Annotated in this window: 50 protein-coding genes and 3 tRNA genes (1 of these 53 cut by a window edge); 32 read left to right on the forward strand and 21 right to left on the reverse strand. The window is 71.2% G+C overall.

Features of this window, described 5'->3' with window-relative positions:
* The 3 genes from FPV26_RS09840 to miaB form a co-directional block, all read right to left on the reverse strand.
* The coding region (locus FPV26_RS09840; RefSeq protein WP_181952623.1) for a hypothetical protein at positions 1-1,117 on the reverse strand (1,117 nt) is incomplete at its 3' end.
* 3 nt (positions 1,118-1,120) lie between these two features.
* Complete coding sequence (locus FPV26_RS09850; protein ID WP_147653714.1) at positions 1,121-2,068, reverse strand: hypothetical protein; 948 nt, start codon at positions 2,066-2,068, stop codon at positions 1,121-1,123.
* Positions 2,069-2,309: 241 nt separating this feature from the next.
* Entirely contained in the window at positions 2,310-3,719 is a 1,410-nt protein-coding gene (gene miaB, locus FPV26_RS09855) for a tRNA (N6-isopentenyl adenosine(37)-C2)-methylthiotransferase MiaB (RefSeq protein WP_147653715.1), read from the reverse strand.
* 147 nt (positions 3,720-3,866) lie between these two features.
* Between miaB and FPV26_RS09860 the strand changes: the two genes are divergently transcribed.
* From FPV26_RS09860 to FPV26_RS09885, 6 genes are all read left to right on the forward strand, one after another.
* Positions 3,867-4,751, forward strand: coding sequence for a lytic transglycosylase domain-containing protein (locus FPV26_RS09860; protein WP_147653716.1), 885 nt, complete (start codon positions 3,867-3,869; stop codon positions 4,749-4,751).
* A 137-nt stretch (positions 4,752-4,888) separates the two neighbouring features.
* A complete protein-coding gene (petA, locus tag FPV26_RS09865) occupies positions 4,889-5,527 on the forward strand; it encodes a ubiquinol-cytochrome c reductase iron-sulfur subunit (RefSeq protein ID WP_147653717.1) in 639 nt (212 codons plus the stop codon).
* A gap of 3 nt (positions 5,528-5,530) precedes the next feature.
* Positions 5,531-6,790, forward strand: coding sequence for a cytochrome b (locus tag FPV26_RS09870; RefSeq protein WP_147653718.1), 1,260 nt, complete (start codon positions 5,531-5,533; stop codon positions 6,788-6,790).
* Positions 6,783-7,514, forward strand: coding sequence for a cytochrome c1 (locus FPV26_RS09875; protein ID WP_147653719.1), 732 nt, complete (start codon positions 6,783-6,785; stop codon positions 7,512-7,514). The genes FPV26_RS09870 and FPV26_RS09875 overlap by 8 nt, the downstream gene beginning before the upstream one ends.
* Before the next feature lie 165 nt (positions 7,515-7,679).
* Positions 7,680-8,315 (forward strand): glutathione S-transferase N-terminal domain-containing protein, encoded by a 636-nt coding sequence (locus FPV26_RS09880; RefSeq protein ID WP_147653769.1) that lies wholly within the window; start codon positions 7,680-7,682, stop codon positions 8,313-8,315.
* A gap of 40 nt (positions 8,316-8,355) precedes the next feature.
* Complete coding sequence (locus tag FPV26_RS09885) at positions 8,356-8,781, forward strand: ClpXP protease specificity-enhancing factor (RefSeq protein WP_147653720.1); 426 nt, start codon at positions 8,356-8,358, stop codon at positions 8,779-8,781.
* Between the two features lie 3 nt (positions 8,782-8,784).
* Here FPV26_RS09885 and FPV26_RS09890 read toward each other — a convergent pair whose 3' ends face one another.
* Positions 8,785-9,111: a DUF3301 domain-containing protein gene (locus FPV26_RS09890; RefSeq protein ID WP_147653721.1), complete on the reverse strand. Its 327-nt coding sequence runs from the start codon at positions 9,109-9,111 to the stop codon at positions 8,785-8,787.
* A gap of 66 nt (positions 9,112-9,177) precedes the next feature.
* Here FPV26_RS09890 and FPV26_RS09895 point away from each other — a divergent pair, with 66 nt between their 5' ends.
* Positions 9,178-9,987 (forward strand): FHA domain-containing protein, encoded by an 810-nt coding sequence (locus tag FPV26_RS09895; RefSeq protein WP_147653722.1) that lies wholly within the window; start codon positions 9,178-9,180, stop codon positions 9,985-9,987.
* Between the two features lie 12 nt (positions 9,988-9,999).
* Here the strand turns inward: FPV26_RS09895 and nadC are convergent, their stop codons facing one another.
* Together nadC and FPV26_RS09905 are read right to left on the reverse strand one after the other, a co-directional pair.
* A complete protein-coding gene (gene nadC, locus FPV26_RS09900; RefSeq protein WP_147653723.1) occupies positions 10,000-10,869 on the reverse strand; it encodes a carboxylating nicotinate-nucleotide diphosphorylase in 870 nt (289 codons plus the stop codon).
* Positions 10,870-10,877: 8 nt separating this feature from the next.
* Positions 10,878-11,147, reverse strand: a complete 270-nt coding sequence (locus tag FPV26_RS09905; RefSeq protein WP_147653724.1) for a Trm112 family protein — start codon at positions 11,145-11,147, stop codon at positions 10,878-10,880.
* Between the two features lie 58 nt (positions 11,148-11,205).
* Here FPV26_RS09905 and purE point away from each other — a divergent pair, with 58 nt between their 5' ends.
* From purE to FPV26_RS09920, 3 genes are all read left to right on the forward strand, one after another.
* Positions 11,206-11,763, forward strand: coding sequence for a 5-(carboxyamino)imidazole ribonucleotide mutase (gene purE / locus FPV26_RS09910; protein WP_147653725.1), 558 nt, complete (start codon positions 11,206-11,208; stop codon positions 11,761-11,763).
* Complete coding sequence (locus FPV26_RS09915; protein WP_147653726.1) at positions 11,760-12,899, forward strand: 5-(carboxyamino)imidazole ribonucleotide synthase; 1,140 nt, start codon at positions 11,760-11,762, stop codon at positions 12,897-12,899. The genes purE and FPV26_RS09915 overlap by 4 nt, the downstream gene beginning before the upstream one ends.
* A 109-nt stretch (positions 12,900-13,008) precedes the next feature.
* Positions 13,009-13,593 carry a urate hydroxylase PuuD gene (locus tag FPV26_RS09920; RefSeq protein ID WP_147653727.1) on the forward strand — a complete coding sequence of 195 codons (585 nt, stop codon included), beginning with the start codon at positions 13,009-13,011 and terminating at the stop codon, positions 13,591-13,593.
* Between the two features lie 91 nt (positions 13,594-13,684).
* On the opposite strand, the gene FPV26_RS09925 is transcribed toward FPV26_RS09920, so the two are convergent.
* Positions 13,685-14,263, reverse strand: a complete 579-nt coding sequence (locus FPV26_RS09925; RefSeq protein ID WP_147653728.1) for a superoxide dismutase — start codon at positions 14,261-14,263, stop codon at positions 13,685-13,687.
* Positions 14,264-14,415: 152 nt separating this feature from the next.
* On the opposite strand from FPV26_RS09925, the gene grxD reads away from it, so the two are divergent.
* From grxD to ppnN, 5 genes are all read left to right on the forward strand, one after another.
* A complete protein-coding gene (gene grxD / locus FPV26_RS09930) occupies positions 14,416-14,739 on the forward strand; it encodes a Grx4 family monothiol glutaredoxin (protein WP_147653729.1) in 324 nt (107 codons plus the stop codon).
* Positions 14,736-15,476, forward strand: a complete 741-nt coding sequence (locus FPV26_RS09935) for an SDR family NAD(P)-dependent oxidoreductase (RefSeq protein ID WP_147653730.1) — start codon at positions 14,736-14,738, stop codon at positions 15,474-15,476. The genes grxD and FPV26_RS09935 overlap by 4 nt, the downstream gene beginning before the upstream one ends.
* A complete protein-coding gene (locus tag FPV26_RS09940; RefSeq protein WP_147653731.1) occupies positions 15,473-16,066 on the forward strand; it encodes a YhgN family NAAT transporter in 594 nt (197 codons plus the stop codon). The genes FPV26_RS09935 and FPV26_RS09940 overlap by 4 nt, the downstream gene beginning before the upstream one ends.
* Positions 16,067-16,285: 219 nt before the next feature.
* Positions 16,286-19,501, forward strand: coding sequence for a TonB-dependent receptor (locus FPV26_RS09945; RefSeq protein ID WP_147653732.1), 3,216 nt, complete (start codon positions 16,286-16,288; stop codon positions 19,499-19,501).
* Between the two features lie 85 nt (positions 19,502-19,586).
* A complete protein-coding gene (ppnN, locus tag FPV26_RS09950; protein ID WP_147653733.1) occupies positions 19,587-21,023 on the forward strand; it encodes a nucleotide 5'-monophosphate nucleosidase PpnN in 1,437 nt (478 codons plus the stop codon).
* A gap of 33 nt (positions 21,024-21,056) precedes the next feature.
* Here ppnN and FPV26_RS09955 read toward each other — a convergent pair whose 3' ends face one another.
* Complete coding sequence (locus tag FPV26_RS09955; RefSeq protein ID WP_342781844.1) at positions 21,057-21,533, reverse strand: type IV pilin protein; 477 nt, start codon at positions 21,531-21,533, stop codon at positions 21,057-21,059.
* Between the two features lie 126 nt (positions 21,534-21,659).
* Here FPV26_RS09955 and FPV26_RS09960 point away from each other — a divergent pair, with 126 nt between their 5' ends.
* Genes FPV26_RS09960 through FPV26_RS09975 form a run of 4 tightly spaced genes read left to right on the forward strand, consistent with a single transcriptional unit; the run spans position 21,660 to position 27,039 of the window.
* Positions 21,660-22,247 (forward strand): pilus assembly FimT family protein, encoded by a 588-nt coding sequence (locus FPV26_RS09960; RefSeq protein ID WP_147653735.1) that lies wholly within the window; start codon positions 21,660-21,662, stop codon positions 22,245-22,247.
* 1 nt (position 22,248) lies between these two features.
* Positions 22,249-23,034 carry a PilW family protein gene (locus FPV26_RS09965; RefSeq protein WP_147653736.1) on the forward strand — a complete coding sequence of 262 codons (786 nt, stop codon included), beginning with the start codon at positions 22,249-22,251 and terminating at the stop codon, positions 23,032-23,034.
* 22 nt (positions 23,035-23,056) lie between these two features.
* Positions 23,057-24,691, forward strand: a complete 1,635-nt coding sequence (locus tag FPV26_RS09970; RefSeq protein ID WP_147653737.1) for a PilX N-terminal domain-containing pilus assembly protein — start codon at positions 23,057-23,059, stop codon at positions 24,689-24,691.
* 14 nt (positions 24,692-24,705) lie between these two features.
* The gene (locus FPV26_RS09975) at positions 24,706-27,039 is read left to right on the forward strand and encodes a type IV pilus modification PilV family protein (protein WP_147653738.1); all 2,334 of its coding nucleotides are present in this window, start codon (positions 24,706-24,708) and stop codon (positions 27,037-27,039) included.
* 54 nt (positions 27,040-27,093) lie between these two features.
* Here the strand turns inward: FPV26_RS09975 and FPV26_RS09980 are convergent.
* Both FPV26_RS09980 and FPV26_RS09985 read right to left on the reverse strand, forming a co-directional pair.
* Positions 27,094-27,170 (reverse strand) — tRNA-Asn (locus FPV26_RS09980).
* A 51-nt stretch (positions 27,171-27,221) separates the two neighbouring features.
* Entirely contained in the window at positions 27,222-27,764 is a 543-nt protein-coding gene (locus FPV26_RS09985; protein ID WP_181952625.1) for a GspH/FimT family protein, read from the reverse strand.
* Between the two features lie 205 nt (positions 27,765-27,969).
* On the opposite strand from FPV26_RS09985, the gene uvrB reads away from it, so the two are divergent.
* The 12 genes from uvrB to FPV26_RS10045 all read left to right on the forward strand — a co-directional run bounded on the left by uvrB (position 27,970) and on the right by FPV26_RS10045 (position 39,199).
* Positions 27,970-30,003 carry an excinuclease ABC subunit UvrB gene (gene uvrB / locus FPV26_RS09990; protein ID WP_147653740.1) on the forward strand — a complete coding sequence of 678 codons (2,034 nt, stop codon included), beginning with the start codon at positions 27,970-27,972 and terminating at the stop codon, positions 30,001-30,003.
* A 49-nt stretch (positions 30,004-30,052) separates the two neighbouring features.
* A tRNA-Val gene (locus tag FPV26_RS09995) sits at positions 30,053-30,127 on the forward strand.
* Between the two features lie 266 nt (positions 30,128-30,393).
* Positions 30,394-32,298, forward strand: coding sequence for a threonine--tRNA ligase (thrS, locus tag FPV26_RS10000; protein ID WP_147653741.1), 1,905 nt, complete (start codon positions 30,394-30,396; stop codon positions 32,296-32,298).
* Positions 32,295-32,873 carry a translation initiation factor IF-3 gene (gene infC, locus FPV26_RS10005; RefSeq protein ID WP_147653742.1) on the forward strand — a complete coding sequence of 193 codons (579 nt, stop codon included), beginning with the start codon at positions 32,295-32,297 and terminating at the stop codon, positions 32,871-32,873. The genes thrS and infC overlap by 4 nt, the downstream gene beginning before the upstream one ends.
* Before the next feature lie 228 nt (positions 32,874-33,101).
* The gene (gene rpmI / locus FPV26_RS10010) at positions 33,102-33,299 is read left to right on the forward strand and encodes a 50S ribosomal protein L35 (RefSeq protein ID WP_056132915.1); all 198 of its coding nucleotides are present in this window, start codon (positions 33,102-33,104) and stop codon (positions 33,297-33,299) included.
* Positions 33,300-33,312: 13 nt separating this feature from the next.
* Positions 33,313-33,672 (forward strand): 50S ribosomal protein L20, encoded by a 360-nt coding sequence (gene rplT / locus FPV26_RS10015; protein ID WP_147653743.1) that lies wholly within the window; start codon positions 33,313-33,315, stop codon positions 33,670-33,672.
* A gap of 112 nt (positions 33,673-33,784) precedes the next feature.
* Positions 33,785-34,780 carry a phenylalanine--tRNA ligase subunit alpha gene (pheS, locus tag FPV26_RS10020; protein ID WP_147653744.1) on the forward strand — a complete coding sequence of 332 codons (996 nt, stop codon included), beginning with the start codon at positions 33,785-33,787 and terminating at the stop codon, positions 34,778-34,780.
* The gene (gene pheT, locus FPV26_RS10025; RefSeq protein WP_147653745.1) at positions 34,780-37,152 is read left to right on the forward strand and encodes a phenylalanine--tRNA ligase subunit beta; all 2,373 of its coding nucleotides are present in this window, start codon (positions 34,780-34,782) and stop codon (positions 37,150-37,152) included. Before pheS ends, pheT begins: the two co-directional genes overlap by 1 nt.
* A 78-nt stretch (positions 37,153-37,230) precedes the next feature.
* Positions 37,231-37,533 carry an integration host factor subunit alpha gene (locus tag FPV26_RS10030; protein WP_147653746.1) on the forward strand — a complete coding sequence of 101 codons (303 nt, stop codon included), beginning with the start codon at positions 37,231-37,233 and terminating at the stop codon, positions 37,531-37,533.
* On the forward strand, positions 37,526-37,882 hold the full coding sequence (locus tag FPV26_RS10035) for a MerR family transcriptional regulator (RefSeq protein WP_147653747.1): 357 nt from the start codon (positions 37,526-37,528) through the stop codon (positions 37,880-37,882). The genes FPV26_RS10030 and FPV26_RS10035 overlap by 8 nt, the downstream gene beginning before the upstream one ends.
* A 51-nt stretch (positions 37,883-37,933) precedes the next feature.
* Positions 37,934-38,010: transfer RNA gene (locus FPV26_RS10040), tRNA-Pro, on the forward strand.
* Between the two features lie 133 nt (positions 38,011-38,143).
* Positions 38,144-39,199, forward strand: a complete 1,056-nt coding sequence (locus FPV26_RS10045; RefSeq protein ID WP_147653748.1) for a TraB/GumN family protein — start codon at positions 38,144-38,146, stop codon at positions 39,197-39,199.
* A 16-nt stretch (positions 39,200-39,215) separates the two neighbouring features.
* Here the strand turns inward: FPV26_RS10045 and dxs are convergent, their stop codons facing one another.
* The 11 genes from dxs to FPV26_RS10100 form a co-directional block, all read right to left on the reverse strand.
* A complete protein-coding gene (gene dxs / locus FPV26_RS10050) occupies positions 39,216-41,123 on the reverse strand; it encodes a 1-deoxy-D-xylulose-5-phosphate synthase (protein ID WP_147653749.1) in 1,908 nt (635 codons plus the stop codon).
* Between the two features lie 81 nt (positions 41,124-41,204).
* Entirely contained in the window at positions 41,205-42,230 is a 1,026-nt protein-coding gene (locus FPV26_RS10055; RefSeq protein ID WP_147653750.1) for a hypothetical protein, read from the reverse strand.
* Positions 42,231-42,331: 101 nt separating this feature from the next.
* The gene (locus FPV26_RS10060) at positions 42,332-42,985 is read right to left on the reverse strand and encodes an HNH endonuclease (protein ID WP_147653751.1); all 654 of its coding nucleotides are present in this window, start codon (positions 42,983-42,985) and stop codon (positions 42,332-42,334) included.
* Between the two features lie 62 nt (positions 42,986-43,047).
* Positions 43,048-44,820 (reverse strand): acyl-CoA dehydrogenase C-terminal domain-containing protein, encoded by a 1,773-nt coding sequence (locus FPV26_RS10065; protein ID WP_147653752.1) that lies wholly within the window; start codon positions 44,818-44,820, stop codon positions 43,048-43,050.
* Positions 44,821-44,824: 4 nt separating this feature from the next.
* Positions 44,825-45,295, reverse strand: coding sequence for an LEA/WHy family protein (locus FPV26_RS10070; RefSeq protein ID WP_147653753.1), 471 nt, complete (start codon positions 45,293-45,295; stop codon positions 44,825-44,827).
* Between the two features lie 150 nt (positions 45,296-45,445).
* Positions 45,446-47,896, reverse strand: a complete 2,451-nt coding sequence (locus FPV26_RS10075; protein ID WP_147653754.1) for a S8 family serine peptidase — start codon at positions 47,894-47,896, stop codon at positions 45,446-45,448.
* 132 nt (positions 47,897-48,028) lie between these two features.
* A complete protein-coding gene (locus FPV26_RS10080; RefSeq protein ID WP_147653755.1) occupies positions 48,029-48,667 on the reverse strand; it encodes a response regulator in 639 nt (212 codons plus the stop codon).
* A 45-nt stretch (positions 48,668-48,712) separates the two neighbouring features.
* Entirely contained in the window at positions 48,713-49,450 is a 738-nt protein-coding gene (locus FPV26_RS10085; RefSeq protein WP_147653756.1) for a sensor histidine kinase, read from the reverse strand.
* On the reverse strand, positions 49,447-52,734 hold the full coding sequence (locus FPV26_RS10090; protein ID WP_147653757.1) for a serine/threonine-protein kinase: 3,288 nt from the start codon (positions 52,732-52,734) through the stop codon (positions 49,447-49,449). Before FPV26_RS10090 ends, FPV26_RS10085 begins: the two co-directional genes overlap by 4 nt.
* A complete protein-coding gene (locus FPV26_RS10095) occupies positions 52,734-53,615 on the reverse strand; it encodes an FHA domain-containing protein (protein WP_147653758.1) in 882 nt (293 codons plus the stop codon). The genes FPV26_RS10090 and FPV26_RS10095 overlap by 1 nt, the downstream gene beginning before the upstream one ends.
* 91 nt (positions 53,616-53,706) lie before the next feature.
* Positions 53,707-54,546: a DUF6689 family protein gene (locus FPV26_RS10100; protein WP_147653759.1), complete on the reverse strand. Its 840-nt coding sequence runs from the start codon at positions 54,544-54,546 to the stop codon at positions 53,707-53,709.
* 328 nt (positions 54,547-54,874) lie between these two features.
* Here FPV26_RS10100 and FPV26_RS10105 point away from each other — a divergent pair, with 328 nt between their 5' ends.
* On the forward strand, positions 54,875-56,086 hold the beginning of the coding sequence (locus FPV26_RS10105; protein ID WP_181952624.1) for a S8 family peptidase. The gene runs 1,281 nt beyond the window's last position; the window shows 1,212 of its 2,493 coding nt (coding positions 1-1,212); the start codon lies at positions 54,875-54,877; its stop codon lies off the right edge, out of view.

Consider the following 56,086-nt stretch of genomic DNA (forward strand, 5'->3'; position numbering starts at 1 on the left):
GATGCGGCTGGCGTGTGCCCTCGAACGGTGGTGGCACGCGCACGGGTTGCTGCTGCAGTTCCCCGCCGCCGCGCGTGGAGGTGAGGACGTACTGCCACGTCGTCTGGCGCGGGTTGCCGTGGACGGCGGCCATGAACTTGTCATAGTTCTTGGTGTGGATCGTCTGACAGCCCGCCGAGTCGGTGTTGCTGGGCGATCCACGGTGAATCTTGAAAGTATTGTTGATGTTCTGAATTCCCTGCACGTCGTCGGCGGTAAAGCGGCCATCGCCGTTGGTGTCGCGCTCGACCAGCCCGGCGCCGTTTGCCACGGCTGCCGCGGTCGGCCGCAACGCGCGATCGTGCAGGTTCCCGCGCACCGGATGGGTCGCCGCTTGCATCTCGAAGACGCCCTCGCGCAGGCGGCCGAGGTCCAGCACGCCATCGTGGTTCGCATCCTCGCCCTGGATGCGGCGCGGCTCGACGCTCTCGAAGCCGGGCGCCGCAGCACGCCGCCCGCGGCCCGCCCGCTGGTCGTACTGGGCCGTCGGCTCGGTATTGGCCAGTGTGGCCGGATACAGGTCACGCCGCCCCTGCGCGTCGGTCCACAGCACCACGATACGGTCGTCGTACACCCCCGTGCCGCGCGAGGACTCGTCGCGGCGCGTGCCAGGAAGATCCGCCTCGCGTCTGTCAGGTGCGTCGGCGGTGGTTGAAGCACGCGTGTCGGTCTCCTGCCGCAGGCCGAGGATCACCCGTTCCTCCGCACGATCGAGCGCGCGCGCCGAAGCCTCGTTGCCGCGCACGCGGACGATGCTGGCGTAGATGTCGTATTGCTGCGCCGTGCCCAAATGCGCCACTTCGGCGGCATGGTCCGGCAGACGCGGCGCCCCGCGCGCGGCGTCGAGGCGGTCGAGCGTCGGCCCGAGGCCCGCGCGCCGGGCCGCCTGCCCCTCCGCCGCGATCCGCTCGCCCGCGAACGCCACCACGTACCGGTCCAACGCCTCCTGGATCGCCGGCGGCTGCGCGGCCCGGCGCTGCTCCAGCAGCCGCAGCGCCTCGATCGCCTGCCCCTGCCGCGCCAGCCTGGCCACCTCATCCGCGTTGGCCCGAATGTCGAATTCCCTTTCGCGGCTCATGGTTCACTCGTCCTTGCTGGCTGCGTTGTCCTCTTCGATCCACGGTGAGCCCGGCCGCAGGTCGTCCGGATTCCGACACAGGCCATAGTTGTAATAGTCTGGCGCGCACGGCCACAGCGCCCGGGCGACCCGCTCGCGCAGCTCGAAGCGTTGCCCGTTCCAGACCACGAAGCCGAAATGGGCATAGCCTTCACGGGGTACAAAACGCGGATAGCTGTCCGGCGGCGGGTTCTCCGGGTCGTACTCGGCGATCCAGCGTGTGGTGGGTACGTCGCCCAACTTCGAGATGATTTCGTACGGCCCGCTGCCGGTGTGCTCCTCGAGCATCCGCAGATCGAGCGCATCGGGCCTGGGCGCCGGCGGCATGACCTCGGCGGTGACGTCGCGCGCCTGCCCGCCGGCATCGAGCCGGAACACACGGCGCCCGTAGGCCGCTTCGGGGCAATCCGACTGCGAGTACTCGCAGAAGTGGGTCCACACCGCGTAGACGGTGTCCCCGGGCTGCCGGCCCTCGAACGAGCGCAGGATCAGATATTCCCTCCACGTGCCAAGGTCGACGACCACGTCTGCACGCGCCCCGAAGCCGGGAACGACGCGGTAGATCACCCTTGCGAACGAACCGTCGCCAGGTACCGGCGGCGCCCACGGCAGCAGTGGCGCGATCGCCCGCCACGCCCGCGCCATGTGCCGGGGCATGGGCCCCTCGCACAGCTCGTGCGATAGCACCCGCGAGTCGGCACTTTTCCAGACGGGCTGGTTTGGGTCGGTACACTCCGCCCCCATCGCCCGCTCCAGCGCAAACGGTGCCGGCCATGCGATGGCAGGCAGTTCGGGCAGACGCTCGAGCGGGTCGGCCGCGGCCGGCGGGGCATCGGCCGGCCGGGCAGCGGCGCAGCCGAGGACCAGCAGCGCGGACAGGACGGACAGGGGGTGACGGCGGAAGCGTGGCATCGCGAGTCCCTTCGGCGGATGGTGGCGTGGATGGCCGTCGCCGTGCGTCCGGCATGGCAGGGGGTATCGCACTGCAAAACCCGCGGGATGGCAAGCGCGTGCCGTCCGGCGGTGCGTTCTCATGCGGCTCCACCCAATGCCGGGGCAGCTTGCACGTCCACGCCTGGCCGTGGCGCGGGCATGGATGAGGAGGAAGAACCTCCTTGCCGCCTTGTCCGTGTGTCTCCGTGTTGCTCCGTGGTCAACCCGGCGTCTGGGTGTGGACACGCCCGCGCAGCGAGTTGGTCAGGGCTTCGGTGATCACCACGTCCACGAACTGCCCGATCAGCCGCGGCGGGGCGGGGAAGTTGACGTAGCGCATGTTCTCGGTGCGGCCGGTGAGCTCGTTCGGGTTCTTCTTCGACGGCCCCTCGACCAGCACGGTCTGCACCGTGCCGACCATGCCGCGGGCGATGCGCGCGGCGTTGGCGTTGATCGCCGCCTGCAGGCGCGAAAGGCGCGCGTGCTTCTCCTCGCTCGACACGTCGTCGGGCAGGTCGGCGGCGGGCGTGCCGGGGCGGCGCGAATAGATGAACGAGAACGACTGGTCGAAGCCGACGTCCTCGATCAGCTTCATGGTCTTATCGAAATCGGCCTCGGTCTCGCCCGGGAAGCCGACGATGAAGTCGGACGAGATCGAGATGTCCGGCCGCACCGCGCGCAGCTTGCGGATCTTCTGCTTGTACTCGAGCGCGGTGTAGCCGCGCTTCATCGCCGCCAGGATCCGGTCGCTGCCGGACTGCACCGGCAAGTGCAGGTAGTTGGCGAGCTTGGGCACGTCGCGGAAGGCCTCGACCAGCGAGTCGGAGAACTCCAGCGGATGCGAGGTGGTGAAGCGGATCCGGCCGATGCCCTCGATCTCGGCGATGGCCCGGATCAGCAGCGCCAGGTCCGCCACCTCGCCCTCGCCCCCGCTGTCGGAAGGCGCGATCGGGCCGCGGTAGGCATTGACGTTCTGCCCGAGCAGGGTCACCTCGCGCACGCCCTGCGCGGCCAGCTCGGCGACCTCGGTCAGCACATCCTCGAACGGGCGGCTGATCTCCTCGCCGCGGGTGTAGGGCACCACGCAGAACGAGCAGTACTTCGAGCAGCCCTCCATGATCGAGACGAACGCGGTCGGCCCCTCGGCGCGCGGCTCGGGCAGGCGGTCGAACTTCTCGATCTCGGGGAAGCTGATGTCCACCTGCGGCCGGCCGCTCTCGCGGCGGGCGCGGATCAGCTCGGGCAGGCGGTGCAGGGTCTGCGGCCCGAACACCAGGTCCACGTACGGGGCGCGCTTGACGATCGCCTCGCCCTCCTGGCTGGCCACGCAGCCGCCCACCCCGATCAGCACCGGCCGGTCGCCCTGCTTGAGGGTCTTCCAGCGGCCGAGCTGGCTGAACACCTTCTCCTGGGCCTTTTCCCGGATCGAGCAGGTATTGACCAGGATCACGTCGGCTTCCTCGACGTTCGTGGTCAGTTCGAGCCCTTCAGCGGCGGCCAGCACGTCGGCCATGCGGGCCGAGTCGTACTCGTTCATCTGGCAGCCGTGGGTCTGGATGAACAGCTTGCCCTTGGCCGGAGCCGGGGCGGCTGCGGCAGGCTGGCCCTCGCGGGCGGCGGGGTCGGTCATGTGGGCTCCGGGGAGACGGCGGTCAATCCGCGCCGGATCGGGAACGGGCGCGCATTGTACGCCGCCGGTGGCCGGGGGCGGCTTTCCGGCTCGTTCAGACAAATCAATCACTTGTCATTCCGGACCCTGCGTGGAAGACTCGCGGCCATGAAGGGGGCAAGGGGAATCGGGCTGTTGCTCTGTCTGCTGGCGACGGCGCCCGCCGTAGCCGGCACCGTCTACCGCTGCGACAGTCCAGACGGCAGCCGCACCTACGGCGGCAAGCCCGTCGCCGGCGCGCAGTGTGAGGTGGTCGCGCAGTACTCCTCCCGTACGCGCAGGGCGGATCGCGCCAGGCTGGCGGTCCCGCCGCCCGCTGCCGGGGCCGCCGAGCCGCCCACGCCGGTCGCCGGTTCGCCGGCCGTCGCGAGCCTGCCGGCGCCGCCCCCCGCGGCCGGACGTCCGCCGACCCGCCGCGTCCAGGGGCAGGTGTACGCCTACGTCAAGGACGGCGTGCGCCATTACACCAGCCGCCCGCCACGTGGCGTGGCCGGCGTGAGCGAGCTGCGCACGATCCGCTACAGCTTCATGGAAACCTGCTACGCCTGCGCCCTCCGGCCCGGCGTCGACTTCGGCACGGTGCGGCTCAACACCAGCGCCTACCGCGACGAGATCGCACAGGCTGCGCGCCGGTTCGGGGTCGAGGAGGCGGTGGTGCGGGCGATCATCCACGCCGAGTCGGCGTTCAATCCCGGCGCGATCTCACGCGCCGGCGCGCAGGGGCTGATGCAGCTGATGCCGGCCACCGCGCGCCGCTTCGGAGTGGCCAACCCCTTCGACGTCGGCCAGAACATCCGCGGCGGGGTCGAGTACCTGGCCTGGCTGCTCAAGCGCTACGACGGCAACCTCACCCTCGCTGCTGCCGGTTACAACGCCGGCGAGGGCGCCGTGGACCGCTACAAGGGCGTGCCGCCCTACAGCGAGACCCAGCGCTACGTGCAGCGCGTGGCCCAGCTGGCCGAGCGCTACCGCGGCGCCCTGGCCGCGAAGTAGGCCCCGCGGCGGGGCGGCGGATTGTCGGCCCGTTTCACGTTCCGTTACACTTCCCCGTCTTTTTTCGAGCCGCGAGCCGTCGCCAGTGGCGCCGGACCCGTGGCGGACCTTCCGATTCGAGCATTGCGGAGTGCCGGATGGCGAACGTAGGGGCTGTGCCTGGCCACAGCGAACTTCAGGGCGGGGAACCCGCCAACCCGGGCCGTCGCCGGTTCCTGACCGCGACCACGGCAGTGGTCGGTGCAGTCGGGGCCGGATTCGCGGCGGTGCCCTTCATCAAGTCGTGGAATCCGAGCGCCCGGGCCAAGCTCGCCGGTGCCCCGGTCACCGTGGACATCGGCGGGCTGGAGGAAGGCCAGCGCATGGTGGTGGAGTGGCGCGGCCAGCCGATCTGGATCGTGCGCCGTTCCAAGGCCATCCTCGAGGCGCTGCCCACGGTCGAGAGCCAGCTGCGCGACCCGAAGTCGGAGAACGCCGACCAGCAGCCGAAGTACGCGGCCAACGAGTTCCGCTCGATCAAGCCCGAGATCCTGGTCCTGGTCGGCCTGTGCACGCACCTGGGCTGCGCCCCGGAAATGAAGGCCGAGATCCGTCCCGAGCCGTTCGACCCGAACTGGAAGGGCGGCTTCTTCTGCCCGTGCCACAAGTCGCGCTTCGACATGGCCGGGCGCGTGTTCCAGGGCGTGCCGGCGCCGACCAACCTGGTCGTGCCGCCGCACCGCTACGAGAGCGACACGACCATCGTGATCGGCGTGGATCCTGAGGGGGTCGCGTAAGCCATGGCCAACGTCTTCAGCCGCGCCTGCACGGGCGTGATGGATTGGATCAACGCGCGCGCGCCGGGCTTGATGCCCATGTACCGGAAGCACATGACCGAGTACTACGCGCCGAAGAACTTCAACCTCTGGTACTACTTCGGCTCGCTCGCGCTGCTGGTGCTGGTCAACCAGATCGTGACCGGCATCTTCCTGACGATGCACTTCAAGCCGAGCGCGGCGGAAGCCTTCGCCTCGGTCGAGTACATCATGCGCGACGTGGAGTGGGGCTGGCTGATCCGGTACATGCACAGCACCGGCGCCTCCCTGTTCTTCGTCGTCGTGTACCTGCACATGTTCCGCGGCCTGATGTACGGCTCGTACCAGAAGCCGCGCGAGCTGGTGTGGATCCTCGGCATGCTCATCTACCTCGTGCTGATGGCCGAGGCGTTCATGGGCTACGTGCTGCCGTGGGGCCAGATGTCGTTCTGGGGCGCGAAGGTGATCATCTCGCTGTTCGGCGCGATCCCGGTGATCGGCAACGGCCTCACCGAGTGGATCATGGGCGACTACCTGCCCGGCGACGCCACCCTCAACCGCTTCTTCGCCCTGCACGTGATCGCGCTGCCGCTGGTGCTGCTGCTGCTGGTGGTGCTGCACCTGGGCGCGCTGCACGAGGTCGGGTCCAACAACCCGGACGGCGTGGAGATCAAGAAGGGCCCGAAGGGCAACCGCTGGTCGCCGACCGCGCCGGCCGACGGCATCCCGTTCCACCCGTACTACACGGTCAAGGACCTGTTCGGCGCCGGCTTCTTCCTGATCATCGCTGCCTTCATCATCTTCTTCGAGCCGACCTTCGGCGGCTGGTTCCTCGAGCACGACAACTTCACCGAGGCCAACCGCCTGGTCACGCCGGCGCACATCAAGCCGGTGTGGTACTTCACCCCGTACTACGCCATGCTGCGCGTGGTGCCGCACAAGCTGCTGGGCGTGATCGTGATGTTCCTGGCGATCGCGATCCTGTTCCTGGTGCCGTGGCTCGACAAGGCCAAGGTCAAGTCGTACCGCTACCGCGGCCTGCTCTCGAAGGTCCTGCTGGGCGTGTTCGCGCTGAGCTTCGTCTGGCTCGGCAAGATCGGCGCGGGCCCCGGGACCGACCTGGTCGAGACCTACATCGGCCGCGTGCTGACCTTCCTCTACTTCATGTTCTTCATCACCATGCCGCTGTGGACCAAGCTCGACAGGACCAAGCCGGTGCCGGAACGGGTGACGCTGCATGACTGACAAGCTCCTTGCCCTGATCGCCGGCCTGCTGGTGTCCGGCGCCGCGTTCGCCGCCGGCGGCGGCAACCTGCAGCAGTCCGGTACCGACCTCGGCGACCGCGCGTCGCTGCAGCGCGGCGCCGCGCTGTACATGAACTACTGCGCCGGCTGCCATTCGCTGAAGTACCTGCGCTACTCCCGCATCGGCGAGGACCTCGGCCTGACCGAGCAGCAGGTGATGGCCAACCTCAACTTCACCGGCGCCAAGTACGGCGAGACGGTGCAGACCTCGCTGACCGAGGCCCAGGCCAACGCCTGGTTCGGCAAGATGCCGCCGGACCTGAGCCTGATCGCGCGCGTGCGCGGCAGCGACTGGATCTACACCTACCTGAAGTCGTTCTACCTCGACGAGGAACGCCCGCTGGGCTGGAACAACACCCTGTTCCCGAATGCCTCGATGCCGAACCCGCTGTGGGAGATGCAGGGCCTGCAGCACGCCGAGTTCGGCAAGCCCGACGCCACCGGCGAGGCGCCCGTCGAGCGTCTGGTCATCCGCCAGCCGGGCACCCAGACCCCGGAGCAGTTCGACCGGACGGTGCGCGACATCACCGCTTTCCTCGAGTACGCCGGCGAACCGGCCGCCCTCAAGCGCACCAGCCTGGGCGTGTGGGTGGTGCTGTTCCTGGCGGCGTTCACCTTCCTGGCCTGGCTGCTGAAGAAGGAATACTGGAAGGACGTCCATTAGTCCCTGCCGACGCCCGTCCGGGCGCGTTCCGGGCGCCCGCGCCACCGGCGCGGGCTTTCCATGCCCGGTGGCGGGAGGCTAGGCTCCGGGGACCGTGGCGACCGCCTGCACGGGGTGGGCGGCGCCGTGACGGCCGGCGGATCCCGGCCGCAGGAGAGGTCGATGATGGCCGCGAGTCCGCGTATGCGTAATGCCCTGACGTTGTTCTCCGCCACCGATTGCGTGCTCTGCCACCGGGTGCGGCTGGTGCTGGCCGCCAAGGGCGTGACCTACGACCTGGTTCCGGTGGATCCGCAGAATCCGCCCGAGGACCTGATCGACCTCAACCCGTACCACTCCGTGCCCACGCTGGTGGAGCGCGAGCTGGTGCTGTACGCCGCCTCGGTGGTCACCGAGTACCTCGACGAGCGCTACCCGCACCCGCCGCTGATGCCGGTGGACCCGCTGTCCCGCGCCCGCCTGCGTCTGGCGATGCTGCGCATCGAGCACGACTGGGTGCCGCAGGTGCAGGCGATCCAGTTCGGCAACAAGCAGCAGGCCGAGGCCGGACGCAAGCGGCTCAAGGAGCTGCTGACCGCCTCGGTGCCGCTATTCAAGGCCAGCAAGTTCTTCCTCAACACCGAGATGAGCCTGGCCGACTGCGCGATGGCCCCGATCATCTGGCGCCTGGAGTCGCTGGGGATCCCACTGCCCAAGGACGGCAAGGTGATCGAGGACTACGGCAACCGCATCTTCCGCAACCCCGGCTTCCTGCGCAGCCTGACCGAGCAGGAGAAGAAGCTGCGGGAAATCCCGGCCTGATTCCCGGGCTGGAACCGTTCCGTAGCGCTAGACTGGCCGCATGAGCGACGCGGTTCCGGCCATGACCAGCCACCGTCCGTACCTGCTGCGGGCGCTGCATGCGTGGATTTCCGACAACGGCATGACCCCGCACCTGCTGGTGGACGCCACCCGGCCGGGGGTGGAGGTGCCGCCACAGGCGGTCAGCGAAGGCCGGGTGGTGCTCAACATCGCCGAGCGCGCGGTGGTGCACCTGAACATCGGCAACGAGGAGATCACCTTCACCGCGCGCTTCGGCGGGGTGAGCCGGCCAGTGCGGGTGCCGGTCGGAGCGGTGCTCGCCATCTACGCGCGCGAAACCGGCCAGGGCATGGCCCTGCCGGAGGAGCCGGCGCCGCCGGCCGAGCCCGGTCCGCCCACGGACGAGCCGCCGCCGGACGACGGCGCCACGCCGCCGCGGCGCGGGCATCTGCGGGTGATCAAGTAGCGGTCAGTGCAACGGCACCACGTTCGCCGCGCGCACCGGGCCGCTGAACGCGACAAGCCGACCGCCGAACAGGACCAGATGGCCGACGTGGCGGTCGTTGCCGTCGTGCGAGTACTCGAACCGGAAACTGCGCTCCAGCCCCAGCCAGCCGTCCTCGCGGCGGCGCAGGCGCAGGCCGGTGGCGTGCACGCTGTGGTCCAGCCACTGCACCCCCGCGGCGCGGCAGGCGTCGCGGCCGAGCGCCTCGGCCCGCTCGGCAGCGGCCCGGCCGGCACTCCATAATGCGAAACCGATCGCAAATGCGATCATGAGGATCAGTAGAGTCGGCATCGCCCGAATGTGGCGGCTGACGATCCGATCCGCAAGCCCGTCCACGCGACTTCCCTTCCAAGGATCATGGAAACCGAACGCATGAAGCTGGTGTTCCCCGGCGGCGAACATCCACAGGTCCTGCTCGGCCCGGGCGTGAACCGGGTCGGCTCCGATCCGCACGCGAACATCGTGCTCGACCAGCCCGGGGTGCAGCCCGAGCACTGCCAGCTGCACGTCACGCCGCAGGGGGTGATGCTGGACGTGCCGGCAGGCACGGCGGTCAGCGTCAACGGCCGTCCGGTCAGCGGCCTGATCGCACTGCGTGCCGGCGACACCGTGGCCTTCGATCACGTGCAGGCGCGGCTGGTCACGGTCGAGGCCGCCGGCGGGGTACGTCATCACGCGGGCGGCCGTGCCATGGCGGTCCCGTCTCCGGCCAACGACGATCCGGGGGTCACGGCGGTGCGGCCCGCCCTGCCTCGTTTCGCTCTGCGCGGAGTGTCCGGCGAGGCCTTCGGGCGCCACTATCCCGTGGCGAGCACCACCACCGTGGGCCGCTCGCCCGAATGCACGCTGCGGCTCGACGAGCCTGGCATCTCGCGCATGCACGCGCGGCTGGTGCCGACTGCGGAGGGGCTGCTGGTGGAGGATCTGGGCTCGACCAACGGCAGTTTCATCAACGGCAAGCGCGTGCTGCGCGGTGAGGCGCGGCCGGGGGACGAGATCGGGTTCGACACGCTCCGCTTCCGTCTGGTCGGCCCGAGCGGGCAGGGCGAGCCGGCGCCCACGCCGGCATCGGCGCGGATGCGGATCTCGGCGGCCTCGCCCTGGCTCTGGGTGGCGCTGGCCGCGGCGGGCCTGGCCGCGGTGTGGCTGGTCGCGCTGCTGCGCTGAGCGCGTGCCGGCTCAGCCCGGCGGCGGGCCGAGCTTGAGCGAGAGGTCGATCGCGCGCACGTGCTTGGTCAGCGCGCCGATCGAGATGCAGTCCACGCCGTCCTCGGCGATCGCGCGCACCCCGGCCAGGTCCACGCCACCGGAGACCTCGAGCGGGATGCGGCCGGCGAACGGCGGCGCGTGCGCGATCCGCACCGCCTCGCGGCGCGTGGGCGGGTCGAAGTCGTCCACCAGGATCCGGGTGCAGCCCTCGTGCAGCGCCTCGCGCAGCTCCTCGAGCGTCTCCACTTCCACGATCAGCGGCAGCGCCGGCCAGCGCGCCTTGGCCGCGCGCATCGCCGCGGTCAGCGAGCCGGCCGCGCGGACGTGGTTCTCCTTCAGCATCACCGCGTCGTACAGGCCGATGCGGTGGTTGACCCCGCCGCCGACCCGGACCGCGTACTTCTGCGCCTGGCGCAGGCCGGGCAGGGTCTTGCGGGTGTCGAGGATGCGCGCGCCGGTGCCGCGCACGGCCTCGACGTAGGCGGCGGTGACGGTGGCGGTGCCGCTCAGGGTCTGCAGGAAGTTGAGCGAGGCGCGCTCGGCGCTGACCAGGGCGCGGCTGCGGCCGGCGAGCACGGCCAGCACGGTGCCGGCGCGCACGCGCTCGCCCTCGCGCACGCGCCAGTCCAGGCGCACGTCCGGATCGAGCGCGCGGTGGCAGGCGTCGAACCAGGGGCGGCCGCAGACCACCGCGTCCTCCTTGCACAGCAGGGTGGCCACGGCCGGCACGTCGGGCAGCAGCGCGGCGGTGACGTCGCCCTCGCCCAGGTCCTCGGCCAGGGCGCGGGCCACGTCGGCCTCGACCACCTCCGCTGGCGGCGGTGCGATGTCCCCGTGCATGCCGGCCTTCACTCCCGCGGGAAGTCCGCCACCTGGGCGGTGGCGATCGCCTCCTCGGCCAGCAGCACCGGGATGCCGTCGTCCACCCGGTACACGCGGCGGCGGTCGCGGGTCACCAGCGCCTCGCGCAGCGGTTCGGCCTGCGGGCTGCCGTCCTCGCGGACGACCCCGCCGGCGGCGATGGCGGCGTTGAGCGCCTCCAGCCCGCGCGCCTCCAGCAGCGCCAGCGGCTGGCGCGTGGCGGGGCAGGCCAGGATGTCGAGCAGCTTGCGGTCCATGACGGTGCCGGATCCGGCGAGGGGCCGGTAGAATACCGTTTTGACGCGGAAAACCGTCATGGCGGCCACAGATTCGGCAACGGCAGGCGCGACAACGGCAGGCGATCGTCCGCTCGTCGGCATCGTGATGGGCTCGCGCTCCGACTGGGAGACCATGCAGCACGCCGCGGCGCGGCTGGACGCGCTGGGCGTGCCCTACGAGGTGCGCGTGGTCTCGGCGCACCGCACGCCCGACGTCCTGTTCGAATACGCCGCTTCCGCGCAGGCGCGCGGCCTGCGCGCGATCATCGCCGGCGCCGGCGGCGCCGCGCACCTGCCCGGCATGCTCGCGGCCAAGACGCCGCTGCCGGTGCTCGGGGTGCCGGTGCAGAGCAAGACTCTCAACGGCCTGGATTCGCTGCTGTCCATCGTGCAGATGCCGGCCGGCGTGCCGGTGGCCACCTTCGCCATCGGCACCGCGGGCGCGGCCAACGCCGCACTGTTCGCCGCGGCCATGCTCGCTGCCGAGCACCCGGCGGTCGGCGCGGCGCTGGAGGCGTTCCGCGAGCGCCAGACGCGCGAGGTGATGGCGCACGACGACCCGCGTCAGCCGGCTTCGGCAGAGGCGCGGGCGTGACCACGGTCGGCATCCTCGGCGGCGGGCAGCTGGCCCGCATGCTGGCGCTGTCCGGCGCGCCGCTGGGCCTGCGCTTCCTGGTGCTCGACACCGTGGGCGATGCCTGCGCCGGCCAGTTCGCACCGCTGATCGTGGGCGACTGGCGCGACGAGCGCGCCCTGGCCGAGTTCGCGGCGAAGGTGGACGTGGCCACGTTCGACTTCGAGAACGTCCCGGCCGAATCGGCCCAGTGGCTGGCCGAGCGCATCCCGGTGTTCCCCAACCCGCGCGCGCTGGCCGTGGCCCAGGATCGGCTGGCGGAGAAGACCCTGTTCCGCGAGCTCGGCATCCCGGTGCCGGAGTTCGCGGCGGTGGATAGCCGCGCCGGCCTGGACGCGGCGCTGGCCCGGATCGGCACGCCGTGCATCCTCAAGACCCGGCGTCTGGGCTACGACGGCAAGGGCCAGTTCCGGTTGCGGACCCTGGCCGACGCCGACGCCGCCTGGGCCGCGCTCGGCGCGCAGGCGGACACGGTCGGGCTGATCCTGGAAGGCTTCGTGCCGTTCGAGCGTGAGCTGAGCGTGGTTGCCGTGCGCGGCCGCGACGGCGAGTTCCGCACCTGGCCGCTGACCGAGAACTGGCACGTGGACGGCGTGCTCTCGGCCAGCCTGGCCCCGGCGCGGGTGGACGCGGCGCTGGCGCAGCGCGCGTACGCGCATGCGCGGCGCCTGGCCGAGGCGCTGGACTACGTCGGCGTGTTCGCGCTGGAGCTGTTCTGCAAGGACGGCGAGCTGCTCGCCAACGAGCTCGCCCCGCGCGTGCACAACTCCGGCCACTGGACCATCGAGGGCAGCGAGACCAGCCAGTTCCAGAACCACCTGCGCGCCGTGCTCGGCCTGCCGCTGGGCGACACGCGCATGGTCGGGCTGGCCTGCATGCTCAACTGGATCGGCGCGCTGCCCGAGGCCGCGCCGGTGCTGCGCGAGCCGGGCGGCCACTGGCACGACTACGGCAAGTCCCCGCGCGCCGGGCGCAAGGTCGGGCACGCCACCCTGCGCGCGGACTCGGCGCAGGAGCTCGCGGCCGTGCTGCAGCGGGTGGGCGCGGCGCTCGGACGCGAGGCGCAGGTGGCGCCGGTGGTCGCGGCCCTGCGCTGAATCTCCCCCGCACCCGGCCGGCGCTATTGCACCGCGCATTGACAGCGTGCGGCGCAAGGTGTCCTCATTCCGCCGGGCCCGGCCGGGCCGTCCATGGGGAGAACAGGCAATGGGTGTGATTTTCCAGTCGCTGGGCCGCACGATCCTCGCGGGGGTGGTGATCCTCGCGGTCATCCTCGGGATCGGCGGCACCTACGGCAAGATCGGCGAGCCGTTCTACTGGCAGTTCTTCATGCGCTGGCTGCACGTGCTGTCGGGCGTGCTCTGGATCGGCCTGCTGTGGTACTTCAACTTCGTGCAGATCCCGTCCATGCCGAAGATCCCGGACGAGCAGAAGCCGGCGATCGGCAAGGTGATCGCGCCGACCGCGCTGTTCTGGTTCCGCTGGGCGGCGCTGGCCACGGTGGTGACGGGCCTGCTGCTGGCCTGGCTCAACGGCTACCTGGTGCAGGCGCTGAGCCTGCAATCGCCCGCCACCGCGATCGGGATCGGCATGTGGCTGGCGCTGGTGATGGCCTTCAACGTCTGGTTCATCATCTGGCCGAACCAGAAGAAGGCGCTGGGCATCGTCCAGGCCGAGCCCGAGGCCAAGACCCGGGCGGCGCGGGTGGCGATGCTGACCTCGCGCTTCAACACCATGTTCTCGATCCCGATGCTGTATTTCATGGTGGCGCAGCAGAACGGCGGGTTCTGAAACAACCTGCCCTGACCCGCGCCCGCCGCGGGCGGCAACGGAAACGGCCGGGGAACCCCGGCCGTTTCCGTTCGCAGGCGCGGCGCCGCGCTCAGCGCATGTTCGAGGCGACGAAATCCCAGTTCACCAGGTTCCAGAACGCCTCGACGTACTTCGGCCGCGCGTTGCGGTAGTCGATGTAGTAGGCGTGCTCCCACACGTCGCAGGTCAGCAGCGGGGTGTCCTCGCCGGTGAGCGGGGTGGCGGCGTTCGGCGTGCTGGCCAGCGCCAGCGAACCGTCCGGGCGCTGCACCAGCCAGGCCCAGCCGGAGCCGAAGGTCTTGATCGCGGTCTCGGTGAACTGCGCCTTGAACGCGGCGAAGTCGCCGAAGGCCCTGGCGATCGCGTCGGCCAGCTTGCCGCCGGGCTCGCCGCCGCCGTTGGGCTTCAGGCAGTGCCAGTAGAAGGTGTGGTTCCAGACCTGGGCGGCGTTGTTGAACATCGCGCCCTGCGACTTGCGCACGATCTCCACCAGGTCCATGTCCGCGAACGCGGTGCCCGCGATCATCGCGTTGAGGTTGTCCACGTAGGCGCGGTGGTGCTTGCCGTAGTGGAAGTCGATGGTCTCGGCCGAGATGTGCGGCTCGAGCGCGGTGCGGTCCCAGGGCAGGGGCGGCAGTTCGATCGCCATGGCAAAGGCTCCTCTGGCTAGGCGGGGGGAGGGAGGGAAGGGGGAGTGCCGCGGCCTGGCGGCCGGGCGAGGCGTTACAATGCGCATTGTATCCCCCGCCTTCCGCAACGTGGCCGCGCAGGCCGCGCAACGGTGCATTCCAGGAGTCGCCCATGTCGTCCGTGCTCGAGCGCATCGACGCCGAAGTCAAGAGCCATCCGATCGTGTTGTTCATGAAGGGCACGCCGCAGTTCCCGATGTGCGGCTTCTCCAGCCGCGCGGTGCAGGCGCTGAAGGCGGCCGGCGCCACCCAGCTGCACACGATCAACGTGCTCGAGGAGCCGGAGATCCGCGCCAACCTGCCGCGCTACTCCGACTGGCCGACGTTCCCGCAGCTCTTCATCAAGGGCGAGCTGATCGGCGGCTGCGACATCACCTGCGAGCTGGCCGAGTCGGGCGAGCTCGCGCGCATGATCGCCGAAGCACAGAAGGCGTGAGCGCGGCCCCGGCAGCGCAGGACGCGGCGCTCGCGGGCCGCGTCGTCCTGGTGACCGGCGCCAGCGGCGGTCTGGGCAGCGCCGCGGCGATGGCCTGCGCGCGCGCCGGCGCCACCGTGGTCCTGCTCGGGCGCAAGGTGCCGCGGCTCAACCGGGTCTATGACGCGATCGCGCAGGCCGGCGGGCAGCCGCTGCTGTACCCGCTCGACCTCGAGGGAGCGAGCCCGGACGACCACGCCGAGCTGGCCAACCGGCTCGACGCCGAATTCGGCCGCCTCGACGGCCTGCTCCACTGCGCGGCCGAATTCCGCGGCCTGACCCCCTTCGAACACACCGACCCGGCCGCGCTCGCCCGCGCCGTGCACGTCAACCTGACCGCGCCGTGCTGGCTCACCCAGGCCTGCCTGCCGCTGCTGCGGCGCGCGCCCGACGGCGCGGTGGTGTTCGTGCTCGACGACCCGGCGCGCGTGGGCAAGGCGTACTGGGGCGGCTACGGCCTGGCCCACCACGCCCTGGCCGCGCTGGTGCCGATGCTGCATGCCGAGCTGGCCAACACCAGCGTGCGGGTGGCCGGCCTGCGGCCGGGGCCGATGCGCACGCCGCTGCGCGCCCGCGCCTGGGCCGAGGACACCGACCGCGACGCGCGCGACCCCGCGCCCACTGCCGCGGCCTGCGTCGAGCTGCTGTCGGCCGCCGGCGCGGCCGATCGCGGCCGGATCCGGGAGCTGGCGCCGTGACCGTCGCCTCCGCCGCGCTGCTGCTGTTCCTGATCCTGGATCCGCTCGGCAACATCCCGGTGTTCCTGAGCATCCTCAAGCCGCTGCCGCTGCGGCGCCAGCGCATCGTCGTGGCCCGCGAGCTGCTGATCGCGCTGGTCGTGCTGATGCTGTTCCTGTGGGCCGGCAAGTACGTGCTGGAGCTGATGCACCTGCGCCAGGAGTCGGTGGCGATCGCCGGCGGCATCGTCCTGTTCCTGATCGGGCTGCGGATGATCTTCCCGCCGCCGGAAGGGCTGCTGGGCGAGCTGCCGGGCGGCGAGCCCTTCATCGTCCCGCTCGCGATCCCGATGGTCGCCGGCCCCTCCGGCATGGCCGCGGTGATGCTGATGGGCAGCAGCGAGCCCGACCGCCTGGGCGAGTGGAGCCTGGCCCTGCTGATCGCCTGGGCCGCCACCGCCGCGATCCTGTTCTCGGCCACCTACCTGTACAGGTGGCTCGGCACCCGGGTCCTGACCGCGGTCGAGCGGCTGATGGGCATGCTCCTGGTCGCGATCTCGGTGCAGATGCTGCTGGACGGGATCGGGGCCTACCTGAAGGCAGTGGGCTGAGCGGGCGGGCCATGGGGCCCGGAATCAGCGGCCCTGCCCGGGGCTCCCGGCTGTCATCCTGCGGTCATCTGCTGAATCTACCGTGTTAAACTGCAGTTAACCCGTGCGCCGCCGTACGGGTGGGGGTTCCCAGACTCGCCGTTTGCCGACGACCGTAGGGATGCGGCCTGGCGGCCTTGCGCCGTCGTCGCGCTGCCAACTTCCGCAACGAGGTTTCCAATGAACCAACCGAACCGCGTCCGGCTGTCCAAGCTGTCGCTCGCCCTGATCGCCGTCCTCGCCGCCGCCCCGGCCTTCGCCCAGAACACCTCCGCCGGCATCGGCGGTCGCGTGCTCGATGCCAGCGGCCGGCCGGTGGCGGGCGCCGAGGTCACCATCGTCCACACCGAATCGGGCACGGTCAGCAAGGTCGTGACCGACGCCGAGGGCCGTTACAACGCCCGCGGCCTGCGCGTGGGCGGTCCGTACACGATCACGGCCACCAAGGCCGGCGCGGGCACCTCCTCGGAGGACGGCGTGTACCTCAACCTGGGCACGGTGACCCAGGTGGACACCCAGCTCCGCGGCGACGTGACCACCCTGGAGACGGTGGAAGCGGTGGCCGGTGACACCTCGGAGGTGTTCAGCGCCGACAAGGTGGGTGCGGGCACCCTGGTCTCGCGCGACGTTCTCGAAGGCTTCTTCTCGCTCAACCGCGACCTGCAGGACTACGCCCGCCTCGACCCGCGCATCTCGCAGACCGACAAGGAGCGCGGTGAGATTTCCGCGGGCGGCCAGAACACCCGCTACAACTCCATCACCATCGACCGCGTGTCCACCAACGACACCTTCGGCCTGGAGTCCAACAACCTGCCGACGATCCGCCAGCCGATCTCGATCGACTCGATCGAGGAGGTGCAGGTCAACGTCACCAACTACGACGTGACCCAGAAGGGCTACACCGGCGCCAACATCAACGCCGTCACCAAGTCCGGCACCAACGAGTTCCACGGCAGCGCCTACTACGTGTACCGCGAGGCCGACTGGGTCGGCGATGGCGCCAACAACCGTCCGTTCACCGGCTTCAAGGAGGACTGGACCTACGGCGCCACCCTCGGTGGCCCGATCGTCCGCGACCGCCTGTTCTTCTTCGCCAACTACGAGAAGAGCGAGCTGAGCGCGCCCGGCGGCGACTCCGGCCCGGTCGGCAGCGGCGCCAGCAACATCGTCGGCAACATCACCCTGGCCGATGTGACCCGCGTGCAGCAGATCGCCCAGGGCTACGGCCTGACCGCGGGCGGCCTGTCGGCGGGCGAGGGCACCAAGACCACCAGCGAGACCGCGCTGGTCAAGCTCGACTGGAACATCAACGACGCCCACCGCGCCTCGCTGCGCGTGAACAAGACCGAGCAGGACGAGGCGATCCTGCCCGGCTTCGGCACCAACTTCTTCTCGCTGTCCTCGCACTGGTACAACCAGCAGAAGGAGTTCACCAACTACGTCGCCGAGTGGTTTGGCGACTGGAGCGACAACTTCTCCACCGAGGCCAGCGTCGCCTTCCGCGACTACCACAGCGAGCCGCGCACCTTCGGCCGCCAGCCGCAGGTGCAGGTCAACTTCGCCGGCGGCCAGAGCCTGCGCTTCGGCACCGAGCAGTTCCGCCATGCCAACGTGCTCGACACCGAGACCTGGACCGGCTTCTTCGCCGGCAACCTGTTCCTCGGCGACCACGAGCTGAAGTTCGGCGTGGACTACGAGCGCAACGAGATCTACAACCTGTTCGTCGAGTCCGCGTTCGGCACCTACACCTTCAACAGCCTGACCGACTTCCAGAACGGCCGCTACCGCGACTATGCGCTGCGCGTGCCGAGCACCGGCAACATGGACGACGCCGCGGCCCAGGCCGAGTTCGCCAACACCGGCCTGTTCGTGCAGGACACCTGGATGGTGAACCCCAACCTGACCCTGCAGTTCGGCCTGCGCTACGACACGCTCGGCGTGGACGGCGTGCCGCGCTTCAACGCCGCGGCCTCGACCACGTTCGGCTACCGCAACGACGAGACCGTGGACGGCAAATCGCTGCTGCAGCCGCGCTTCGGCTTCAACTACACCTTCGACGCCGAGCGGCCGACCCAGCTGCGCGGCGGCGTGGGCCTGTTCCAGGGCGCCGCGGCCAACGTCTGGCTGGTCAACCCCTACACCAACAACGGCCTGAGCATCTCGGTGTTCGGCTGCGGCTCTGGCTTCAGCAGCAGCTGCGCCGCGGCGCCGCTGTTCAACCCGTCCAACCCGCCGCGCATCGGCAGCGCCCGCGCCGACGTGGACTTCCTGCACCCGGACCTCGAGCAGCCGGCGGTGTGGAAGGCCAACCTCGCCTTCGAGCATGAACTGCCGTGGTGGAACACGGTGTTCTCGGTGGAGGGCGTGCTGTTCTCGGTCGAGAACGGCATCTACTACCAGCACCTGAACCTGGGCGCGCCCACCGCTGTCGGCAAGGACGGCCGCCAGCTCTACTGGCGCAGCACGGCGCCGGCGAACTACCAGACCAGCAACGGCAACTTCAACGGCATCGCGCGCTCCAACGCCAACACCGCCTACCGCGAAGTGCTGCTGGCCGCCCCCACCAACAAGGGCGAGGGGCAGAACCTCACCGTCTCGCTGAGCAAGCCGCTCGGGCGCGAGGACCGCTGGGGCTGGTCGCTGGCCTACAGCTACACCGACGCCACCGACGCCAGCCCGCTGACCTCGAGCCGCTCGATCTCCAACTGGGCCTCGCGCGCCTCGTTCAACCCGAACGAGGAAGTCGCGGCGCGCTCGAACTACGTCGTTCGTGACCGTTTTGTCGGTACGCTCCGCTTCCGCGAGCAGTTCTTCGGCGACAACGACACCGAAATCTCGCTGTTCTACGAAGGCCGCTCCGGCAAGCCGTTCAGCTGGACCTTCCAGAACGACATGAACGGCGACGGCCTGGCCGGCAACGACCTGATGTACATCCCCGCCGGCCCCGGCGACGTGATCTTCCGCGGCGGCGCGGCCGAGGAGGCCGAGTTCTGGGCCTACGTCAGCCAGCATCCGGAGCTGATGGCGGCGCGCGGCGGCGTGGTCGAGCGCAGCAGCGGCACCGCGCCGTGGGTGAACACCTTCGACCTGCGCGTGCGCCAGGAATTCCCGGGCTTCTTCGAGGGCCACAAGTCCGAGCTGGTGCTCGACGTGTTCAACGTCGGCAACCTGATCAACAAGGACTGGGGCCAGGTGGAGGAGATCTTCTTCCAGTCCAACGGCGGCCAGGCGCGCAGCTTCGTCAACTTCGCCGGCATCGACCCGGCCACCGGCAGGTACATCTACACCCTGGTGCGCAATTCCAGCGGCCAGTTCACGCCGGAGGGCTTCGGCCTGCGCGACCGCCGCGGCGAGTCGCGCTGGGCCGCGCAGCTCACCTTCCGCTACAAGTTCTGATCCGGCGCGGCGCGGCCGCGACCATGGAAACGGCCGGGGCGACCCGGCCGTTTTTTTTGCGTCCGGCGCGCGCTAGAGTCCGCCGATGAGCCATACGAAGACCGGAACCTTGGACGCCAAGATCCCCGATGCGCCGGCCCGTGCGCACCCGACGACCCTGCCCACCGTCAACGCCCGCATCTATCCGCGCGGCGGCCTGGACGTGCTCTCGCGCGCCGAGGTGGCGCGCCTGCGCGACGCCTCCAGCGGCGGCCTGCACGACCTGCTGCGCCGCTGCGCGCTGGCGGTGCTGACCAGCGGCAGCGCCTCGGACGACCCGCGCGCGGCGCAGGAGCTGTACCCCGAGTTCGACATCGAGGTGGTGCAGCAGGATCGCGGCGTGCGCCTGGAGCTCCACAACGCGCCGGCCACCGCGTTCGTGGACGGCGAGATCATCCGCGGCGTGGCCGAGCTGCTGTTCGCGGTGGTGCGCGACCTGGCCTATACCGCGATCGAGCTGGGCGGGGAGAACGGCCGCGGCCGCGACCTGACCACGTCCGAGGGCATCACCGACGCCGTGTTCGGCCTGCTGCGCAACGCCCGCATCCTCGGCCCGGGCGAGCCGAACCTGGTGGTGTGCTGGGGCGGCCACTCGATCAGCCGCGACGAGTACCTCTACACCAAGCAGGTCGGCTACGAGCTCGGCCTGCGCGGCCTGGACATCTGCACCGGCTGCGGCCCGGGCGCGATGAAGGGGCCGATGAAGGGCGCCACCATCGCCCACGCCAAGCAGCGCCGCCGGCGCATGCGCTACATCGGCATCACCGAGCCCGGGATCATCGCCGCCGAGTCGCCGAACCCGATCGTCAACCACCTGGTGATCATGCCGGACATCGAGAAGCGCCTGGAGGCGTTCGTCCGCGTCGGCCACGGCATCGTCGTGTTCCCCGGCGGCGTGGGCACGGCGGAGGAGATCCTGTACCTGCTCGGCATCCTGCTGCGGGAGGAGAACGCCGGCCTGCCGTTCCCGCTGATCTTCACCGGTCCCACCGCCGCGGCGCCGTACTTCGAACAGATCGACCACTTCCTGCGCCTGACCCTGGGCGAGGCCGCCACCTCCCGCTACGAGATCGTCATCGGCGACCCGGCCCAGGTGGCCCGGCGCATGGCTGCCGGCATCCGCAAGGTGCGCGAGCACCGCGTCGCCCACCAGGACTCGTTCTTCTTCAACTGGTCGCTCGACGTCCCGCTGGTCTTCCAGCAGCCCTTCACTCCTACCCACGAGGCGATGGCCGCGCTGCGCCTGCACGACGGCCGCGCCCCGCACGAACTCGCCGCCGACCTGCGCCGCGCCTTCTCCGGCATCGTCTCCGGCAACGTCAAGGAAGAGGGCATGCGCCGGATCGAGACCCACGGCCCGTTCGAGATCCACGGCGACCCCGCCATGATGCGCGCGCTCGACGCCCTGCTGCGCGCGTTCGTCGAGCAGCGGCGGATGAAGATCGCCGGGGAGTACCGGCCGTGTTATCGGGTGTTGGCGTAGACCGTCATTCCCGCGCGACGGGCATCACGGGTTTCACCAGCAATCCGTCGCGCTGCCGCTGACGGTCTTGTCCAGCATGCCCGGCGGGTTGTTGTCGTTGTTGTTGTCTATGCGCAGGGTGAAGGTCCCGCAGCGATCGGCAGCCTGGGCGCCGGCCGGCGTGGCGGTCATCACTACGTCAGTGGCGGTGTTGCTGCCGGCGGTGACGGCGAAGGTATAGTGCTGGGAGGTAGGCAGCAGGATGCCGTTCGGTGGATTGCCGGCGGCTGCGGTGTTGGCTGGCGCATAGGTGGTGTGGTTGGCACGCCACTGCTCCTGGCGCAGCTGCATGTCGCTCAGGCCGCGCACGGCTTCGGCTCGCCGGCTCTTGCGGATCTGCTCGGTGAAGGCGGGAACCGCCAACGCCAGCAGCAGCCCGACGATGATCAACACCACCATCAGCTCGATCAACGTGAATCCGGTTGGCCGTCTCATGGGCGCCCCCCAAGGCTGGTGACCGCATCCTAGCATTGCCCCGGCCGGGGCGAGCCCGGGGTCATGGCGTTCGTCCCCCCGGATTCACCGTTCGTCCTGCGCCCGGTTGCCGAACGGTAGCCCGGCTTGGTGTGATGCCCAGAGACAAGCGGAGGTCTGCCCATGCGGCAACGCATTGCCGGCATCACCCTGATCGAGCTCATGGTCACCCTGACGGTGCTGGGCATCCTGGCGGCGTTGGCGGTGCCGTCGTTCATCGAGTTCCGGCAGCGGTCGGCGCTGCGCGGCGCGGCCGACCAGCTGGTCTCGGTCTGGGGCGACGCCCGCTTCGAGGCCCTGCGCCGCAACAGCCTGGTCAAGGTGGGCCTGAAGACCCTGGACACCGGCGCGTTCTGCATCGGCGTGGCCACCACCACCGATCCGGCGGACAACACCGCCTGCGACTGTTTCAACGCCGCCTGCAATGTCGCCTCGTATCCGGCCAACCAGGGCGAGTGGCGCGGTGTGACCGCCCCGGCCAATCCGACCCTGGGCGATACCGACACCGACGACGACGGCGTGGCGGTCATCGACCCCAAGCGCGGCGGCCTGACCGAGCGCACCGACGCCGGCGCGTTGTCCCTGCAGGGCCCGCCCGGCCCGCGCGACTACCGCCTGAATTTCGTCGTGGACGGCAACGGCCGCGCGTTCCTGTGCGAACCCACGGCCGCCCCCGACAAGCTCCCCCAGTACACCAACCGACGCTGCTGACATGACGTCCTTCCCCCGCTCCCAGTCCGGCATGAGCCTGGTCGAGCTCATGGTTTCGCTCGTCGCCGGCCTGATCGTGGCCGGTGCGGCGGTGGCGTTCACGATTTCGAGCCTGCGCAGCAATTCCGAGTACATCGCCGCCACCCGCCTGACCCAGGAGCTGCGCACCTCGATGAACTTCGTCGTGGACGAACTGCAGCGCGCCGGTTACGACGAGAATTCGCTTCGTTACATCGCCCAGCCGGCGGCGACCGCGACTTCGTCGGCGTTCTCGCTGATCCAGGTTGCGGACAGCGACGGGGACGGGGTCAACGATTGCGTGGTCTACGCCTACGACCGCCTGCCCGCGAACCCGGGCCAGGTGGATCTTTCGAACGGCGAAATCCGCGCGATCCGCCGGACCGTGGTGCCGGGCACCGGCGTGGGCGTGCTCGAATTCGCCGAGAGCGCGGCGGGGCTGACCCCCTCCTGCAACGGCAACGCCGCCGATTATTCGACCTACCCTGCGACCTGCAATGCGGCCTCCGGATGGTGCGCGGTGTCCGACCCGCGCGTGCTCGACATCCAGCGCCTGGCCTTCACCGATGCCAGCGTGCCGGTCAACGGAAACCTCTCGATCGGCATCAGCAACCTGCTGATCCGCCGGATCGGCGTGGAGATGGTCGGCCGCCTGCAGGGCGTGCCGGACACGCAGGTTCGCCGCGGCCTGCGTTCCGACATCCGGGTGCGCGCCGATTGCATCCGCGCCAACCTCAACGATTGCCGAGCAAGTCCCTCCGGCGTCTGAGGCGCCGATGGAGCACATCCACATGCCTACCCGCCGCCATCTCCCCACCCTGTCCCGGTCCCAGGCCGGCATCACCACGCTGGCGATCACGCTGATCCTGCTGGTGATCCTGACCCTGATCGTGCTGTTCTCCACCAATGTGGCGTTCTTCGAGCAGCGCACGACCACCAGCGAGAACCGGGCCGAGATCACCCAGCAGGCGGCGGAGTATGCGCTCAACCTGGCGGGGGAATACCTGAAGGCCAACCGGGACAAGATCATCGCCAACACCGGCGCGGGCTGGCTCACGCCCGGCAGCGCCAAGTGGGTGCGCTGCCCCACCGGCCTGCTCGCCAATGAGGGCGGCCCGGTGCCGGTGACCCATCCCTGCGCGGCCGAGCGGCTGCGTGCGCGACGGGAGCAGATGTACTACTTCGACAACGATCCCAGCACCGCCACCATTGACGGCCTTCCCTACACCACCATTGCGGGCGCCCTCACCGGCGTCCGCACCGGCGAAGGCGCCGCGACCTACAACGCCACCACCACGGTCAACGCCGTGCTGTGCAGGATCGGCAGCGACCTGACGCCGGCCAGCCCCTCGTTCCCCTGCGCGGCCAATCCCGCCACCGGCAACAACATCGCGGTCACCCTGATCGCCGAGACCTCGCTGCCGGGTGAGAACGCGGCGGCCACCATCAAGGAGACCTGGGCGACGACCACCGGCAACACCCCCGCGGCGGCGGTGCCGCTGATCGCCTCCGGATTCGTCCGGGGCCTGGGCAACGCCGAGATCGTGGCGTCGCCGAATGCCGGCGGCTACGGCGTGCCGGGCTCGATCTGGTCGCCCAACAACGTGGACATCGAGGTCGGCGCTGGCTGCGCCGGCGGCGGTGGCGGCATCGGCTCGGTGTCCACCTGCCATGTCGGCGAGTATCTGCGTTCCACGCCGCGCGAGGATCTCAAGACGACCTGCGCCACCAGCAACAACGCCTGCGGCTGCCCGGCGGTCACGGCTACCGGCAGCGACTACCTCTCCGGCCATTCCGGTTCGGTGCGGCGCGAGGGGCTGGACGTGCTGGACCGCGACTGCAACGCGGGCTCGCTGCCCGACATCACGTTCTTCCCGCGCGAGCCCTACGACAACCCGAACGATCCCAGCGACGACTCGCTGTTCGAGTACACCTTCAACGTCAACTACGTGGTGGCGGAAGGTGGCACCACCGTCCTGAGCAACTGCGGGACCAGCGGCACGCAGAACTGCGCGGCCTACGCCCTGATCGAGGAGCTGGGGGCCACGGTGCTCTCGGACTGCAGCTCCTTGGGGACCGGGTCGTCCGGCATCTTCTACGTCACCGGCAATTGCGACCTCGGCAATTTCGGCTCGCCGACCGGTCCCGTGATCCTGGTGGTGGACGGCAACGTCAGCATCAACGGCAACGTCACGTTCTACGGCATGCTGTTCGCGCGCAGCAACAACAACAGCGCCGAAGTGCGGGGCAACGGCAACGTCAAGATCTTCGGCTCGATGATCGTGGAAGGCGACGTTGACCTCGGCGGCAACATTGACATCGTGTACGACGACACTAGCGCCTCGTCGTGCACCACCTGCTTCCCTGCAAGTGCCAAGTTCGGCAAGGTGCCCGGCAGCTGGCTCGACAGCCGCACCGGCATCTGAGCGAGGTGACCCCTATGACCCCTCATGGTTCGCGTCTCGTCCGCGGTTTCAGCCTGATCGAAGTGCTGATCGCGGTGGTCGTGCTCTCGTTCGGCCTGCTCGCGCTGGCCGCCCTGCAGGCGCGCTTGATGCAGGCCTCGTCCGAGGCCAAGGCGCAGTCGGTGGCGATCGCGCTCGCCAAGGCCAAGCTGGAGGAACTGCGCGCGTATTCCAGCCTCGATGAATACCGGGCGCTCACCAGCAGCAGCACGGCAGAGACGATCTCCGACTCCTCCGGCAACCTGGGCGGCATCAATTACCGCCGGCAGTGGGTCGTGGACCGCTATGCCTGGCCGCGGGCCGGCGGCGGGTTCGACAACTCCGTGTCGTTGACCGGCGCGCTCAATACCGCCACCTATGCCGAGAACAACGAGTTCAAGACCGTCCGCGTCGAGGTCACCTGGACCGACGCCAACGGCGCCGACCGCACGGTGGTGATGGAGGACGCGATCGCTGCGATCGACCCGAAGGACAGCGCGCGCAACCGGGTCAACCGCACCAGCCGGCCGCGTGGCCCGCAGGTGCTGATCTACAACCCGGCCGGCGAGGCGGGCGTGATCCCGATCGCCATCGGCAACGGCACCGATACCGCGGCCACCAATCCCAAGCCGGAGGTGGTGGGGCGCAACAACAGCCAGGCGGTGGTCGAGACCCGGTTCGATGTCCTGACCTATGCGGCGCTGTCCGGCAACACGGCCCTGGCCCAGGCGCGGGTGGAAACCGCGGTGATCGGCTGCAAGTGCGATTACGGCAACGCACCCGGCAGCAGCGTCAAGGCCTACCGGCCGGTGTACTGGAACGGGTTCCGCTACGCCCCGCCGCAGCCGGCCTCGTACTCGGCGCCGGCGGGGGCCGCGACCCTGCGCAACAACGACCCGCCGCAGAGCCGCCTGTGCGAGGCGTGCTGCCGCAACCATCATGACCCTTCCACGCTGGCGTCGGCGGAGCCGAAGTTCGATCCGTGGCGCTCCCCCCACGCGCACTACAACCTGGTCAACGGTGTGCTGACCCAAGTGACCTCCGGCGAGTACCTCGAAGCCTGCCGGATGATCCGCACCGACGGCATCTTCGACGTCGCCGCGGACCTGTCCAACGACTACTTCAACCTGCTCGAGACGGCCAGCAACGCGCAGTCGCCGGTGCCCAGCACCGCGGCCGTCTCCAGTTACCAGGATTTCGTCAAGGACTATCTGGATGCGCGGTTCCGCGCCGGTTCCTCCAGCGGCTACAACAACCGTACCTCGCCCTCGCCGACGACCTATGCCACGGCCGCGCAGCCGCAGAACCTCGACGTGCCGAGCCAGATTTCCATCGACCGCACCCAGGACGAGCGGTGGATGCATGCGCGCGGCCTGTACGTTGACTACCTGGAGAAGGTGGCGCGGGACGCGATTGACGATGCCAAGTCCCAGTGCGCGGACCAAAGCGCCACGGGGCTGTTGACCTGCGTGCTGCGGGTGCTGCCGTTCACCTCGATCAACCTGACCGAGATCGCGCGGTGGACGACGAGCACCACCACGCAACTGGTGGTCACCAACAACGACTTCGTCGAGTCGCTCACCAGCAACAATCCGGTGCGCGGCAAGGCGACGCCGGGCTCCAATCCGCAGCCGAACGACACCCCGTTGGCGACGAGCCGGATCACGGCGTCGAACTCGGGCGTGGCCCTGTACGCAGCGGTGGATCCGGACGACGCCACGGACCTGACGGACACCCAGAACTTCCGCATCACCGGCTCCGCGCCTCCGCCGGGGACTGGCGGCAACTTCAGCGTCAATCTGGGGGGCGGCCTGACGGTGCCCTCGGGTGGCGGCCGCATTCCGGGCATCGCGTTCAGCACCGGCGGCCAGACGGGCGTGACCTGCAACCCGTCCACGCCAGGCACTTCGACTTATCCCAGCCCCTATGTGTGCACGGCGCAGGCGCTGGGCAGCCCGACCACGATCCTGGCCAGCAATTACAACTACCAGGTCAATACAACGAGCACGGCACCGCTGACGTGCACCAAGAACGGTCGTGACCCGATCCCGTACCCTGACTCTGGTTCGCCGTATGAGGTCAAGATCTGCCGCAACTTCGCCCTGGACAGCGCGACCCTGAACGGATCGCCCGCCGGGTCGGTCGGCACCGCGCTGAACGACGGGCGGAGGAACGAGTCCACCATAGTGCAGTTCACGGCGGTGAACGCGAACGACGTGATCGGGCTCGTCTTCAGCAATCCGGTGGATACGCAGCAGCCGGTGACCTGCACATACACCGGCAACAGCAGCGACCCGAGGTTCACGGTGAGCTCGCCGGATTGCCCGTGAGCATGGCCGTCAACAAAAAACCCGCCGCAAGGCGGGTTTTTTGTGCGTGGCATCTGGCGCCCGAAGTTGGACTCGAACCAACGACCCTCTGATTAACAGTCAGATGCTCTAACCGGCTGAGCTATTCGGGCGGAGCGCGACATTTTGCCGTGAGCGGGGCCGCGCGTGCAAGTCATGCGGCCTCACATCGGCACCATGCACGCCTCCGCTGCCGCCGCGCTCGGCGTGCCCTGCCGCAGCCGCCCGTCGTTGGCCAGCACCACGGTGGTGGCGTGGGCGGGGCCGCGGCCGTCGCAGAGGGTGAAGGTGACGTTGGAGCCGGCGTTGCCGCCGCCGGGCTGGAACACCAGCCGGGTGCGGCCGGGGGTGCTGCGGAGGTGGACCCGGCCGGGGAGCGGAGCGACGGCGGCAAGCAGGGTTTCGTGCGGGTCGCGCTGGCGGTCGTGGTCGAGGTCGGCATAGGCGATCCAGCCCTTGGACCAATCCACGCTGCGGCGGCAGCCGCCGGCGTCGCCGGGGCAGAGCACGACCTCGCTGCCGGTCAGGGTGGCGTGGCGGACGGCATCGAGCAGGGAGCCGCCCAGGCTGGCGAGGGCGCCGCCGCGGCGGGCGGCTTCGGTGGCGTTGCTCAGGGCAGGGACGGCGGTGCCCAGGAGCAGGGCGAGGACGAGCAGGGCGATCAGGGCTTCGAGCAGGGTCAGGCCGGACTGGAGGCGGTGGGCCATGGCGGCGGGCGGTCGGTGTGGATGCCCGCAGGGTGGCGAGGGCGACGGAGGCGCGGGATCGGGGAAGGGCAGGCGTGCGGGTCGGAAATCGCCGGCTGGGATCTGCCTGCCGGCTTCTCCGTGACCGGGACGGGGCAGTGACCGGGGCGCGGGTCTAGACTGTGAGTTTCCCCCGCCCGTGTCGGCTTCCCCCGTGCCGCCCGCCATGAACGACGATTCCACCCCCGCCGGCTTCCAGCTCGTCGCCCCGTACTCCCCGGCGGGCGACCAGCCGCAGGCGATCGAGCGGCTGGTGGCGGGGTTCGAGTCCGGGCTGGCCAGGCAGGTGCTGCTGGGCGTCACCGGCTCGGGCAAGACCTACACCGTCGCCAACGTCATCCAGCGGGTGCAGAAGCCGACCCTGGTGATGGCGCCGAACAAGACCCTGGCGGCGCAGCTGTACGGCGAGTTCAAGGCGTTCTTCCCGCACAACGCGGTGGAGTACTTCGTCAGCTACTACGACTACTACCAGCCGGAGGCCTACGTCCCGTCCTCCGACACCTACATCGAGAAGGACAGCTCGATCAACGAGCACATCGAGCAGATGCGCCTGTCGGCGACCAAGGCGCTGCTCGAGCGCCGCGACGCGATCATCGTCTGCACGGTCTCGGCCATCTACGGCCTGGGCGACCCGAACGAGTACTTCAAGATGGTGCTGCACCTGGTGCGCGGCGAGCGCATCGAGCAGCGCGAGCTGATCCGTCGCCTGACCGAGATGCAGTACACCCGCAACGAGTTCGAACTCGGCCGCGGCTGCTACCGGGTGCGCGGCGAGACCATTGACGTGCATCCGGCCGAGAGCGACGCGGAGGCGCTGCGGATCGAGCTGTTCGACGGCGAGATCGAGGCCCTGACCGTGTTCGACCCGCTCACCGGCGAGGCGCTGCGCAGGATCCCGCGCTACACGATCTACCCGAAGTCGCACTACGTGACCACCCGGCGCACGGTGCTGGACGCGATCGAGAACATCAAGCTCGAGCTGCGCGAGCGGCTGGAACAGCTGTACGCGCAGAACCGGCTGGTGGAGGCGCAGCGCCTGGCCCAGCGCACCCAGTTCGACCTGGAGATGCTGGCCGAGGTGGGCTACTGCAACGGCATCGAGAACTACTCCCGGCACCTGACCGGGCGCATGCCCGGCGAGCCGCCGCCGTGCCTGTTCGACTACCTGCCGCCGGACGCGCTGCTGGTGGTGGACGAGTCGCACGTGACCATCCCGCAGATCGGGGCGATGTACCGCGGCGACCGTTCGCGCAAGGAGACGCTGGTGGAGTTCGGCTTCCGCCTGCCCTCGGCGCTCGACAACCGGCCGCTGACCTTCGAGGAGTGGGAGCTGCGCTCGCCGCGCAGCATCTACGTCTCGGCCACGCCGGGGCCGTACGAGCTGCGCGAGTCGGGCGGCGAGGTGGTCGAGCTGGTGGTGCGGCCGACCGGTCTGGTGGACCCGGAGGTCGAGGTGCGTCCGGTCGCCACCCAGGTGGACGACCTGCTGTCCGAGATCCACCAGCGTGTGGCCTGGGGCGACCGCGTGCTGGTCACCACCCTGACCAAGCGCATGGCCGAGAACCTCACCGAGTACCTCGGCGAGCACGGCGTGCGGGTGCGCTACCTGCACTCGGACGTGGACACGGTGGAGCGGGTGGAGATCATCCGCGACCTGCGCCTGGGCCGGTTCGACGTGCTGGTGGGCATCAACCTGCTGCGCGAGGGCCTGGACATGCCCGAGGTGTCGCTGGTGGCGATCCTCGATGCGGACAAGGAAGGCTTCCTGCGCTCGACCGGCTCGCTGATCCAGACCATCGGCCGCGCCGCGCGCAACGTGCGCGGCAAGGCGATCCTGTACGCCGACACCGTGACCCGCTCGATGCGGGCGGCGATGGACGAAACCGGGCGCCGCCGGCAGAAGCAGCTCGAATACAACGCCGCGCACGGCATCGTGCCGCAGTCCATCGCCAAGCCGGTGATGGACATCATGGAGGGCGCCCGCGCCGAACCGGGCGAGGCCCGCGGCCGCGGCAAGGCGCGCCGCGTCGCCGAGCCGGTGGAGGAGTACGCACGGATGGCCCCGGCCCAGCTCGCGGCCCGGCTCAAGGCGCTGGAGCAGCGCATGTACCAGCACGCCCGCGACCTGGAGTTCGAGGAGGCCGCCCGGGTGCGGGACGAGATCCGCCGGATCAAGGAGGCGGCGCTGGTGGCCGGCTGAGGGGCCCGGCTTTTCCCGCCGCCCGGCATCCGCTAGACTGCACGGCCCCGGGCGGTTAGCTCAGCGGTAGAGCACTACCTTGACATGGTAGGGGTCACAGGTTCGAACCCTGTACCGCCCACCACGCCTCACCGGCGTGACCTGGTCAACGACTGAAGACAAAGGTGGCCCGCGGAAACGCCGGCCGAGCGTGCGACATGAGGACTCCCCGCCACTGACGCCGAGATTCCACGAGGCCGGGTTGCCGCATGCGTGCGGAAACGGAACAAGCGCCCTCGTGGCGCTTTTTTGTTGCGCCCGGCCCCCACCCCGGCCCTCCCCCGCGTGCGGGGGAGGGAGAGACAGGCCAATCCTCCCCCAGGTGGGGAGAGAGACGAGACGCCCGCACAGATGATCACGATCACGCTCCCCGACGGCAGCCGCCGTGAATTCGACCACCCCGTGACGGTCGCCGAGGTGGCGGCAAGCATCGGCCCCGGCCTGGCCAAGGCCGCGCTGGCCGGCAAGGTGGACGGCCGGCTGGTGGACACCAGCCACCGCATCGAGCGCGACGCGCAGCTGGAGATCGTCACCGACCGGCACCCCGACGCGCTGGAGGTCCTGCGGCACTCCACCGCGCACCTGCTGGCGCAGGCGGTGCAGCGGCTGTATCCGGGGGCGCAGGTCACGATCGGCCCGGTGATCGAGAACGGCTTCTACTACGACTTCGCCTACGAGCGCCCGTTCACGCCCGAGGACCTGCCGCGGATCGAGGAGGAGATGCACCGCATCGTCAAGGAGGCGCTGCCGGTCACGCGCAGCGTCAAGCCGCGCGACGAGGCGATCCGCTTCTTCCGCGGGCTGGGCGAGGAGTACAAGGCGCAGATCATCGAGGGCATCCCCGCCGACGAGGAACTCTCGCTCTACACCCAGGGCGAGTTCACCGACCTGTGCCGCGGCCCGCACGTGCCGAGCACCGACAAGCTGCGCGCGTTCAAGCTGATGAAGGTGGCCGGCGCCTACTGGCGCGGCGATTCGAACAACCAGATGCTCAGCCGCATCTACGGCACGGCCTGGCTGAACGAGAAGGACCTCAAGGCCTACCTGCACCAGCTGGAGGAGGCCGAGAAGCGCGACCACCGCAAGATCGGCAAGGCGCAGGACCTGTTCCACCTGCAGGAGGAGGCCCCGGGCCTGATCTTCTGGCACCCGAAGGGCTGGGCGATCTGGCAGGTGGTCGAGCAGTACATGCGCAAGGTGTACCGCGACAGCGGCTACCAGGAGGTGCGCTGCCCGCAGATCCTGGACGTGTCCCTGTGGCAGAAGTCCGGCCACTGGGACAACTACAAGGAGAACATGTTCTTCACCGAGTCGGAGAAGCGCACCTACGCGCTCAAGCCGATGAACTGCCCGGGCCACGTGCAGGTGTACAACGCCGGCCTGCACAGCTACCGCGACCTGCCGATCCGCTACGGCGAGTTCGGCGCCTGCCACCGCAACGAGCCCTCCGGTGCCCTGCACGGCATCCTGCGCGTGCGTGGTTTCACCCAGGACGACGGCCACGTCTTCTGCACCGAGGACCAGATCGAGGCCGAGGTGACCGCCTTCCACCGGCAGGCGCTGAAGGTCTACGCCGACTTCGGCTTCTCCGACATCCAGATCAAGATCGCGCTGCGCCCGGACAAGCGCTTGGGCGACGACGCCACCTGGGACAAGGCCGAGGACGCCCTGCGCAACGCCCTGCGCGGTGCCGGCGTGGAGTGGCAGGAGCTGCCGGGCGAAGGCGCCTTCTACGGCCCCAAGATCGAGTACCACCTCAAGGACGCCATCGGCCGCACCTGGCAGCTCGGCACCATGCAGGTGGACTTCATGATGCCGGCCCGGCTGGGGGCGGAGTACGTGGACGAGCACAGCCAGCGCCGCCACCCGGTGATGCTGCACCGGGCCATCGTCGGCTCCATGGAGCGCTTCATCGGGATCCTGCTGGAGCACCACGCCGGCCAGCTCCCGGCCTGGCTGGCCCCGGTCCAGGCGGTGGTGATGACCATCACCGACGCCCATGCCGACTGGGCCGAGGAGGTCCGGAAAACCCTTGCGAATCAAGGGTTCCGGGTCCAATCCGATTTGCGGAACGAGAAGATCGGCTATAAGATTCGCGAGCACACGCTGCAGCGGGTGCCGTACCTGCTCGTGGTGGGGGACCGCGAGAAGGAGCACGGCGCGGTGGCCGTGCGCACGCGCAGTGGCGAGGACCTGGGGAGCATGAGCGTCGCCGACTTCGCCGCGCGCCTGCGGGCCGACCACGTGGCAGCATGAGCCAGGCCCGGCCGCCCGGTGCGGCCGGCACCACCCATCCCGGAGACCGCAACATCAGCACCCTCGAGAAACAGAACCGCAGGAACCACGAGATCCGTGTGCCGCGCGTGCGCGTGATCGGCGCCGACGGCGAGATGATCGGCGTCCTGTCGCGCGACGAAGCCCTGCGCATGGCCGAAGAAGCGGAACTGGACCTGGTCGAGATCCAGCCCAACGCCGACCCGCCGGTGTGCCGGATCATGGACTTCGGCAAGTTCAAGTTCGAGCAGCAGAAGAAGGCCGCGGCTGCGAAGAAGAAGCAGAAGCAGGTCGAGATCAAGGAAGTGAAGTTCCGCCCCGTGACCGACGAGGGCGACTACCAGATCAAGCTGCGCAACATGCGCCGCTTCCTCGAGGAGGGCGACAAGGTCAAGGTCAACATCCGCTTCCGCGGCCGCGAGATGAGCCACCAGGAACTCGGCCGGGCGATGGCGCAGCGGATCGAGGCCGACCTCGGCGAGGACGTGGTGATCGAGCAGCGCCCCCGGCTCGAGGGCCGGCAGATGGTGATGATGATCGCGCCGAAGAAGAAGTGACGCCGGCCGCCCTCTCCGCACGCCGGGGAGGCGCTTACCCCTCTGATTTGCAAGGGAAACCGGGGCCCGGCATAATGGCCGGCCCGGTTCGCCCGGGGGTTGCGTCAGCAATCACAGGACCCGCCGCGGATCCCTTGGGGATCAACGGCTTACGACCGGCAGGGGCAAGGAAGGAAAGCGTGGCACCGCCACCGCCCCGCCAGTGACAGCACTCCGAAAGGACCTCCCATGCCCAAGATCAAGACCAATCGGGCGGCGGCCAAGCGTTTCCGGAAGACCGCTTCCGGCAAGTACAAGGCCGGCCACGCCAACAAGAGCCACATCCTCACCAAGAAGGCGACCAAGCGGAAGCGCAACCTGCGGCAGACGAACCATGTTCGCGCCGAGGACGCGGGCCGCCTGGACCGCATGCTGCCGTATCTCTGAGGAGGGCTGACCCATGGCACGAGTCAAGCGTGGCGTGATGGCGCGCCGCCGTCACAAGAAGATCCTCCGCCAGGCCAAGGGCTACTACAACGCCCGCCGCAAGGTGTTCCGCGTCGCCAAGCAGGCGGTCACCAAGGCACTGCAGTACGCCTACATCGGCCGCAAGCGCAAGAAGCGCGATTTCCGCTCGCTGTGGATCCAGCGCATCAACGCGGCGGCCCGCATCAACGGCCTGAGCTACAGCCGCTTCATGAACGGCCTGGCCAAGGCCGGCATCGCCCTCGACCGCAAGGTGCTGGCGGATATCGCCGTGCACGACGCGAAGGGCTTTGCCGCGCTGGCCGAGAAGGCGAAGAGCGCGCTCGCGGCATAGTGCGATTCCCTTGCCAGGGCCCGCACATCCCTGTGCGGGCTTTCCAGGGGAAAGCTCCTCATCATGGGGAAGGGCGCGAGTCCTTCCCCATGTTTCGTTTAGGGTCCGGCACATGAACGACATCGAATCGCTGACGCGGCAGGCGCTGGCCGACATCGCCGCGGCGCACACGCCCGAGGCGGTGGAGGCGCTGCGCGTGGCGCTGCTCGGCAAGCACGGCAGCGTGACCGCGCAGCTCAAGGCGCTCGGCGGCCTGCCGCCGGAGCAGCGCAAGACCGCGGGCGAGGCGATCAACCGCGCCCGCGACGAGATCGGCGCGGCGCTGGCCGCGCGCAAGGGCGAACTGGAGGAGGCCGCGCTCGAGGCGCGCCTGGCCGGCGAGACGGTGGACGTCACCCTGCCGGGGCGGCTGTCCGCGGTCGGCGGCCTGCATCCGGTCAGCCGCACGATGGAGCGCATGGCCGACATCTTCGCGCGCCTGGGCTACGCACTGGCCGACGGCCCGGAGATCGAGGACGACTGGCACAACTTCGAGGCGCTGAACTTCCCGCCGCACCATCCGGCGCGGGCGATGCACGACACCTTCTACTTCGGCGACGGCCGCCTGCTGCGCACCCACACCTCCGGCGTGCAGGTGCGCTACATGCGCGAGCACCGGCCGCCGCTGCGGATGATCGCGCTGGGCAAGGTGTACCGCAGCGACTCCGACCAGACCCACACCCCGATGTTCCACCAGTGCGAGGGGCTGCTGGTGGACGAGCACGCCAGCTTCGCCGACCTCAAGGGCACCCTGGCCGAGTTCGTGCGCGCGTTCTTCGAGCGCGACTTCGAGATGCGCTTCCGCCCGAGCTACTTCCCGTTCACCGAACCCTCGGCCGAGGTGGACATCGCCTGGCAGCAGGCGGACGGCTCCACCCGCTGGCTGGAGGTGCTCGGCTGCGGCATGGTGCACCCGAACGTGCTGCGCAACGTCGGCATAGACCCCGAGCGTTACACCGGCTTCGCCTTCGGCATGGGCGTGGAGCGGCTGGCGATGCTGCGCTACGGCGTGGACGACCTGCGCAGCTTCTTCGACAACGACGTGCGCTTCCTGAGGCAGTTCGCGTAATGAAATTCTCCGAAAACTGGCTGCGCCAACACGTCCGCACCGACGCCACGCGCGAGCGGCTCGCGGCCACGCTGACCGCGATCGGACTGGAGGTCGAGGGCATCGCCGAACTCGGCGAAGGGCTCGACGGCGTGATCGTGGCGCGCATCGTCGAGTGCGCGCGACATCCGCAGGCCGACCGGCTGCAGGTGTGCCAGGTGGACACCGGGCACGGGCGGGTGCAGATCGTGTGCGGCGCGCCGAACGCGCGGCCGGGGCTGCTCGCGCCGCTGGCCACGGTGGGCGCGCGGTTGCCGGGCGGGATGGAGATCCGCGCGGCGCAACTGCGCGGGGTGGAGTCGCACGGCATGCTGTGCTCGGCGCAGGAACTCGGCCTGGACGCCGACGCCTCGGGGCTGCTGGAGCTGCCCGACGACGCGCCGGTGGGCATGCCGCTGGCGGCCTACCTCGGCCTGCCCGACGCCAGCATCGAGCTCAAGCTGACCCCGAACCGCGCCGACTGCTTCAGCGTGCGCGGCATCGCCTTCGACGTGGCCGCCGCCTGCGGCAGCGAGGTGATCGCGTTCGACGCCACGCCGATGCCGGCCCTGTCCGACGCCGCGCTGCCGGTCGAGCTGCATGCGGATGCGGACGCGCCGCGCTACGTCGGCCGCGTGATCGAGGGCGTGGACGCCGGCCGCCGCACGCCGGTGTGGATGGCCGAGCGCCTGCGCCGCAGCGGCATCCGCCCGGTGAGCCTGCTGGTGGACGTGACCCAGTACGTGATGCTCGAGCTGGGCCAGCCGATGCACGCCTTCGACCGCGACCTGCTGCGCGGCCCGGTCGGCGTGCGCCGCGCACGCGCGGGCGAGGCGCTGACCCTGCTCGACGGCCGCGAGGTCGCGCTCGATCCGGAGTTCCTGCTGATCACCGACGCCGACCGTCCGGTCGCGCTGGCGGGGATCATGGGCGGCTTCGACACCCGCGTCACCGAGGCCACGCGCAACGTGTTCCTCGAGGCCGCGCACTTCGCGCCGAGCGCGATCATCGGCCGCGGCCGCCGGCTCGGCCTGCACACCGACGCCGCGCACCGCTTCGAGCGCGGCGTGGATCCGGAACTGCCGCGGCAGGCGATCGAGGTCGCCACACGCCTGATCGTGGAGATCGCCGGCGGCGCGCCGGGCCCGCTGACCGAGGCGGTGCTGCCGCAGCACCTGCCGCAGCCGCGGCCGATCGCGCTGCGCCGCGCGCGCCTGGCGCGCGTGCTCGGGATGCAGATCCCCGACGCCGAGGTCGAGCGCATCCTGCGCGCGCTCGGGCTGGCGGTGGACACCACCGCCGACGGCTGGCGCGCCACGCCGCCGCCGCGCCGCTTCGACCTCGCGCTCGAGGAGGACCTGATCGAGGAAGTGGTGCGGATCCGCGGCTACGACGCGGTGCCGGCCACCCTGCCGGGCGGCGCCGCGCCGCTGGTGGCGCCGGGCGAAGGGCGCGTGGCCGAAGCGGCGGTGCGCCGGCACCTGGCCGCGCGCGACTATCTCGAAGCGGTCAACTACGCGTTCGTGGACGCCGCGCTGCTGCGGCACTGGCAGCTGGAGACCGACGGCGTGCCGCTGGCCAACCCGCTCAGCGCCGAGCTGGCGGTGATGCGCACCGCGCTGCTGCCCGGCCTGGTCGCGGCGCTGGCGCGCAACGTCGCCCGCCAGCAGCCGCGGGTGCGGCTGTTCGAGCTGGGCAACGTGTTCGCCGCGCGCGCCGGCGAGGCGCCGCGGGAAACCGCCCGCATCGCCGCGGTGGCCTGCGGCGACGCCGCGGCCGAGCAGTGGGGCGTGCCGGCGCGGCCGGTGGACTTCCACGACCTCAAGGGCGACCTCGACAGCCTGGCGGCCCTGGCCGGGGCGCGGCTCGAGTACCGCCGCTCGCAGGCGCCCTGGGGCCACCCCGGGCGCTCGGCCGACGTGTACCGCGACGGGGCCCGGATCGGCTGGATCGGCCAGCTCCACCCGCGCCTGCAGCGGGCGCTGGACCTGGCCCCGGCGGTGGTCGGCTTCGAGCTCGACCTGGTGCCGCTGCTGGCCCGCGCCCTGCCGCGCGCGCGGACCCTGTCGAAGTTCCCGTCCGTCCGCCGCGACCTCGCGTTCGTCGTCCCGGAGGCGGTGTCCTGGGCGGCCCTCGCCGACAGCGTCCGGGCCGCCGCGGGCCCGTTCCTGCGCGAGCTGGTGCTGTTCGACCGCTACGTCGGCCAGGGCGTGGAAACGGGTTTCAAGAGTCTGGCTATGGGCTTGATTTTGCAGGACGAGTCCCGCACCCTGACAGACCGCGACGTGGATACGGCGGTGGCGGCGGTGATCGCCGCGCTGCAGCAGGACCACGGCGCGGTCATCCGCGCGTAGGGCGCATTCCATCGCGTCCTGCGCAGGGGCCCGGCCCCGGCCGGGCCCATCGGCATTCGTTCACAGGGGGACGAGAGGATGGCGTTGACCAAGGCGGAAATGGCGGAACGGCTGTACGAGGACGTCGGCCTGAACAAGCGCGAAGCGAAGGAGTTCGTGGACGCGTTCTTCGACGTGCTGCGCGAGGCGCTGGAGAGCGGGCGCCAGGTGAAGCTGTCGGGCTTCGGCAACTTCGACCTGCGGCGCAAGAACCAGCGGCCGGGCCGCAATCCCAAGACCGGCGAGGAGATCCCGATCTCCGCGCGCACCGTGGTCACGTTCCGGCCCGGGCAGAAGCTGAAGGAGCGGGTGGAGGCCTACTCCGGAGGCGGCCATGCTTGATCCCGGCAGCAACCGCGAACTGCCGCCGATCCCGGCCAAGCGCTACTTCACCATCGGCGAGGTCAGCGAGCTGTGCGACGTCAAGCCGCACGTGCTGCGCTACTGGGAGACCGAGTTCCCCTCGCTCAAGCCGGTCAAGCGCCGCGGCAACCGCCGCTACTACCAGCGCCACGACGTGCTGCTGGTGCGCCAGATCCGCGGCCTGCTCTACGAGCAGGGCTACACCATCAGCGGCGCGCGCCTGCGCCTGGAGGGCGAGGGCGCGAAGAAGGAAGCCGCGCTGAGCACGCAGATCGTGCGCCAGGTGCGGATGGAGCTGGAGGAGATCCTGCAGCTGCTGCGGCGCTGAGCGGGCGCATGAACAGGACCGGCCGGATGCGGCTATAATCCCACGCCTCACCGGGGTATAGCGCAGCCTGGTAGCGCACCAGTCTGGGGGACTGGTGGTCGTCGGTTCGAATCCGGCTACCCCGACCAAACACGCGATGAACGACGCCCGGCCCAAGCCGGGCGTCGTCGTTTCGCAGGAACCTCCGCCCGGCGACACTGTCTGAATGCGCCGTTCCGGTGCGCCGCACCGGCCTTCGCCACTTCGTCCTGGAGGAAAGGGATGTCCCGTCGTCCATTGTCGGCCGCGTCGCTGTGCGTGGTGCTGTGCCTGTTCCTGTCCGTTGCCCGCGCGCAGGCGCCCGAGCCTGACTCCGCTCCCGCGGCGACGTCCGCACCGGCGTCGGCGTTCGCCGACCTGCCGATCCGCGACGAGGCGCCGGTGGTGGTCACCGGCGTACAGCCCGGGCCGGGCATGTGGAAGGTGTCGAAGGACGGCCGCACGCTGTGGGTGCTCGGCACCCTCTCGCCGCTGCCGGCGAAGATGGAGTGGGTCTCGCGCGACGTGGAGGCGGTGATCGCGCAGGCCGACGAGGTGATCTGGTCGCCTTCGCTGGTGTTCGATGCCGACATCGGCTTCTTCCGCGGCCTGCTGCTGATGCCCAGGGCGCTGAAGGCGCGCCGCAACCCGGACGGCAGGACCCTGCGCGAAGTGCTGCCCGCCGACCTCTATGCCCGCTGGCTGCCGCTCAAGCGCAAGCACCTGGGGCGCGATGAGGGCGTGGAGCAGTGGCGGCCGCTGTTTGCGGCGATGAAGCTGTACGAGGAGGCGCTCGAGGATTCCGGCCTGCGCCAGGGCGGCGTGGTCGGCCCGGTGCTGATGCGCGCGATCAAGGCGCACGAGGTACGGCAGACGCGGCCGGAAGTGCGCGTGGTGATCGAGGATCCGAAGGCGGCGCTGGACGAGTTCCGCGGCACCAGCCTCGACGACATGGCGTGTTTCGAACAGACCCTGCGGCGCGTGGAAGCCGACCTCGACCGGATGCGCCTGCGCGCCAACGCCTGGGCCACCGGCGACCTCGCCACGCTGCGCGCGCTGCCCTACGAGGACCAGAACGAGAGCTGCGTACGCGCCACGCTGCAGACCGATGCGGTGCGCAAGCGCGTGCAGCGCGACCTGGAGGCGGAGATGCGCACGCGCTGGCTGGAGGCGGCGGAGAAGGCGCTGGCCGGCAACGGCGTGACCTTCGCGGTGCTGCCGATGCGCGACCTGCTGCGGCCGGACGGCCTGCTCGCCACGCTGCAGGCGCGCGGGTACACGGTCGAGGCGCCGGAGTAGCCGGCGCCGCGCGGCCTCAGCCGGCCGCGCTGCGCGGCGCGGCGGCGGGGGCGAGCTCGGGCCAGCGGGCCAGGACCGCGGCGCGGATCCCGGCCACGTCCAGGCCGGCCTCGGCCAGCAGTTCCTCGCGGCTGGCGTGGTGCTGGAACGCGTCGGGCAGGCCGAGGTGCAGCATCGGCAGGACGAGGTTCTCGCACGCCAGCAGCTCGCTCACGCCGGAACCGGCGCCGCCCATCACCACGTTGTCCTCGAGGGTGACCAGGCCCTGGTGGGTCTTGGCCAGTTCGACGATCAGCGCGTGGTCGAGCGGCTTGACGAAGCGCATGTTGACCACGGTCAGGCCGAGCTCCGCGCCGACCTGCTCGGCGGCGGGCACGAGCGCGCCGAAGGCGAGCAGGGCGATGCGGCTGCCGCGGCGGCGCACCTCGGCCTTGCCGATCGGCAGGGTGTCGAGGGTGGGCTGCACCGCCACGCCCGGGCCGGTGCCGCGCGGATAGCGCACCGCGGCCGGGCCCTCGTGGCGGAAGCCGGTGGTCAGCATCTGCCGGCACTCGTTCTCGTCCGCCGGCGCCATCACCACCATGCCCGGCACGCAGCGCAGGTAGGACAGGTCGAGGTTGCCGGCGTGGGTCGCGCCGTCCGGGCCGACCACGCCGCCGCGGTCGATCGCGAACAGCACATCCAAGTGCTGGATCGCCACGTCGTGCACGAGCTGGTCGTAGGCGCGCTGCAGGAAGGTGGAATAGATGGCGACCACGGGCTTGGCGCCCTCGCAGGCCATGCCCGCGGCGAGCGTCACTGCGTGCTGTTCGGCGATGGCGACGTCGAAGTAGCGGTCGGGATATTCCTGGCTGAAGCGCACCAGGCCCGAACCTTCGCGCATCGCCGGGGTGATGCCCAGCAGGCGCGGGTCGGCCGCGGCCATGTCGCACAGCCAGTCGGAGAAGACGTCGGTGTAGGTCGGCTTCTTCGCCCCGGGCTTGGGCACCATGCCCTGGGCGGGGTCGAACGGCGACACCGCGTGGTAACCGATCTGGTCCTCTTCGGCCAGCTCGTAGCCCTTGCCCTTGGTGGTGATGATGTGCAGCAGCTGCGGGCCCTTGAGGGTCTGCAGCGTCTTGAGCGTGGACACCAGGGCGTGGATGTCGTGGCCGTCGATCGGGCCGGTGTAGTGGAAGCCCATCTCCTCGAACAGGGTCGAGGGCACGAACATGCCCTTCCAGTGCTCCTCCCAGCGCTTGACGAAGCGCGCCGGCGCACCGTGCTTGTCGCCGAGCAGCTTCTTGCCGCCTTCGCGGATGGCATTCAGGGTGCGGCTGCCGGACAGGCGGCCGAGCATCTTGGTCAGCCCGCCGACGTTCTCGCTGATGGACATCCGGTTGTCGTTGAGGATCACCAGCAGGTTCGGCTCGGGCTCCATGCCGCCGGCGTGGTTGAGCGCCTCGTAGGCCATGCCGGCGGTCATCGCGCCATCGCCGATCACCGCGACCACCCGGCGCTCGCTGCCGGCGCGCGTGGCGGCGATGGCCATGCCCAGCGCGGCCGAGATCGAGGTCGAGGAGTGGCCGACGCCGAAGGTGTCGTACTCGCTCTCCTCGCGCTTGGGGAACGGTGCCACGCCGCCCTTCTGCTTGACCGTGTGGATGACGTCGCGGCGGCCGGTGAGGATCTTGTGCGGGTAGCACTGGTGGCCGACGTCCCAGACGATGCGGTCCTCGGGGGTGTCGTACAGCCAGTGCAGGGCGACGGTCAGTTCGATCACGCCCAGGCCGGCGCCGAAATGGCCGCCGCTGCGGCCGACCGATTCGATCAGGTAGGCGCGCAGTTCGTCGGCGATCGCGCGCAGTTCGGATTCCTCGAACCGGCGCAGGTCGGCGGGGACGGAGATGCGGGACAGCCGCGGGTAGCGCTGCGGATCGATCATGACGTCGTGGGGGACGGACGCGGCGAGCCGGTCATTGTCCCGCCACGGGGGCGGCGGGGGCAAGGTTGACCCCGCGCGGCCTCAGCGGCCGCGCAGGCGCCCCAGCAGACCGCCGGGCTTCTGCGGCTCGGGTTCGGGTTCCGGTTCGCGCCAGGGCTCGGCGTAGCCGGTGACCAGGTTGGCGTTGACGAAATCGGCCACTTCCTCGAGTGGCACCCCGCTGGCGGTGGCGACCTCCTCGAGCGTGGCCGGGGCCTTCATCATCGCGGTGGCGATGCGGAAGTGCTTGGGGAACTCGCGCTCGGTCTGCGGCCACTTGCCGAGCTTGAACTTGCCGGCGGGGTCGTAGCCGGGCAGCAGCCGGCCGTTGCCGGCGACCAGGCCGCCGTACCACTGCAGGCGGGTGAGCGGTTGCGCGGGGCCGAGCGCGGCACTCTCCCGGGCCCAGGCGGCCGCGTCCACCGGCGCGAAGTCGGAAGCCGCGAGCACCTCGGCGTACAGCGGCGCGAGCGGCTTGAGCGCGGCGGGGCCGTGGTACAGGCGGGCGTCGGCGTCTATCAGCAGGGTGATGCTGTGGCGCTGCAGGCGCACGCGGCCGGCGAGCGCCCCGGGCGCCAGCCAGTCGCCCAGCCGGCGCTCCTGCGGCGGCGCAGGGGGCGGCACGGGTGCAACGGGCGCGGGTTCCGGCTCCGGCTCCGGTTCGGGTTCCGGCGCCGGCGTCACGATGGTGGCGACAGGCGCGGGCTCGGCTGCCGGCGGGGGCGGCGGTTCCGCGGGCGCTGGCGCGGCCGGGGCCGGGGCCGGCGCGCCGGCGATCTCGTTGAGCACCTCCACCAGCCCCTGCGCGCTCAGCGGGCGCGGCAGCCGGAAATCGGTCTGGGTTCGCGCGGAGGCGGTCAGGCCGATCACCTTCTTGCCGGCCGCATGCAGGCGCAGCCAGCTCATCGGCCCGTACATGCTGTCCATGTCCACGACGACGTATTCGGCCTCGCTTTCCGGGAGCAGCCGCCAGCGGCCGCCGAGCTGGAGGTTGGCCGCCTGGAAGGCCGCGCGCAGCTCCGCTTCCGTCGCCGAATCCATGCCGGTGGTGCCGAGGGTCAAGGCCATCGTGGGTCTGCCGGTCGGTGGTCAAAGCGCCGAGTGTTCCCAAGCGCCGCGTCGGCGTCAACGCGGGCGCAGGGGAGCGGACGACGGGCGGCGGGCGGGGCTCACGCGCTCAGCCGCGTGCGCCTGGGCAGTTGCGCCTTCAGGAACGCCATCTGGTCGGCGAGGATGTGGCGATTGCTCAGGATCAGGTGCTCGATCCAGCTCGGCCGGTACGGTACCGCCAGCAGCGGCATGCCGGCCTGCTGCGGGGTGCGCCCGCCCTTGCGCGAGTTGCAGTGGAAGCAGGCGGTGACCACGTTCTCCCAGATGTCGCGGCCGCCGCGCGAGAGCGGCACCACGTGGTCGCGGGTGAGGTGGCTGCGGGTGAACTCGCCGCCGCAGTACAGGCACAGGTGCTGGTCGCGGGCGAACAGGGCGGCGTTGGTCAGCGCCGGCGTGGGATCGAGCGCCTGCGGCCGGGCGTGGCCGCGGGCGGCGATGATCGGGTGCAGTTCGAGGATGCTCTGCCGGCCGGTGGCACGGCAGGTGCCGCCGTGCAGGGTCAGGCAGGGCTCGCCCAGGGTCCAGGCCACGGCGCCGCGGGCGTACAGGCAGGCCGCGTCCTGCCAGCTCATCCAGTCCAGCACGCGGCCGTGGGCGTCGAGCGAGAGCAGGCGCAGGGCGCGGATCGCGGGGGGCGGGGCGGCGCCGGGCCCGTCCGGGCCCGGGGAGGAACCGGTTGCGACCAGGCGCAGGGCGGCTGTGTCGGTCTCCATCGCCCGCCCAGCTTATACCCCACTGATGACGGTTTGCCCACCGGGGCGGGCGTGGGGCGGTGTCAGGCGAGTTCCGGGAGCGAGCCGATCCCGCTTTCGATCGCGGCGGCGTGCGCGGCGGTGCGCGGCAGCAGGCGGGCGAAGTAGAAGCGGGCGGTGGCGCGCTTGTCGTCCTTGAACGCCTGCGGATGGCCGGAGGCGTCGGCCGCGGCCACTGCGCGGGCCCACCAGTAGGCCAGGGCGAGGTAGCCGGTGTGGAACAGGTAGTCCCAGGCCGCCGCGCCGATCTCCTCCGGATTCGCGGCGGCGCGGGCCGTGCTGCGCTCGGTCAGCCGCCACCATTCCTCCGCCTTCGCGCGCAGCGGGGCGACGAATTCGGCCAGCGCCGCCTCGCCCGCATGTTCGGCGCAGAAGCGTTCGATCATCGCCAGGAAGGGTTTGGCGCCTTCGCCCCGCAACTGGATCACCTTGCGCCCGAGCAGGTCGAGGGCCTGGATGCCGGTGGTGCCCTCGTACAGCGTGGTGATGCGCGCGTCGCGCACCAGCTGCTCCATGCCGTGCTCGCGGATGTAGCCGTGGCCGCCGAAACATTGCAGCGCGTGGTAGGTGCATTCCACGCCCCATTCGGTCAGGCAGGCCTTGACGACCGGGGTGAGGAAGCCCAGCAGCGCCGCCGCCTCGGTGCGTTCCTGCGCGTCGGCGCTGCGTGCGGCCACGTCCACCAGCGCGGAGGCGTGGTAGGCGAGCAGGCGCCCGCCTTCGACCAGCGCCTTCTGCGTGAGCAGCATGCGCCGCACGTCGGGGTGGACGATGATCGGGTCGGCGGGCTTGTCCGGATGTCGCGGCCCCGACAACGCGCGCATCTGCAGGCGTTCGCGGGCGTAGCGCAGCGCGTTCTGCAGCGCGCGGTCGCTCAGGCCCAGGCCCTGCAGGCCGACCGCGAGGCGGGCGGTGTTCATCATGGTGAACATCGCCGCGAGGCCCTTGTTCGGCTCGCCGATCAGCCAGCCCTGCGCGGCGTCGAAGTTCATCACGCAGGTGGCCGAGCCGTGGATGCCCATCTTGTGCTCGAGCGCGCCGCAGCGCACCGCGTTGCGCCCGTCCACCACGCCGTCGCGGCCGACGCGCAGCTTGGGGACGATGAACATCGAGATGCCCTTCACGCCGGCCGGCGCGTCGGGCAGGCGCGCGAGCACCAGGTGCACGATGTTGTCGGTGAGGTCGTGCTCGCCGGCGGTGATGAAGATCTTGGTGCCGGTGATGGCGTGGCTGCCGTCGGGCTGCGGCTCGGCGCGGGTGCGCAGCAGGCCGAGGTCGCTGCCGCAGTGCGGTTCGGTCAGGCACATGGTGCCGGTCCAGCGGCCTTCCACCAGCGGCTTGAGGAACACCTCGCGCTGCCACGCCTCGCCGTGGTGCAGCAGCGCCTCGGTGGCGCCGTGCGAGAGCAGCGGGAAGTTGCCCCAGGCGAGGTTGGCGGCGTCGATCATCTCCTTGAGCGGCACGCCCAGCAGGTGCGGCAGGCCCTGGCCGCCGTACTCCGGCGGCGCGGTCAGGCCGCTCCAGCCGCCGGCGACGAACTGCGCGTAGGCCTCGCGGAAGCCGGGCGGGGTGCGCACTTCGCCGGTGGCGGGGTCGAAGCGGCAGCCGGTCTCGTCGCCGATCCGGTTCAGCGGCGCGAGCACCGCGACGGCGAAGCGCGCAGCCTCCTCCAGCACCGCGTCCATGAGGTCGCGGCTGGCCTCGGCATGGCCCAGGCGCGCGAACAGCGCTTCGGCGCCGAGCACGTCGTGGAGCGCGAAGCGGATCTCTTCGAGCGGGGCGGCATAGGTGCTCATCGGGTCACCTCATCACGCCGGGCACGCCGGGCACGGGGCTGAGCGCGCTGCTGCGCTCGATGTCGTAGCGGCGGGCGCGGGCGTCCTCGGGCGCGGCCTGGACCTGTCCGCGCAGGGTGTAGGGAAGCGAGCGGCGTTCGGCCAGCGCGGCGGCGACGGCGATGCGCGCGGCCGAGGCCGGCTGCAGCGCGAGCGTGACCACGTCGGCCGATTCCGGGCCGATGGCGAGGCCGGGCTGGCCGGCCAGGGTGCCGGCGCTCTGGCCGCCGATGTCGAAGGCGAGGCTGATGCTGTCGAAGCGCATGGGCACGCTGCTGTAGTTCTGCAGGCGCAGGTCCACCGACCAGGTGCCGTCGGCGTGCACGGTGAGCTGCTGCACGCTCGCCGACGGTTCCGAGACGCGCCGGACCGGGCCGCCGCCGCAGCCCGCCAGTCCCGCGCAGCACAACAACGCCACTCCCAGCCAAGCCTTCATGCGTGTCCTCGCGGCAGTGAATTCGGGATCGGCGCGAGGATACTACGGCGCATGGTGCGGCCCGCGCGGGCGCGGAAAAGAGGAAGCCCGCCGGGGCGGCCGGCGGGCTTCGTGTTGCGCGGAGCGAGGGGGCGCGTCCGCGCGAACGCCTTACGGGCCGTATACGCCGAGCAGGCGGCTGGCCGCGGCCGCATAGGCGGCGCGGGTGACCGTCTGGGCCGGGTCGAAGTACGCCTTCAGCGTCGGCTGCAGGTCGTACGGCCCCTGCACCAGGGCGAAGCGGGCGTTGATCAGCGACAGATCCAGCGCCAGCTGCACGTAGCCGCGCAGCGCGGACGGGATCGCGGCCTGGTCCTCGATCGGGATGCGCCTGCCGTCGTAGAGGACGGTCACCGTCTCCACCGGCGCTTGCGCCTGCGCCTGCAGGCCCAGGCTCTGCACCAGCGAGTAGGCCAGGCTGACGCGGCTGACGTGGTCATTGGGACGGAAGGCGCCATCCAGTGTCCCCATCAGACCCACCTGGCGGTGGCTGAGGTCGCGCAGCGCGGCACCGGAGCTGGCGACGGCCTCGGCGAACGGCCACAGGGCGCTGCCGACTGCCACGTCGTTGAAGCTCGAGTTGCCGTGCAGCGGCAGGAACTGGCGCACGCCGGCGCCCATCGTGAGATAGGCCGCGAGCTCGCCGCGGGTCAGCGGCTGGTCGGGGCGGAAGCGGCCGTCGGGGTAGCCGTCCACGAGGCGGTTGGCGACGCCGTACTCGATGAAGCCGCGGCCGGGATGGCCGGCGATGTCGTCCAGGCCGGTGTAGCCGCCGGTGCGCACCTGCTTGATCCGGACATTGATCGTGGCCGGCAGGCCGCCGCCGTTGGTGCCGGTGCCGGTGGCCTGGGTGCCCTTGAGGGTCATGCGCCAGGTGCCGGGTACGCCCGGCGCAGTGACGGCGACGTTGGCGCCCAGCACCGGCAGGCCGACCGAGGACTTGTACACGTTGCCGTTGGGATCGGTGAGCCAGATCGCCACGGTATTGGTGCCGACGTTGGCACGCGCCTGGACCACGGCGACGTCGTTGCCGACCTGGAACTGCACCACCTGGCTGGGCACCAGCGGCGTGTACGAAACGGGGTGGACGGTTTCGCTGGCCGGCGCCAGCACGACGTTGGCGTTGAAGCTGCGCTGTGCGTTGACCGTGGCGCCGAAGTCACCCTTGCCCATCGCCTCGCGCACCGCAGCGTAGGCATTGACGTAGCCGGCGCCGACCTCCCACGGCTCGCGGCCGGGGATGTTGGTGGCGGTGTCCTGCAGGATGCGCTTGACCTCGCGCCAGTCCAGGCCCGGGTTGGCCTCGAGCATCAGCGCGACGATGCCGGAGACGTGCGGCGCCGCCATCGAGGTGCCGCTCATGTGGGTGTAGCGCGCGGACAGGGTGGGGCCGAGCACTTCGAGGTCCTGTTGCGCGGCGAGCTTGTCAATGGCGCCGAGCGAGGCGCGGGCGGAGACGATGTCCACGCCGGGCGCGGTGACGGTGGGGCGGTCGGCCCAGGTGTAGCGGACGCCGTCGAGCACGACCTCGCCGCCGCGGCCGTCCACGCCGCGCGAGGAGAAGCTGGCCAGCCGGCCCTGTTTGTCGCCGGCGGCGACCGCGATCACCCACGGCGCCTTCTTGAAGTTGCCGGTGATGGTGCCTTCGCCCGGACCGGAGTTGCCGGCCGAGAACACCACGATCACGCCGCGGTCGGCGAGCGCCTTGGTGGCGATGTTGGTCGGATCGTCCGGGTCGAAGTCGGTGCCGACGTCGCTGGTGTTGCCGAACGAGTTGGAGACCACGCGGATGCCGTACTGCGCCTGGTGGGTGAGCGCGTAGTCGAAGCCGCCGAGGGTGTCGAGGATGAACAGCCCGGCGCCCGAGCCGTAGCCGATGATGCCGGCGCCCGGCGCCACGCCCTCGAAACGGCCGCCCGGCGAGGCCGCGCCGTTGCCGCCGACGATGCCGGCGACGTGGGTGCCGTGGCCGCCGGCCAGGTCGGTGTTGGGCACGTTCTCGGTGTAGGTGATGGGCAGGCTGCTGTCGAGCGAGTACAGGTTGGTCTGCGCGGCTACGTTCTGGATCACGTGCGGGCCGTACTGCAGATCGGGGTGGGTGCCGTCCACGCCGGAATCGTTGACCAGCACCGCCACGCCGCGGCCGCTGACCGGCAGGCCATGGACGCGCAGCGCGGCGTCGGTGCGCAGCCGGTCCACGCCGGTGAGCTGGGTCGCCTCCTCGTTCTCGAGCGTGAGCGGGGCGTTGAGCCAGACCGAGCGCACATCGTCCATCGCCAGCAGCGCGCGGATCTGGGCGGGGGTGGCGCGTGCGCCGGCGATCGGCAGCGAGCGCATGGTCAGGGCGGCGAGCCCGAGCGCGTCCAGCCGGCGGCGCTGTTCGGCGCTGATCGGGCCGTTGCCGTGGAAGCTGACGATCACCTCCACCGGCTCGTCGGCGGCGAGGGTGGGCAGCATGCGTTCGAGCTGCAGGTCGAGCCGGCGGGCGTCGGCGAGCAGCGGCGTGGCGAGGATCGCGGCGGCGAGCAGGCTCGCGCGCAGGGTACGGGACAGGGGCGACATGCGGGGCAGGGCCTTTGCGGGATGGACGCGGAGCGCGCAGCCCAGCATCTGCGCCTGCCGTGCCGGCCCCCATCCGGAAGGTTCCTCAAGCGGGGCAGGGGAAAGCCCCCAGCGGGGGCGGCCGCCCGCTAGTTAGTCCAGCAGGCCCTTGCGCAGCGCGTAGCGCACCAGCTCGGCGGTGTTGCGCACGCCGAGCTTGTCGAGCACGCGGGCGCGGTGGTTCTCGGCGGTCTTGGTGCTGATGTCGAGCTTGCGCGCGATTTCCTTGGTGGTCAGGCCTTCGGCGATCAGGTGGAAGACCTCGCGTTCGCGCGCGGTGAGGGTGCCGTAGGGATCGGCGACTTTGCGCTCGGGGTGCTGCATCTGTTCGGCCAGCGCGCGCGCGGCCTGGGGGCCGAAGTAGCCGCGGCCGGCGCGCAGCGCGCGCACCGCCGCGAGCAGCTCAGACGCGGCGCTGTCCTTGACCAGGTAGCCGGAGGCGCCGGCGCGCACCGCCTGCAGCACGTATTCGTCCTCCTGGTGCATGGTCAGCACCAGCACGCGCGCCTCGGGCACCGTTTCGCGCAGGCGGCGGATCACTTCGATCCCGCCCAGGCGCGGCATGGACAGGTCGGCCACCACCACGTCGGGGCGCGTGGCCTGGGCCTTGGCGATGGTTTCGATTCCGTCGGCGGCCTGCGCGACCACCTGCACGTCGCCCTCGGCCTGCAGCACGCCGACCAGGCTTTCGCGCACCAGCGTGTGGTCGTCTGCGATCAGGACCCGGATCATGCGCGCCTCCCCCGACCGCACGTTGCGCGCTGGCCCCGGCCGGCGTCAAGCGGGCGCGGCACCCGGCAGCGGCAGCACCGCGCGCACGCGGGTCCCTTCGCCGGGGACCGAGTGCAGTTCGAGCCGGCCGTCGTACAGGCGCAGGCGTTCGCGCATGCCGGACAGGCCGCTGCCACCGGCGCGCAGGGCCTGTTCCGGGTCGCAGCCGCGGCCGTCGTCGGCCACCTGCAACTGCAGCAGGCCGCCGCGCGCGACCAGGCGCAGCAGCACGCTCCGGGCCCCGGCGTGCTTGGCGGCATTGTTGAGCGCTTCCTGGGCGACCCGGAACAGCAGGGTCTGCAGTTCGCCGTCGAGCGGCGGCAGCGGCTCGATCTCCAGCTCGACCTGCGGGCCGCCGGATTCGCCGATGCTGCGCGCCAGCCAGCGCAGCGCGGCTTCCAGGCCGAGGTCGTCGAGGATCGGCGGGCGCAGCAGGCGCGAGAGCTGGCGGGTGTCGTCGAGCGCCTCGCCGCACAACGCCACCGCGTCAGCGAGTTCGGCGCGCTGCGGCTCGGGCAGGGTGGCGGCGATCCGCTCCAGGCGGTGCTTGAGCGCGGTCAGGTTCTGGCCGAGGCCGTCGTGCAGCTCGCGCGCCAGGCGCCGGCGTTCGTCCTCCTGCACGCGCCAGACCGCGCGGCCGAGGCGGCGGAACTCGCGTTCGTTGGCCTCGAGCCGTTCCAGCAGGCGCTGGTAGCGTAGCTGCAGTTCGTGCAGGGATTGCGGATCGAGCGGGGGGGCTTTCATGGGTTCGCTCCGGCGCCTTCCCGGCGGGTGCGCGGAGAGGCGGCCTGCAGTGCGGCCGCGGCTTGCGCCGCCTTGTCCTCGGCCGCGCGCGCGCCGGCCGCATCGCCGGCCAGGGCCAGCGCCTGCGCGCCCAGCCCATGCAGCGCCGCGGCGCCGAGGTAATCGCCCGCGCGCAGCCACTGCGCGGCTTCGCGGTAATGGGCCACCGCGGCCGCGGCGTCCTTGCGCGCGAGGGCGGCCTGCAGCGCGAGCCGGAGCCATTCCAGCCGCAACGCGGCGTGGCCGAGGGTGGCGGTGGCCTCGTCGAGGGTCGGGTCGGGCGTGCCGCGGCGGGCGCGCTCGAGCGCGATCTCGAGTTGCAGCTGGCGCACGCCGGAGGCTTCCGCCAGGCGCTGCGCCTCGGCCAGGGCGGTGCGCGCGGCGGTGCCGTCCTCCAGTTGCGCCTGCAGCAGCCGCGCGATCGCGCGCTGTTCGGTCGAGGCCTCGGCGAGCAAGGGCTCGAGCGCGTCGAGGCGCGCGCGCGCCTGCGCCGCGTCGCCGGCGGCGAGCAGCGCGCGCACGTGCAGCAGTCCGGCATCGAGCCGCCCGCGCGGATCCTCGCGCTGCGCGAACAGCACCTGGGCCCGTTCGGCATGTCCGATCGCGGCGGCCAGGTGCCCCTGCATCCATTCCAGTTCGGCCAGGTGCCGGTGGCCGACCGCGAGTTCCTCGTGCATCTGCCGGCGCGTGGCCTCGGCCTGGGCCCGTTCGAGCAGCTGGCGCGCTTCGTCCCAGCGCCCGCGGGCGAGCGCGAGCAGGCCGAGGTTCTGGGTGGCGCGGACCCGGCCGGTGTCGTCGCCCTGCTGCGCGTAGGCGTCGGCGGCCTGCTGCCAGTACACCTGGGCGTCGTCGTAGGCGCCGAGCTGGTACTGGGCGAAACCGATGTCGTTGAGGGCGCGCGCGATCCCGACCGGATCCTCGACCTGCCGCCAGGCCTGCAGGGCGCGGCGGAACGCGGCCAGCGCGGTGCGGAAATCGCCGCGTTCCTCCGCCAGCAGGCCGAGCTCGTTCTCGACCGCGGCCAGGCCGGCGCGGTCGCCGAGCGCGAGGTACAGCGCGCGCGCCTGCTCCAGGTGCTGCGCGGCTTCGTCGAACCGGCCGGTCAGCGCCAGCACGCTGCCGAGGTTGCGCAGGCTGGTGGCCAGGCCGCGGCGGTTGCCGAGCGCGCGCCGCAGCTCCACCGCCTTGCGGTACTGCTCGATCGCATCGGCGGTCTGGCCCAGGCGCGCGTAGCCGATGCCGAGCGCGTTGACGGTCTCGGCCTCGCCGTAGCGGTGGCCGCTGCGCTTGAACAGCACCAGCGCGCGCAGCAGGTACTCGTCCACCGCGCGCTGCGCCTGGCCGTGCAGGATCGAGAACTTGCCGAGCTCGTACCAGGCGCGCGGGTCCTGGCCGTCGCGCGCGGTGAGCCTGCGCAGGCCCTCGATCGCGGCGGCGAAATCGCCGCCGGCGCCGCGCGCGCGGGCCAGGTTGAGCTCGGCCCAGGTGTCGTCGGGCACGGCCTCGAGCAGGGCGCGCCATTGCGCGATCGCGGCGGGCGCATCGCCGTCGAGCAGGGCGCGTTCGGCGGCGAGCTGGCGCTGCACGCGGGTCGGGGTGGCGCCGGCGGCGGCCAGGCCGCGTTCGACCGCCTCGTAGGCGAGGTCCTGTTCGCCGGTCGCGAGCGCCAGGCGCGCACGCGCGAGCCACAGCGCGGGCATGTCCGGCGCGGCGCGGGTGGCGGTTTCGAACTGCGCCGCGGCCTGTGCCAGTTCGCCGCGCTCGGCGGCCAGCAGGCCGGCGCCGTAGGCGTCGAGCGCGGCGGGAGCGGGCAGGTCCAGCCGCAGGGGCGCGGCGGTGCCGAGCAGGCGCGCGGCCTGCGCCGACAGCGCGAAGGCGCGGAGCGCGGCGGCGGGGTCGGCGGCGTCCGGCCCGGCGACGGCCGGCGGCGGCCGGTCGTCGGCCGCGTCGTGCAGCGTGGCGACCACGCGCCAGCGGCCGCGGTCCTGCACCAGGCGCGGCTGCAGCACGCGCCGTGCGGCGGCGGGTTCGTGCAGCGCCGTGGGATCGGTGGGGACGCCGCCGGCAGGGTCGAGCTGGCGCAGGGCCTGCACCGTGCGCTCGCGGTCCACCACCGCCACGCCGGCGTCCGCGATCGCCTCGCGCAATGCGTCGGCGAGCGCGACCAGGCGCGCCTGCGGCAGCGTGCCCTCGTCCGCCAGCGGCATCACCAGCACGCGCTGCAGCGGCGCGGAAGCGGCGATCGCCGGCGCCTGCGTGCGCTGCCACCACCACGCGCCGAATCCGGCGGCGAGCGCGGCGACCAGGAGGCCGGCCGCGATCCAGGCGCCGCGCGCGCGCTGCCAGCGCACGCGCCAGCCCTCGCGCGGGACCCGGCGTGCGTCGAGCGCCGCGATCACCGCCTCCGCGCTCGGCAGGCGATGCGCGGGTTGCGGCCGCAGCAGCCGGTCCACCAGCCGCACCACCCAGTCGGGCAGGTCGTCGCGCACCGTGCTCAGCGGCGGCGGGCTGCGCAGCATCCGCTGCGCCAGCGCCTCGGTCACGGTGCCGCCGGCGAACGGCAGTGCGCCGGCCAGCATCTCGTACAGGATCAGGCCCAGCGCATACAGGTCGCTGCGGGCATCCACGCGCTCGCCGCGGGCCTGCTCGGGTGAGAGGTAGTCGGGCGTGCCGACCACGGTGCCGGACTGGGTGCGGCCGCTGCCGGCCAGCGAGCGCGCCACGCCGAAGTCGCTGATGTAGGCGTTGCCCTGCGCGTCCAGCAGCACGTTGGCCGGCTTGAGGTCGCGGTGCACCACGCCGACCGCGTGCGCCGCGGCCAGCCCTTCGGCCAGCTGGCGGGCGATGCGCAACGCGTCCTCGGGCGGGAGCCGGCCTTCGCGGTCGAGGCGGCGGTCCAGCGACTCGCCCTCGATGAAGTCCATGCTGATGATCCAGCGGTCCTCGTGCCGGGCGAGGTCGTGGATGCGCACCACGCGCGGACTGGACACCTGGCGCGCGAGCAGCAGTTCCTGGCGGAAGCGCTCGAACGCCTCGGGCCGGTGCATCAGTTCCGGGCGCAGCAGCTTGAGCGCGACCGGCACCTCGAGCGCGAGGTCGGTGGCGCGGTACACCACGCCCATGCCGCCCACGCCGAGCAGGGCCTCGATCCGGTAGCGTCCGCCGAGCACCGTGCCGGGCGCGAGCTCGGCGTGGCGGTAGAGGCCGGTGGCGGTGGCCTCGCCGTCGGCGCCGGGGCCCTGCATCACCGGCCTCCGTGCGCCGCGACGATGCCGCGCCAGTCGGGGGCGGGCGTCGCGGCCTGCAGCTGCTCGCTCGCCTGGCGCGCGGCGATCCACACCGCCGCGCCTTCGGTGAAGGCCTGCAGCAGCTCGAGGTCGAGCGTGGTGATGGGCGGGCCGGGGCGCGTGCGGTCGGCATACACCGCGCCGAGCACGCGCTCGCCGTCCAGCAGCGGCAGGCACACCAGTGCGCGCAGGCCCGCCGCCATCACCGACTGGCGCGCGGCGAGCCAGGCCTCGCCGCCGATGTCGTTCACCACCACCGGCCGGCGTGTGTCGAGCGCGCGCTGCACGGCGCCGACGCTGCCGGAGAACTCGCGCGTGGCCAGACGGGCCGGATCGAGCGCCAGGCTCGCGCGCACGCGGTAGTCGCCGCCCTCGGCGAGCAGCACGAAACCGCGGTCGCACTGGGCCAGTTCCACCACGGCGCGCAGGCTGGCCCCGAGCAGGTCGCCGAGGCGGGCGATGCCGCCCAGGCGCGCGGTGTGCGCGGTGGCGGCGGTGCGGCGCGCGCGCAGGATGGCGTCGTTGGCGGCCTGCGCCTCGTCGGGCAGCAGGGCGAACTCGCAGTACACGTCGCCGAAACGCAGCCACCCGTTCGCGCCGAGGTCGGCGCCGTCGGTCACCGGTGCGCCGTCCACGTAGGTGCCGTTCTTGCTGCCCAGGTCGCGCACGCGCCAGGCGCCGTGTTCGCGGCGCAGCTCGGCGTGGCGGCGCGAGACGGAAGGGTGGTCGAGCACCAGGTCGCAGTCCGGCGCGCGCCCGATGCGCAGCACGGCGCCGGCGTCCACGGCGCGGACCACCGCGGCATGCTCGGGCGGATAGGCGATCAGGCGCGCCTGCATGCGGGCAGTGTAAACGCCCCGCCAGGGGACGGCCGGGGCGGGCGGGAGGCGGGCCGGGGCGCGCGGCCCCGGCCCATGCTGCGCGCCGGCGTCAGTCGCCGTAGTCGCGCAGGTACGCGATCGAGAAGCGCAGCGTGGCCGCGCCCGCGATCAGCTCGCCGGCGTGGTTCTCCACGTCGCGCGTGGCCCGCCACTGGTCGGCGATGGCGGTGCCGGCGCGCTCGCTGGCGCGGGCGCGGAAGGCGTCCACCGCCGCGATCGCGTCGGCATAGGCGCCGCTGGCCACGGCCGCCTCGGCGGTGTCGAGCCAGGCGTCGAACGCAGGCTGTTCGGCCGCGGGGAGCCGGTCCACCCGCGCCCGCAACGCGGCGATCTTGGCCGCGACCACGCTGCTGGTCGGCCGCAGGTCGGCCACGATCAGGAACTGCGAGAAACCGCCGTAGGTGCCGCGCGCACGCACGCTGCCGGGCGCGACCTCGTCGGTGATGTCCACGAAATTCCCGCCCAGCGGCGCCTTCAGCAGCCGGTACGAGCTGCCCAGGGCGTAGGCGAGGGCGTGGGTGTGCAGTTCGATCCGCCCGCTGCGGCGGAAGCTCAGCCCGCCGAGCGCGGGCGGCTCGATCGTGATCAGCAGCGGCAGCGACGAGTCGAGCGAGGTCAGCTGCGGATCCGGCAGGCGCGCGAGCAGGGCCGGGTCGCCCAGGTTCACCAGCTGCGCGTTCACGCCCAGGCTGGCGGGGGTCAGGCCGCTGACGTCGTCGAAGGTCAGGGTCAGGTCGGCCAGCGGTGCGGAGGGCAGGCCGACCACGACGGTCGCGGTCTTGCCGGCCACGTCCACCGTGACCGGCAGGGACTGGGCCGATGCCGCCGCACCGCCTGCCAGCAGGCCCGCGGCCAGCAGGAACCTGGAGAAGAATCCGGGACTGCGCATTGCTTCCACTCCCCTCGGTGGGTTGGCGGCCTCGCCGCAATGCGCCGGGAGCGCAGCTCTCGTCCGTGAGTGGCGGTGGAGCCGCGGATCAGACCAGCGCAGGCTACAACAGCCCGGCAGGCGTCGTCAGTAGGGGTTTCCCCCATTTCCGCATTCATTTTTCACCATCGTTCATCGCGACGCGGCCGGCGGGGCGGCCGCGTCCGCGCCCTGGGGGGTTTCACCTGCGTCGCCTGGGGTAAGCACCGGATGGGTTCCGGCATGGCGGCGCGCGAAGGTGCCGGCACGTTCCGCAGTGCCGCGGATCTTTCCGGAGCCTCGAAATCCCATGCGCAACCGTCGCCCCTCTTCCGCCCCCTCGCCCGGTGTCCGCATCAGCCTGCTGGCCGCCGGTCTGCTCGCCAGCGGCATCGCCCTGGCCGACGCCCACCTCGACCCGAAGCTGCTCCAGAAGATGGCGGCCGCCGCGCCGACCGACGAGCTGCAGGTCGTGGTCAGTTTCGACCAGTCCGTGCCGGTGACTTCCGCCCAGGTGCAGGCGCTGCAGGCGCTCGGCATCACCAAGGGCATCACCATGCGCACCCTGCCCATCGCCGGCGCGCTCGCCACGCCCGCGGAGATCCGCGCGCTGGCCCAGCGCGACGACGTGGTGTCCATCTACTGGAACGCGCCGCTGCGCTATTTCAACAAGGAATCGCGCGAGATCTCCGGCGCCGCGCGCGCGGTCAACAACCCCGGCGACTACGGCCGTGCGATCCCGTTCAGCGGCTACGGCGTCACCGTGCTGGTCAACGACTCGGGCGTGGACGGCACCCACGAGGACATCAAGTTCGGCCACCACCTGGTGCAGAACACGCAGGGCGCGACCAACCTCGCGTCGGTCAGCTCGCTGCTGCCGATCACCTACATCGAGGGCGTGCCCAACACCGACTGGGGCTCGGGCCACGGCACCCACGTCGCCGGCACCATCGGCGGCACCGGCGCGCGCTCCAACGGCCTGTACCGCGGCGTCGCCCCGGGCGCCGACCTGGTCGGCTACGGCTCGGGCGCGGTGCTGTTCATCCTCGACGCGGTCGGCGGCCTGGACTATGCCGCCACCAACCAGTTCACCTACGACCACCCGATCCGCATCACCAGCAACTCGTGGGGCACCAGCGGCAAGTTCGAGCCGTACGACCCGGTCAACATCGCCACCTACGAGCTGTACAAGCGCGGCATCGTCAGCGTGTTCGCCGCCGGCAACGACGGCCCGGACGAGGACACCCACAACCCGTACGCGCAGGCGCCGTGGGTGATCTCGGTGGCCGCCGGCGAGAAGGACGGCGTGCTGACCTCGTTCTCCTCGCGCGGCAAGCGCGGCGAGATGGGCACCTTCACCATGCCCGACGGCCGCGAGTGGACCTACATCAACGAGCCCACCATCACCGCCACCGGCGTGAACGTGCTGTCCACCTGGGCCAGCACCGGCACCCTGTGCACGCCGGCGGTGGACGACCCGAACGTGCCGACCGCGTACGCGCCGTTCTACTGCTACATGAGC

It is taken from the genome of Vulcaniibacterium gelatinicum (assembly GCF_008033445.1).
In the GTDB taxonomy this organism is placed as follows: domain Bacteria; phylum Pseudomonadota; class Gammaproteobacteria; order Xanthomonadales; family Xanthomonadaceae; genus Vulcaniibacterium_B; species Vulcaniibacterium_B gelatinicum.

Bases quoted from the DNA above. Each gene is read 5' to 3' on its own strand.
- FPV26_RS09970 (WP_147653737.1), top strand. From the start codon at position 23,057: ATGCCTACCCGCCGCCATCTCCCCACCCTGTCCCGGTCCCAGGCCGGC.
- ppnN (WP_147653733.1), top strand. From the start codon at position 19,587: ATGAGCCATACGAAGACCGGAACCTTGGACGCCAAGATCCCCGATGCG.
- FPV26_RS10060 (WP_147653751.1), bottom strand. From the start codon at position 42,985: ATGGAGACCGACACAGCCGCCCTGCGCCTGGTCGCAACCGGTTCCTCC.
- FPV26_RS10080 (WP_147653755.1), bottom strand. From the start codon at position 48,667: ATGATCCGGGTCCTGATCGCAGACGACCACACGCTGGTGCGCGAAAGC.
- dxs (WP_147653749.1), bottom strand. From the start codon at position 41,123: ATGATCGATCCGCAGCGCTACCCGCGGCTGTCCCGCATCTCCGTCCCC.
- FPV26_RS09890 (WP_147653721.1), bottom strand. From the start codon at position 9,111: ATGCCGACTCTACTGATCCTCATGATCGCATTTGCGATCGGTTTCGCA.
- FPV26_RS09880 (WP_147653769.1), top strand. From the start codon at position 7,680: ATGGCCGCGAGTCCGCGTATGCGTAATGCCCTGACGTTGTTCTCCGCC.
- FPV26_RS10035 (WP_147653747.1), top strand. From the start codon at position 37,526: ATGCTTGATCCCGGCAGCAACCGCGAACTGCCGCCGATCCCGGCCAAG.
- FPV26_RS09975 (WP_147653738.1), top strand. From the start codon at position 24,706: ATGACCCCTCATGGTTCGCGTCTCGTCCGCGGTTTCAGCCTGATCGAA.
- FPV26_RS09885 (WP_147653720.1), top strand. From the start codon at position 8,356: ATGAGCGACGCGGTTCCGGCCATGACCAGCCACCGTCCGTACCTGCTG.
- pheS (WP_147653744.1), top strand. From the start codon at position 33,785: ATGAACGACATCGAATCGCTGACGCGGCAGGCGCTGGCCGACATCGCC.
- FPV26_RS09965 (WP_147653736.1), top strand. From the start codon at position 22,249: ATGACGTCCTTCCCCCGCTCCCAGTCCGGCATGAGCCTGGTCGAGCTC.
- FPV26_RS10055 (WP_147653750.1), bottom strand. From the start codon at position 42,230: ATGGCCTTGACCCTCGGCACCACCGGCATGGATTCGGCGACGGAAGCG.
- FPV26_RS09920 (WP_147653727.1), top strand. From the start codon at position 13,009: ATGGGTGTGATTTTCCAGTCGCTGGGCCGCACGATCCTCGCGGGGGTG.
- petA (WP_147653717.1), top strand. From the start codon at position 4,889: ATGGCGAACGTAGGGGCTGTGCCTGGCCACAGCGAACTTCAGGGCGGG.
- pheT (WP_147653745.1), top strand. From the start codon at position 34,780: ATGAAATTCTCCGAAAACTGGCTGCGCCAACACGTCCGCACCGACGCC.
- FPV26_RS09870 (WP_147653718.1), top strand. From the start codon at position 5,531: ATGGCCAACGTCTTCAGCCGCGCCTGCACGGGCGTGATGGATTGGATC.
- thrS (WP_147653741.1), top strand. From the start codon at position 30,394: ATGATCACGATCACGCTCCCCGACGGCAGCCGCCGTGAATTCGACCAC.
- FPV26_RS09850 (WP_147653714.1), bottom strand. From the start codon at position 2,068: ATGCCACGCTTCCGCCGTCACCCCCTGTCCGTCCTGTCCGCGCTGCTG.
- uvrB (WP_147653740.1), top strand. From the start codon at position 27,970: ATGAACGACGATTCCACCCCCGCCGGCTTCCAGCTCGTCGCCCCGTAC.
- nadC (WP_147653723.1), bottom strand. From the start codon at position 10,869: ATGCACGGGGACATCGCACCGCCGCCAGCGGAGGTGGTCGAGGCCGAC.
- FPV26_RS09945 (WP_147653732.1), top strand. From the start codon at position 16,286: ATGAACCAACCGAACCGCGTCCGGCTGTCCAAGCTGTCGCTCGCCCTG.
- FPV26_RS10070 (WP_147653753.1), bottom strand. From the start codon at position 45,295: ATGAAGGCTTGGCTGGGAGTGGCGTTGTTGTGCTGCGCGGGACTGGCG.
- FPV26_RS10075 (WP_147653754.1), bottom strand. From the start codon at position 47,896: ATGTCGCCCCTGTCCCGTACCCTGCGCGCGAGCCTGCTCGCCGCCGCG.
- FPV26_RS09925 (WP_147653728.1), bottom strand. From the start codon at position 14,263: ATGGCGATCGAACTGCCGCCCCTGCCCTGGGACCGCACCGCGCTCGAG.
- FPV26_RS09875 (WP_147653719.1), top strand. From the start codon at position 6,783: ATGACTGACAAGCTCCTTGCCCTGATCGCCGGCCTGCTGGTGTCCGGC.
- FPV26_RS09860 (WP_147653716.1), top strand. From the start codon at position 3,867: ATGAAGGGGGCAAGGGGAATCGGGCTGTTGCTCTGTCTGCTGGCGACG.
- FPV26_RS10065 (WP_147653752.1), bottom strand. From the start codon at position 44,820: ATGAGCACCTATGCCGCCCCGCTCGAAGAGATCCGCTTCGCGCTCCAC.
- FPV26_RS09960 (WP_147653735.1), top strand. From the start codon at position 21,660: ATGCGGCAACGCATTGCCGGCATCACCCTGATCGAGCTCATGGTCACC.
- grxD (WP_147653729.1), top strand. From the start codon at position 14,416: ATGTCGTCCGTGCTCGAGCGCATCGACGCCGAAGTCAAGAGCCATCCG.
- FPV26_RS09895 (WP_147653722.1), top strand. From the start codon at position 9,178: ATGGAAACCGAACGCATGAAGCTGGTGTTCCCCGGCGGCGAACATCCA.
- infC (WP_147653742.1), top strand. From the start codon at position 32,295: ATGAGCCAGGCCCGGCCGCCCGGTGCGGCCGGCACCACCCATCCCGGA.
- rpmI (WP_056132915.1), top strand. From the start codon at position 33,102: ATGCCCAAGATCAAGACCAATCGGGCGGCGGCCAAGCGTTTCCGGAAG.
- FPV26_RS09985 (WP_181952625.1), bottom strand. From the start codon at position 27,764: ATGGCCCACCGCCTCCAGTCCGGCCTGACCCTGCTCGAAGCCCTGATC.
- FPV26_RS09905 (WP_147653724.1), bottom strand. From the start codon at position 11,147: ATGGACCGCAAGCTGCTCGACATCCTGGCCTGCCCCGCCACGCGCCAG.
- FPV26_RS10100 (WP_147653759.1), bottom strand. From the start codon at position 54,546: ATGCGCAGTCCCGGATTCTTCTCCAGGTTCCTGCTGGCCGCGGGCCTG.
- rplT (WP_147653743.1), top strand. From the start codon at position 33,313: ATGGCACGAGTCAAGCGTGGCGTGATGGCGCGCCGCCGTCACAAGAAG.
- FPV26_RS10045 (WP_147653748.1), top strand. From the start codon at position 38,144: ATGTCCCGTCGTCCATTGTCGGCCGCGTCGCTGTGCGTGGTGCTGTGC.
- FPV26_RS10085 (WP_147653756.1), bottom strand. From the start codon at position 49,450: ATGAAAGCCCCCCCGCTCGATCCGCAATCCCTGCACGAACTGCAGCTA.
- FPV26_RS10030 (WP_147653746.1), top strand. From the start codon at position 37,231: ATGGCGTTGACCAAGGCGGAAATGGCGGAACGGCTGTACGAGGACGTC.
- purE (WP_147653725.1), top strand. From the start codon at position 11,206: ATGGCGGCCACAGATTCGGCAACGGCAGGCGCGACAACGGCAGGCGAT.
- FPV26_RS10090 (WP_147653757.1), bottom strand. From the start codon at position 52,734: ATGCAGGGCCCCGGCGCCGACGGCGAGGCCACCGCCACCGGCCTCTAC.
- miaB (WP_147653715.1), bottom strand. From the start codon at position 3,719: ATGACCGACCCCGCCGCCCGCGAGGGCCAGCCTGCCGCAGCCGCCCCG.
- FPV26_RS10095 (WP_147653758.1), bottom strand. From the start codon at position 53,615: ATGCAGGCGCGCCTGATCGCCTATCCGCCCGAGCATGCCGCGGTGGTC.
- FPV26_RS09955 (WP_342781844.1), bottom strand. From the start codon at position 21,533: ATGCTAGGATGCGGTCACCAGCCTTGGGGGGCGCCCATGAGACGGCCA.